General features: G+C 68.0%; 59 protein-coding genes (2 of these 59 only partly in view). 30 read left to right on the forward strand and 29 right to left on the reverse strand.

What is annotated here, in order from left to right:
• Positions 1 to 3, reverse strand: the beginning of a protein-coding gene (locus ACCD06_RS15725) for a 2-hydroxyacid dehydrogenase (RefSeq protein WP_109051890.1). 987 nt of this gene lie to the left of the window's left edge; the window shows 3 of its 990 coding nt (coding positions 1–3); the start codon lies at positions 1 to 3; its stop codon lies off the left edge, out of view.
• 246 nt (positions 4 to 249) lie between these two features.
• Between ACCD06_RS15725 and ACCD06_RS15730 the strand changes: the two genes are divergently transcribed.
• The 4 genes from ACCD06_RS15730 to ACCD06_RS15745 all read left to right on the forward strand — a co-directional run bounded on the left by ACCD06_RS15730 (position 250) and on the right by ACCD06_RS15745 (position 4,812).
• Positions 250 to 795 (forward strand): SH3 domain-containing protein, encoded by a 546-nt coding sequence (locus ACCD06_RS15730; RefSeq protein WP_247871551.1) that lies wholly within the window; start codon positions 250 to 252, stop codon positions 793 to 795.
• A gap of 192 nt (positions 796 to 987) precedes the next feature.
• Positions 988 to 2,295 (forward strand): protease, encoded by a 1,308-nt coding sequence (locus ACCD06_RS15735; RefSeq protein ID WP_413341715.1) that lies wholly within the window; start codon positions 988 to 990, stop codon positions 2,293 to 2,295.
• A gap of 35 nt (positions 2,296 to 2,330) precedes the next feature.
• Positions 2,331 to 3,515 (forward strand): MFS transporter, encoded by a 1,185-nt coding sequence (locus tag ACCD06_RS15740; RefSeq protein ID WP_413341717.1) that lies wholly within the window; start codon positions 2,331 to 2,333, stop codon positions 3,513 to 3,515.
• A 61-nt stretch (positions 3,516 to 3,576) separates the two neighbouring features.
• A complete protein-coding gene (locus ACCD06_RS15745; protein WP_109075188.1) occupies positions 3,577 to 4,812 on the forward strand; it encodes an argininosuccinate synthase in 1,236 nt (411 codons plus the stop codon).
• A gap of 65 nt (positions 4,813 to 4,877) precedes the next feature.
• Here ACCD06_RS15745 and ACCD06_RS15750 read toward each other — a convergent pair whose 3' ends face one another.
• Complete coding sequence (locus tag ACCD06_RS15750; protein WP_413341719.1) at positions 4,878 to 6,917, reverse strand: elongation factor G; 2,040 nt, start codon at positions 6,915 to 6,917, stop codon at positions 4,878 to 4,880.
• 637 nt (positions 6,918 to 7,554) lie between these two features.
• On the opposite strand from ACCD06_RS15750, the gene ACCD06_RS15755 reads away from it, so the two are divergent.
• The 3 genes from ACCD06_RS15755 to ACCD06_RS15765 all read left to right on the forward strand — a co-directional run bounded on the left by ACCD06_RS15755 (position 7,555) and on the right by ACCD06_RS15765 (position 10,448).
• Positions 7,555 to 8,037: a cache domain-containing protein gene (locus ACCD06_RS15755; RefSeq protein ID WP_413341721.1), complete on the forward strand. Its 483-nt coding sequence runs from the start codon at positions 7,555 to 7,557 to the stop codon at positions 8,035 to 8,037.
• 50 nt (positions 8,038 to 8,087) lie between these two features.
• Positions 8,088 to 9,800, forward strand: coding sequence for a methyl-accepting chemotaxis protein (locus tag ACCD06_RS15760; RefSeq protein WP_413341723.1), 1,713 nt, complete (start codon positions 8,088 to 8,090; stop codon positions 9,798 to 9,800).
• A 180-nt stretch (positions 9,801 to 9,980) separates the two neighbouring features.
• Positions 9,981 to 10,448 carry a Dps family protein gene (locus ACCD06_RS15765; protein WP_413341725.1) on the forward strand — a complete coding sequence of 156 codons (468 nt, stop codon included), beginning with the start codon at positions 9,981 to 9,983 and terminating at the stop codon, positions 10,446 to 10,448.
• A gap of 96 nt (positions 10,449 to 10,544) precedes the next feature.
• On the opposite strand, the gene ACCD06_RS15770 is transcribed toward ACCD06_RS15765, so the two are convergent.
• Complete coding sequence (locus ACCD06_RS15770; protein ID WP_413341727.1) at positions 10,545 to 12,224, reverse strand: sensor histidine kinase; 1,680 nt, start codon at positions 12,222 to 12,224, stop codon at positions 10,545 to 10,547.
• A 183-nt stretch (positions 12,225 to 12,407) separates the two neighbouring features.
• Between ACCD06_RS15770 and ACCD06_RS15775 the strand changes: the two genes are divergently transcribed.
• Positions 12,408 to 12,539 carry a hypothetical protein gene (locus ACCD06_RS15775; RefSeq protein ID WP_413341729.1) on the forward strand — a complete coding sequence of 44 codons (132 nt, stop codon included), beginning with the start codon at positions 12,408 to 12,410 and terminating at the stop codon, positions 12,537 to 12,539.
• A gap of 12 nt (positions 12,540 to 12,551) precedes the next feature.
• Here ACCD06_RS15775 and ACCD06_RS15780 read toward each other — a convergent pair whose 3' ends face one another.
• Positions 12,552 to 12,770: a hypothetical protein gene (locus ACCD06_RS15780; protein WP_109074616.1), complete on the reverse strand. Its 219-nt coding sequence runs from the start codon at positions 12,768 to 12,770 to the stop codon at positions 12,552 to 12,554.
• 137 nt (positions 12,771 to 12,907) lie between these two features.
• The gene (locus ACCD06_RS15785) at positions 12,908 to 13,171 is read right to left on the reverse strand and encodes a hypothetical protein (RefSeq protein ID WP_109074617.1); all 264 of its coding nucleotides are present in this window, start codon (positions 13,169 to 13,171) and stop codon (positions 12,908 to 12,910) included.
• Positions 13,172 to 13,629: 458 nt separating this feature from the next.
• Here ACCD06_RS15785 and ACCD06_RS15790 point away from each other — a divergent pair, with 458 nt between their 5' ends.
• A complete protein-coding gene (locus tag ACCD06_RS15790) occupies positions 13,630 to 13,881 on the forward strand; it encodes a hypothetical protein (RefSeq protein WP_109074618.1) in 252 nt (83 codons plus the stop codon).
• 56 nt (positions 13,882 to 13,937) lie between these two features.
• Here ACCD06_RS15790 and ACCD06_RS15795 read toward each other — a convergent pair whose 3' ends face one another.
• Positions 13,938 to 14,708, reverse strand: coding sequence for a hypothetical protein (locus ACCD06_RS15795; RefSeq protein ID WP_109155102.1), 771 nt, complete (start codon positions 14,706 to 14,708; stop codon positions 13,938 to 13,940).
• A 26-nt stretch (positions 14,709 to 14,734) separates the two neighbouring features.
• Complete coding sequence (locus ACCD06_RS15800) at positions 14,735 to 15,877, reverse strand: Do family serine endopeptidase (RefSeq protein WP_413341732.1); 1,143 nt, start codon at positions 15,875 to 15,877, stop codon at positions 14,735 to 14,737.
• A 235-nt stretch (positions 15,878 to 16,112) separates the two neighbouring features.
• On the opposite strand from ACCD06_RS15800, the gene ACCD06_RS15805 reads away from it, so the two are divergent.
• The 6 genes from ACCD06_RS15805 (at position 16,113) to ACCD06_RS15830 (ending at position 21,592) form a co-directional block, all read left to right on the forward strand.
• Positions 16,113 to 17,063, forward strand: coding sequence for a hypothetical protein (locus ACCD06_RS15805; protein WP_413341734.1), 951 nt, complete (start codon positions 16,113 to 16,115; stop codon positions 17,061 to 17,063).
• Between the two features lie 6 nt (positions 17,064 to 17,069).
• Positions 17,070 to 18,344: a pentapeptide repeat-containing protein gene (locus ACCD06_RS15810; protein ID WP_413341736.1), complete on the forward strand. Its 1,275-nt coding sequence runs from the start codon at positions 17,070 to 17,072 to the stop codon at positions 18,342 to 18,344.
• A 267-nt stretch (positions 18,345 to 18,611) separates the two neighbouring features.
• Positions 18,612 to 18,893, forward strand: a complete 282-nt coding sequence (gene ihfB / locus ACCD06_RS15815; protein WP_085090428.1) for an integration host factor subunit beta — start codon at positions 18,612 to 18,614, stop codon at positions 18,891 to 18,893.
• A gap of 49 nt (positions 18,894 to 18,942) precedes the next feature.
• Positions 18,943 to 19,344 carry a lipopolysaccharide assembly protein LapA domain-containing protein gene (locus tag ACCD06_RS15820; RefSeq protein WP_109155106.1) on the forward strand — a complete coding sequence of 134 codons (402 nt, stop codon included), beginning with the start codon at positions 18,943 to 18,945 and terminating at the stop codon, positions 19,342 to 19,344.
• Between the two features lie 84 nt (positions 19,345 to 19,428).
• Positions 19,429 to 20,388 carry an ornithine cyclodeaminase family protein gene (locus ACCD06_RS15825; RefSeq protein ID WP_413341738.1) on the forward strand — a complete coding sequence of 320 codons (960 nt, stop codon included), beginning with the start codon at positions 19,429 to 19,431 and terminating at the stop codon, positions 20,386 to 20,388.
• A gap of 259 nt (positions 20,389 to 20,647) precedes the next feature.
• Positions 20,648 to 21,592: a DMT family transporter gene (locus ACCD06_RS15830; RefSeq protein WP_413341740.1), complete on the forward strand. Its 945-nt coding sequence runs from the start codon at positions 20,648 to 20,650 to the stop codon at positions 21,590 to 21,592.
• A gap of 4 nt (positions 21,593 to 21,596) precedes the next feature.
• On the opposite strand, the gene ACCD06_RS15835 is transcribed toward ACCD06_RS15830, so the two are convergent.
• Positions 21,597 to 22,019, reverse strand: a complete 423-nt coding sequence (locus ACCD06_RS15835) for a YkvA family protein (protein WP_413341742.1) — start codon at positions 22,017 to 22,019, stop codon at positions 21,597 to 21,599.
• Positions 22,020 to 22,209: 190 nt separating this feature from the next.
• Here ACCD06_RS15835 and ACCD06_RS15840 point away from each other — a divergent pair, with 190 nt between their 5' ends.
• Positions 22,210 to 22,971 (forward strand): SDR family NAD(P)-dependent oxidoreductase, encoded by a 762-nt coding sequence (locus ACCD06_RS15840; RefSeq protein WP_109076116.1) that lies wholly within the window; start codon positions 22,210 to 22,212, stop codon positions 22,969 to 22,971.
• A 91-nt stretch (positions 22,972 to 23,062) separates the two neighbouring features.
• Here ACCD06_RS15840 and ACCD06_RS15845 read toward each other — a convergent pair whose 3' ends face one another.
• Complete coding sequence (locus tag ACCD06_RS15845; protein WP_109076115.1) at positions 23,063 to 23,260, reverse strand: hypothetical protein; 198 nt, start codon at positions 23,258 to 23,260, stop codon at positions 23,063 to 23,065.
• Positions 23,261 to 23,587: 327 nt separating this feature from the next.
• Here ACCD06_RS15845 and ACCD06_RS15850 point away from each other — a divergent pair, with 327 nt between their 5' ends.
• Positions 23,588 to 24,136 (forward strand): NADPH-dependent FMN reductase, encoded by a 549-nt coding sequence (locus ACCD06_RS15850; RefSeq protein WP_109076114.1) that lies wholly within the window; start codon positions 23,588 to 23,590, stop codon positions 24,134 to 24,136.
• A 72-nt stretch (positions 24,137 to 24,208) separates the two neighbouring features.
• Here the strand turns inward: ACCD06_RS15850 and ACCD06_RS15855 are convergent, their stop codons facing one another.
• Entirely contained in the window at positions 24,209 to 25,411 is a 1,203-nt protein-coding gene (locus tag ACCD06_RS15855; RefSeq protein ID WP_109076113.1) for an aspartate transaminase, read from the reverse strand.
• 391 nt (positions 25,412 to 25,802) lie between these two features.
• Between ACCD06_RS15855 and ACCD06_RS15860 the strand changes: the two genes are divergently transcribed.
• Positions 25,803 to 26,231 carry a c-type cytochrome gene (locus ACCD06_RS15860; RefSeq protein WP_109076112.1) on the forward strand — a complete coding sequence of 143 codons (429 nt, stop codon included), beginning with the start codon at positions 25,803 to 25,805 and terminating at the stop codon, positions 26,229 to 26,231.
• A 69-nt stretch (positions 26,232 to 26,300) separates the two neighbouring features.
• On the opposite strand, the gene ACCD06_RS15865 is transcribed toward ACCD06_RS15860, so the two are convergent.
• Positions 26,301 to 27,431 (reverse strand): cytochrome-c peroxidase, encoded by a 1,131-nt coding sequence (locus ACCD06_RS15865; protein ID WP_413341745.1) that lies wholly within the window; start codon positions 27,429 to 27,431, stop codon positions 26,301 to 26,303.
• A gap of 228 nt (positions 27,432 to 27,659) precedes the next feature.
• Entirely contained in the window at positions 27,660 to 28,358 is a 699-nt protein-coding gene (locus ACCD06_RS15870) for a cytochrome b/b6 domain-containing protein (protein ID WP_413341747.1), read from the reverse strand.
• 240 nt (positions 28,359 to 28,598) lie between these two features.
• Here ACCD06_RS15870 and ACCD06_RS15875 point away from each other — a divergent pair, with 240 nt between their 5' ends.
• Both ACCD06_RS15875 and ACCD06_RS15880 read left to right on the forward strand, forming a co-directional pair.
• Positions 28,599 to 28,835 carry a DUF4170 domain-containing protein gene (locus ACCD06_RS15875; RefSeq protein ID WP_085090438.1) on the forward strand — a complete coding sequence of 79 codons (237 nt, stop codon included), beginning with the start codon at positions 28,599 to 28,601 and terminating at the stop codon, positions 28,833 to 28,835.
• A 76-nt stretch (positions 28,836 to 28,911) separates the two neighbouring features.
• On the forward strand, positions 28,912 to 29,466 hold the full coding sequence (locus tag ACCD06_RS15880) for a metallophosphoesterase family protein (protein ID WP_413341749.1): 555 nt from the start codon (positions 28,912 to 28,914) through the stop codon (positions 29,464 to 29,466).
• Here ACCD06_RS15880 and ACCD06_RS15885 read toward each other — a convergent pair.
• From ACCD06_RS15885 to ACCD06_RS15910, 6 genes are all read right to left on the reverse strand, one after another.
• Complete coding sequence (locus ACCD06_RS15885; protein WP_413341751.1) at positions 29,452 to 31,833, reverse strand: putative bifunctional diguanylate cyclase/phosphodiesterase; 2,382 nt, start codon at positions 31,831 to 31,833, stop codon at positions 29,452 to 29,454. The genes ACCD06_RS15880 and ACCD06_RS15885 overlap by 15 nt on opposite strands.
• A gap of 233 nt (positions 31,834 to 32,066) precedes the next feature.
• Complete coding sequence (locus tag ACCD06_RS15890; protein ID WP_413341753.1) at positions 32,067 to 32,849, reverse strand: capsid assembly protein; 783 nt, start codon at positions 32,847 to 32,849, stop codon at positions 32,067 to 32,069.
• Between the two features lie 45 nt (positions 32,850 to 32,894).
• A complete protein-coding gene (locus tag ACCD06_RS15895) occupies positions 32,895 to 33,179 on the reverse strand; it encodes a hypothetical protein (RefSeq protein WP_247882843.1) in 285 nt (94 codons plus the stop codon).
• A complete protein-coding gene (locus ACCD06_RS15900) occupies positions 33,172 to 34,752 on the reverse strand; it encodes a portal protein (RefSeq protein WP_413341756.1) in 1,581 nt (526 codons plus the stop codon). Before ACCD06_RS15900 ends, ACCD06_RS15895 begins: the two co-directional genes overlap by 8 nt.
• Positions 34,731 to 35,129, reverse strand: coding sequence for a hypothetical protein (locus tag ACCD06_RS15905; RefSeq protein WP_136704739.1), 399 nt, complete (start codon positions 35,127 to 35,129; stop codon positions 34,731 to 34,733). Before ACCD06_RS15905 ends, ACCD06_RS15900 begins: the two co-directional genes overlap by 22 nt.
• Positions 35,126 to 35,542 (reverse strand): hypothetical protein, encoded by a 417-nt coding sequence (locus tag ACCD06_RS15910; protein ID WP_413341759.1) that lies wholly within the window; start codon positions 35,540 to 35,542, stop codon positions 35,126 to 35,128. Before ACCD06_RS15910 ends, ACCD06_RS15905 begins: the two co-directional genes overlap by 4 nt.
• Before the next feature lie 165 nt (positions 35,543 to 35,707).
• Here ACCD06_RS15910 and ACCD06_RS15915 point away from each other — a divergent pair, with 165 nt between their 5' ends.
• Together ACCD06_RS15915 and ACCD06_RS15920 are read left to right on the forward strand one after the other, a co-directional pair.
• Positions 35,708 to 36,340: a S24 family peptidase gene (locus tag ACCD06_RS15915; RefSeq protein WP_109076104.1), complete on the forward strand. Its 633-nt coding sequence runs from the start codon at positions 35,708 to 35,710 to the stop codon at positions 36,338 to 36,340.
• An 89-nt stretch (positions 36,341 to 36,429) separates the two neighbouring features.
• Entirely contained in the window at positions 36,430 to 36,735 is a 306-nt protein-coding gene (locus ACCD06_RS15920) for a hypothetical protein (protein WP_413341761.1), read from the forward strand.
• Here the strand turns inward: ACCD06_RS15920 and ACCD06_RS15925 are convergent.
• Positions 36,711 to 37,559 carry a branched-chain amino acid aminotransferase gene (locus ACCD06_RS15925; protein WP_109152084.1) on the reverse strand — a complete coding sequence of 283 codons (849 nt, stop codon included), beginning with the start codon at positions 37,557 to 37,559 and terminating at the stop codon, positions 36,711 to 36,713. The two genes, ACCD06_RS15920 and ACCD06_RS15925, sit on opposite strands and share 25 nt — an antisense overlap.
• 231 nt (positions 37,560 to 37,790) lie before the next feature.
• Between ACCD06_RS15925 and ACCD06_RS15930 the strand changes: the two genes are divergently transcribed.
• Positions 37,791 to 37,988 carry a hypothetical protein gene (locus ACCD06_RS15930; protein WP_413341763.1) on the forward strand — a complete coding sequence of 66 codons (198 nt, stop codon included), beginning with the start codon at positions 37,791 to 37,793 and terminating at the stop codon, positions 37,986 to 37,988.
• 67 nt (positions 37,989 to 38,055) lie between these two features.
• Here the strand turns inward: ACCD06_RS15930 and ACCD06_RS15935 are convergent, their stop codons facing one another.
• The 8 genes from ACCD06_RS15935 to ACCD06_RS15970 form a co-directional block, all read right to left on the reverse strand.
• Positions 38,056 to 38,832, reverse strand: a complete 777-nt coding sequence (locus tag ACCD06_RS15935) for a succinate dehydrogenase iron-sulfur subunit (protein ID WP_085090448.1) — start codon at positions 38,830 to 38,832, stop codon at positions 38,056 to 38,058.
• 26 nt (positions 38,833 to 38,858) lie between these two features.
• The gene (gene sdhA / locus ACCD06_RS15940; RefSeq protein WP_109076100.1) at positions 38,859 to 40,643 is read right to left on the reverse strand and encodes a succinate dehydrogenase flavoprotein subunit; all 1,785 of its coding nucleotides are present in this window, start codon (positions 40,641 to 40,643) and stop codon (positions 38,859 to 38,861) included.
• Positions 40,644 to 40,648: 5 nt separating this feature from the next.
• Positions 40,649 to 41,044 (reverse strand): succinate dehydrogenase, hydrophobic membrane anchor protein, encoded by a 396-nt coding sequence (gene sdhD, locus ACCD06_RS15945; protein ID WP_109076099.1) that lies wholly within the window; start codon positions 41,042 to 41,044, stop codon positions 40,649 to 40,651.
• Positions 41,045 to 41,055: 11 nt separating this feature from the next.
• Positions 41,056 to 41,445, reverse strand: a complete 390-nt coding sequence (gene sdhC / locus ACCD06_RS15950; RefSeq protein ID WP_098738833.1) for a succinate dehydrogenase, cytochrome b556 subunit — start codon at positions 41,443 to 41,445, stop codon at positions 41,056 to 41,058.
• A 276-nt stretch (positions 41,446 to 41,721) separates the two neighbouring features.
• Positions 41,722 to 41,985 (reverse strand): hypothetical protein, encoded by a 264-nt coding sequence (locus ACCD06_RS15955; protein WP_413341766.1) that lies wholly within the window; start codon positions 41,983 to 41,985, stop codon positions 41,722 to 41,724.
• A gap of 87 nt (positions 41,986 to 42,072) precedes the next feature.
• Positions 42,073 to 42,855 carry a methyltransferase domain-containing protein gene (locus tag ACCD06_RS15960; RefSeq protein ID WP_158282015.1) on the reverse strand — a complete coding sequence of 261 codons (783 nt, stop codon included), beginning with the start codon at positions 42,853 to 42,855 and terminating at the stop codon, positions 42,073 to 42,075.
• A 145-nt stretch (positions 42,856 to 43,000) separates the two neighbouring features.
• Positions 43,001 to 44,170 (reverse strand): 23S rRNA (adenine(2503)-C(2))-methyltransferase RlmN, encoded by a 1,170-nt coding sequence (gene rlmN, locus ACCD06_RS15965; RefSeq protein ID WP_109076096.1) that lies wholly within the window; start codon positions 44,168 to 44,170, stop codon positions 43,001 to 43,003.
• Positions 44,171 to 44,248: 78 nt separating this feature from the next.
• On the reverse strand, positions 44,249 to 44,815 hold the full coding sequence (locus ACCD06_RS15970; protein ID WP_109076095.1) for an invasion associated locus B family protein: 567 nt from the start codon (positions 44,813 to 44,815) through the stop codon (positions 44,249 to 44,251).
• Between the two features lie 232 nt (positions 44,816 to 45,047).
• Here ACCD06_RS15970 and ACCD06_RS15975 point away from each other — a divergent pair, with 232 nt between their 5' ends.
• The 4 genes from ACCD06_RS15975 (at position 45,048) to ACCD06_RS15990 (ending at position 47,692) form a co-directional block, all read left to right on the forward strand.
• A complete protein-coding gene (locus ACCD06_RS15975) occupies positions 45,048 to 45,422 on the forward strand; it encodes a response regulator (RefSeq protein ID WP_109076094.1) in 375 nt (124 codons plus the stop codon).
• Positions 45,423 to 45,562: 140 nt separating this feature from the next.
• Positions 45,563 to 45,835 (forward strand): DUF1272 domain-containing protein, encoded by a 273-nt coding sequence (locus tag ACCD06_RS15980; RefSeq protein ID WP_109076093.1) that lies wholly within the window; start codon positions 45,563 to 45,565, stop codon positions 45,833 to 45,835.
• Between the two features lie 200 nt (positions 45,836 to 46,035).
• On the forward strand, positions 46,036 to 47,217 hold the full coding sequence (locus ACCD06_RS15985) for a M20 aminoacylase family protein (RefSeq protein ID WP_413341770.1): 1,182 nt from the start codon (positions 46,036 to 46,038) through the stop codon (positions 47,215 to 47,217).
• Positions 47,218 to 47,224: 7 nt separating this feature from the next.
• The gene (locus tag ACCD06_RS15990; protein ID WP_109076091.1) at positions 47,225 to 47,692 is read left to right on the forward strand and encodes a protease complex subunit PrcB family protein; all 468 of its coding nucleotides are present in this window, start codon (positions 47,225 to 47,227) and stop codon (positions 47,690 to 47,692) included.
• A 45-nt stretch (positions 47,693 to 47,737) separates the two neighbouring features.
• Here ACCD06_RS15990 and ACCD06_RS15995 read toward each other — a convergent pair whose 3' ends face one another.
• Positions 47,738 to 49,483, reverse strand: coding sequence for a putative bifunctional diguanylate cyclase/phosphodiesterase (locus ACCD06_RS15995; RefSeq protein WP_413341772.1), 1,746 nt, complete (start codon positions 49,481 to 49,483; stop codon positions 47,738 to 47,740).
• Positions 49,484 to 49,992: 509 nt separating this feature from the next.
• Here ACCD06_RS15995 and ACCD06_RS16000 point away from each other — a divergent pair.
• The 3 genes from ACCD06_RS16000 (at position 49,993) to ACCD06_RS16010 (ending at position 53,135) form a co-directional block, all read left to right on the forward strand.
• A complete protein-coding gene (locus ACCD06_RS16000; RefSeq protein ID WP_413341774.1) occupies positions 49,993 to 50,832 on the forward strand; it encodes a universal stress protein in 840 nt (279 codons plus the stop codon).
• 459 nt (positions 50,833 to 51,291) lie between these two features.
• Positions 51,292 to 52,212 carry a replication protein RepA gene (locus tag ACCD06_RS16005; protein WP_085090460.1) on the forward strand — a complete coding sequence of 307 codons (921 nt, stop codon included), beginning with the start codon at positions 51,292 to 51,294 and terminating at the stop codon, positions 52,210 to 52,212.
• Positions 52,213 to 52,364: 152 nt separating this feature from the next.
• Positions 52,365 to 53,135: a sulfite exporter TauE/SafE family protein gene (locus ACCD06_RS16010; protein ID WP_109076088.1), complete on the forward strand. Its 771-nt coding sequence runs from the start codon at positions 52,365 to 52,367 to the stop codon at positions 53,133 to 53,135.
• Between the two features lie 19 nt (positions 53,136 to 53,154).
• On the opposite strand, the gene ACCD06_RS16015 is transcribed toward ACCD06_RS16010, so the two are convergent.
• Positions 53,155 to 53,652, reverse strand: partial view of a methyltransferase domain-containing protein gene (locus tag ACCD06_RS16015; protein ID WP_109076087.1) — the 3' portion only. It continues 402 nt past the right edge of the window; the window shows 498 of its 900 coding nt (coding positions 403–900); its start codon lies beyond the right edge, outside the window; the stop codon is at positions 53,155 to 53,157.

Here is a 53,652-nt window from a genome sequence, read left to right on the forward strand (position 1 = left end):
CATCGGTGCTGGTCCTCCCTTGCCCCGGCCCGCCCGCATCGAGGTCCCGGCACGGGCTGCTCCGGTCCATGGTTGCCATACCAAGCGGTCGTGGGACTGTCCAGAAGTCCGTCGCGAAAGACCGGCCTGCGAGAGGGAGATTGCAGCCTTGGATTGGGGTGGCGGACCGGGGGTGGCGGCGCTTGCCCAATCGAACGGGTGGTCTCTATAGTGCGGCCCGGTTTTTCCCTCGTCAGCTCCGGTGCCGCCATGCCTGTCCGCCGCTCCGTCCTCGCCTCCCTGGCCCTGATTCTGGGGGTGGGCATGGGGCTTGCCGCGGGCGGCGCAGTTACCGGCGCGGGCGCGGCGTTCGCCGCGGAAAGCAAGGATCCGACCCATGCGTCGGGCCTGCCGATCCCCCGCTTCGTCACCGTGCGCGTCGGCGAGGTGAACCTGCGCTCCGGCCCCAACGGCAGCTATCCCATCGAATGGGTCTTCAAGCGCAAGGACATGCCGGTCGAGATCATCCAGGAATTCGACACCTGGCGCCGCATCCGCGACTGGGAGGGGGCGGAAGGCTGGGTTCACCAGAGCGCGCTGTCCGGCCGCCGCGGCATCCTGATCGTCGGCCAGACCCGCGCGATCTTTGAGTCGCCGCGCGGCGACAGCGCTGTGGTGGCGCGGGCCGAGCCCGGCGTCGTCGGGTCGCTGAAGAAGTGCCGCGACGAGTGGTGCGAGGTCGAGGTGAAGGGCTATCGCGGCTGGATGAAGCGTACCGATTTCTGGGGCACCTATCCCGGCGAGAAGATCGAGTAGCGGGCCGCATCGTTCGGTAATCATCGCGTCGGCAGACCGGTATCCGGCACCGATACCAGCGTTGACAGCAACCGGTTACAGGATCACCAGTCGAGAGATGCACAGATCCGTGCTTCTCGCGATTCCGGCGATGCGATGCTGAAGCTTGCGTTTCTGCTGATAGGCCCTCGGGCCTTTCGGTCCCACTGGTATGTGATCGCCGTGCTCGGCCTGCTGTCGATGGGGTTGGGGCTGGCGTTGGCACTGAATGCTTCCGTCGGACTGACTCAGGTGATCTACAGCTTCCTGGGACTGGTCTTCACGGCGGCCGGCGCCGTAAGCCTGCTGATGGCCCTCTCCGCGTCCTTGGGGGCAAACCGGCGCTTCGCTCTGGCGCGGTCGGTGCTGGCGATCCTTGCCGGCGGATTGCTGCTGGCCTCGCCGCTGTTGAACGGCTGGGCGCTGGCCTTGCCTCTCGCCATCGTCCTGGCGCTCGACGGGGCGAACCGGGCGGCGGCCGCAGCAGTGTTCCGCGTGCGGAACTGGCGGCTCCTGATCCTCTGCGGGCTGGCGGAACTGGCGCTGGCGGCGATGATGATGACGGAATGGCCGCTGCCCTCCGACCGCAACACGCCTCTGTGCATCGGACTGTTCATCGGCCTGTCGGGCTGGCTTCTGCTGCGGCTGGGGATGATGCTGCGCAATCTGGAGGACGAGGCGGCAATCCTCAACCTGCCGATCTTTTCCGGCCGGGGCTGGTACGACAATGCCCCCGTTCTGGTGGGCGACAGTCCGGAACCGGCCGGCCGTCACGACCGGCCGCTGGTGGTGCGGGTGTGGACCCCGGTCGCCTCCGCCACCGCGCCGCTGGACAGGCGGCTGGTGATCGACCGCTACATCGCCGCCATCGACCGCAACGGGGTGGTGTCAACCGGCCACTCCGCATTGGAATTGGCGCCCGACCTGTATATCAGCCACTATCCGGCCAACGAGATCGACCAGTCCGGCGTCAGCTTCGTGACCGCGTTGCGCAGCGGCACCGAAAACGACGTGCCCGGCCGCTTCCTGCCATCCTACGAGGAAGAGATCGCCGACTGGTGCCCCGCCGATTCGACCGTGGAGCTGTGGACCTACGATCGCTGGCGTCTGCGGGCATTCTGGGCCGGATACCGGCAGGACAGCACCTACAACCTCTCCAACCGGAACTGTTCGGTCGTCGTCGCCGCCGCATTGGACGCGACGCTGGAAGGTGCCTTGGCCAGCCGCTTCCCCTGGGTGCGTCTGCTGCGCCTGCTGATGGATCCCGATATCTGGGTCGCCTCCCTGATCCGCAGCCGTGCCGATGCGATGAGTTGGACGCCGGGCTTCGTGCTGGACTATGCGGCGGCGCTGGCCCGCGTCGTCGACCGCCCCGACCGGTCCTGGCACCGCCGGCTCGGCGGCTTTCTCGGACAGCTGCGCGGCACCGCCCGTCCGCCGGAAGGCGGCATGGAGGGCCGGCCGGATACGCAGCCGTCATGACCGATACCCATCACCTTATTGAAAAAGGAGCAGGCATGACATCGGAGCCGACAGCGGATGACGGCGGCCTGCTGTCGCGCGCCGCGGTGATCGCCACGGCGATGATGTTCGGGCTGACCTACAGCCTCAGCGCCGCCCTGATCGCGCTGGATCTGTCGCGGCAGAACCTGAGCGACCTGACCATCGGCGCCAACGCGGCGATGCATGCGCTGGGCGTGCTGGCGATGGCGGTGCTGCTGCCGCGGATCGTGGCGCGGCTGGGCATCCGCCGGCTGGTGATCCTGGCGCTGGCGGGGGCGGCGGTGCTGCTGGCCCTGTTCCCCGCCACCCCCTTCTGGATCTGGTTTCCCCTGCGTATCCTGCTGGGCGCCGCGTCGGAAACCCTGTTCGTCCTGTCGGAAACCTGGACCAACAGCCTGAGCAACGAGGCCACCCGCGCCCGCGCCATGGCGGTCTACACTGCGGCGCTGTCCTCCGGCTTCGCGCTGGGGCCGCTGATGCTGTCGCTGCTGGGCTCCGGCGGGGCTCTGCCCTATCTGGCCGGCGCCGGTGTCGCCGCCGCCGCGGCGCTGCTGGTCGCCTCCCCCCGCATCCGCGCACCGGAGTTCGAGCGGCCATCGCGCGAGGGGCCGTTGCACTTCATCCGGCTGGCCCCGGTCGCCATCGGCGCCATCGTGCTGAACGCCGCCATCGAGACCGCCGGCCTGTCCTTCCTGGCGATCTACGCCACCAAGCTCGGCTGGTCGGAGACCGGAGCGACCAGCCTGATGTCCTGCATGATGATCGGCGCCATCCTGCTGCAGCTTCCCATCGGCTGGCTGGGCGACAAGATGGACCGGCTGACGCTGGTGATCGGGCTGGCGGTCTGCGCCGCGCTGGGGGCGCTGGTCTGGCCGGTCGCGCTGATGAGCGAGGTCGCGACCTACGCGCTGCTGTTCGTCTGGGGCGGCGCCTTCGTCGGCGTCTACACCATCATGCTGGCCATCGTCGGCAGCCGGTTCCAGGGATCGGAACTGGTGGGGATCTATGCCGCCATGGGGCTGATGTGGGGCGTCGGCGCGCTGGCCGGGCCGGTGCTGGCCGGGGCGGCGATGGAGCTGACCCGGCACGGGCTGGCCTACTTCGCCGCCGGCGCCTGTCTGGCCTTCGCCGCGTCGGCGCTGCGCCATCGGACGGTGGAAGGCCGCCCGGATGGCACCCAACCGGGCACGGGGGCTTGAAGGCGGGCGGGAAAGGCCGTACGGTCGCCACCTTACCTTTCTCTACTGCAAGAGCAGTCCAATGAGCGGCGCGTCCGGCAAACAGATCAAGAAAGTGGTGCTCGCCTATTCGGGCGGCCTCGACACCTCGGTCATCCTGAAGTGGCTGCAGGAAACCTATTCCTGCGAGGTGGTGACCTTCACCGCCGACCTCGGCCAGGGCGAGGAGTTGGAGCCCGCCCGCAAGAAGGCCGAGCTTCTGGGCATCAAGCCGGAAAACATCTTCATCGACGACCTGCGCGAGGAATTCGTGCGGGACTTCGTCTTCCCGATGTTCCGCGCCAACACGCTCTATGAGGGCACCTACCTGCTCGGCACCTCGATCGCCCGGCCGCTGATCGCCAAGCGCCAGATCGAGATCGCCAATATGGTCGGCGCCGACGCCGTCGCCCACGGCGCCACCGGCAAGGGCAACGACCAGGTCCGCTTCGAGCTGGGCTATTACGCCCTGCGCCCGGACATCACGGTCATCGCGCCGTGGCGCGAATGGACCCTGAACAGCCGCACCACGCTGCTGGACTACGCCGAGAAGAACCAGATTCCGATCGCGAAGGACAAGCGCGGCGAGGCGCCCTACTCCACCGACGCCAACCTCCTGCACATCTCGTACGAGGGCAAGGCGCTGGAGGACCCGTGGGTCGAGCCGGACGAGGACATGTACACCCGCTCCGTCGCCCCGGAAAAGGCGCCGGACACCCCGACCTACATCGAGGTCGAGTTCAAGAACGGTGACGCGGTCGCCATCGACGGCAAGGCGCTGTCCCCGGCGGCCCTGCTGACCGAGCTGAACCGGCTGGGCGGCGAGAACGGCATCGGCCGCCTCGATCTGGTCGAGAACCGCTATGTCGGCATGAAGTCGCGCGGCGTCTACGAGACCCCGGGCGGCAGCATCCTGCTGGTGGCGCATCGCGCGATGGAGAGCATTACCCTCGACCGCGGTGCCGGGCACCTGAAGGACGAGCTGATGCCGCGCTACGCCGAGCTGATCTATTGCGGCTATTGGTGGAGCCCGGAGCGTCTGGCCATCCAGGCGCTGATCGACCAGACCCAGTCGCTGGTCAACGGCACCGTCCGTCTGAAGCTGTTCAAGGGCAACGTCACGGTCGTCGGCCGCAAGTCGCCGAACTCGCTGTACCGCATGGACTATGTGACCTTCGAGCAGGACAGCGTCTACAACCAGAAGGACGCGGAAGGCTTCATCAAGCTGAACGCGCTCCGCCTGCGTCTGGGCGCGATGGCCAAGCAGAAGATCGGCTGATCCAATCAGCTGATCCAGGGACCGGCTCCACCGCCCGCCAACCGGGCGGTGGAGCGTTCCTCTGTTTACTGTACCGCCAGCATGTCGCGGCGGATTTCGACGGCACGGTCGGCCGCCTTTCCGACCACCTCCTGAAGCCGTTCGAACTCGGCGCTGTAGCTGCCGACGCCGAAGGTCAGCGACCGCAACTCCACGATCAAATCCTGCATGTCGGCCTGCGGCATGCATGCCTTCACCTCGTCCCAGCCGGGCCAGCCCGGCCGCGCGTCGAAACCCAGAAGCTGGCCGCGCCGGCCGCTGACCAAACGCTGCACCTTGGGCGTGAAGGCGCTGGGCACCGCAATGGTGACGGTCAGGATCGGTTCCAGCAGCACCGGCTCGCAGGTCGGGAGCGAGTCGGCCATCGCCTGCCGCGCCACCGTCTTGAACGCCATGTCGGAGCTGTCGACGGCGTGGAACTGGCCGCCGGTCAGCGTCACCGCGAAATCCACCACCGGGAAACCCAGCGGCCCGCGCACCGCCGCCTCGCGCACGCCGGCCTCCACCGCCGGGATATACTGGCGCGGCACGGCGCCGCCGACCACCGCATCCTCGAACTGGATGCCCGACCCGCGCGGCAGCGGCCGGACCTCGACATGGATGTCGGCGAACTGGCCGTGGCCGCCGGTCTGGCGCTTGAAGCGGGCGTGGTGGCTGGTGCCCTTGCGGATCGTTTCCTTGTAGGGGACCTGCGGCGGCTGGCCTTTCACCGCCACATTGAAGCGGCTGCGCAGCCGGTCCATCGCCAGCTTCAGATGGACGTCGCCCTGCCCCCACAGCACCAGTTCGCCGGTCTCGGCCGACTGGTCGAGCGTCAGGGACGGGTCCTCCTCCTGCAGCTTCTGCAGGGCGGCGGACAGCTTCACCTCGTCGTTGCGGTTCTCGGCGCGCAGCGCCAGACCATGCACCGGCGGGGCGGCGGCCGGCCAGTCGGCGGGCGGGCCGAGGTTGGTCTTCTCGGTCAGCCGGTCGCCGGTCGCCGCCTTCTCCAACCGGCCGAGCGCCACCAGATCGCCGGCGACCGCCTGCGGCACCTTGGTCTGGTCGCGGCCGAACAGTTGGAAGATGCCGGACACCCGCTCGCCACCCAGGGTCATGCCGTCGGTGACGGTGCCGCGCCAGACGCGGGCGAGGCTGAGCTTCCCGGCATGGGAGCCCATCATCGTCTTCACCACCTGCGCCGCCACCGCCGTATTGGCGGGAATGTCGATGCGGGCCGCGGTGGTGTCGACCTCCGGTCCCTCGTGCCGCAGGGCCTTCAGCAGGCGGCGGATGCCGTTGTCGTTCTCCGCCGATCCGAAGAAGACGGGGACGATCAGGTCGTCGGCCAGTTCGTGCGCCAGAGTTTCGTACAGCTCGGCACTGTCGGGGGCCATGTCCTCCAGCAGCTTTTCCAGCAGGCCGTCGTCGAAATCGGCGGCCGATTCCAGCATCGCCTGCCGCGCCTCCGCCTCCCAGTCGCGGGCGCTGTCGGGCAGGGCCACCAGATCGGACGGCTTGTGCGGGTTGAAACGCCAGGCGCGCTCGCTGACCAGATCGACCAGCCCGGTGATCTGACCGTTCTCGCGCAGCGGCACCTCGCGCAACACCAGCTTGCGGGCCGAGACCTCCTGATAGGCGGCGACGACGTCGCGCACGCGCAGGTCGCCCAGCGAGTCGATCTTGTTGATGAACAGCAGATGCGGGATGCGGTGGTCGTCCAGCATCTTGAACAGCGGGGCCAGCAGCACCGCCTTCTCCGGCGCGGCCTCCGCCACCACGACGGCGATGTCGGCGGCCATCAGCGCCGCCTGCGCCTCCCCCGTCAGCTCCACCGAGCCGGGGCAGTCCAGGATTGACCAGCGTTCTCCCAGGTAATCGAAGGAGGCGACGTTCAGCTCGGTGCTCATCGACCGGGCCTTCGCCTCCGGCGAGTTGTCGCCCACGGCATTGCCGTCGCGCACGCTGCCCTTGCGGGTGACGGCCCCGGCGGCGAACAGCAGGCTTTCCAGCAGCGTCGTCTTGCCGGCGAGATAGGGGCCGACCAGCGCCGCGCAGCGCGCCGTCCGGATTTGCGTATGCGGCATTCACACCTCCCGTCGAAGCTTCGGGCTGTCGTGACCGGGGACGGAGCCTGGGCCGGAGATGGGCCGCCGGCGCCGGCCGCCGGGGCGGCCCGTTCGCGTGTGGCTCTTCAGACAAGTCCGTTTGAAACTGGCACTTCCAGAAAACTGGCACTTCCAGAAGACAGGCACGTCCGGATCGGGGGGCGGCGGACGCGTGGCGGAAACGCGCATCGGGTCCGGGGCCGGCGGAGCGCCCGCATCGGACCTCCGATGCTCCACCCGAACGGCGCGGCTGTCGATGGAAAAAAGGGGCGGCAAACCGTCACGCGCGAAGCGGCCGCCCGGCCAATGCGTCGATTGGCCGCATCGAACGGCGCCCGGCCTATTTGCCCGCCTCCGACATTGCCAGCCCACCGTTTAAGGCGTTCAAACTGAACGGAATACCGCCTGCAGCTGCGTCATGCGATGAATCATTCGTAATATTGCTATGTTGCAATGCAATATGAGCGCGTCGAAATGTGGCGGACAAATGCATGAAACCTTCTGCTAGTAGCCTCCGGTGATAATGGCCGCGCGATCAAGGCGATGACGGCCGGATAACAATCGATGGGGCGCCCGGCGTCCGCCGTCCGCCCCCCACTCCCTGGGGAAAGAGCACATGCGCCTGTGGTTTCGTTTGCTGGCGGTCGCCCTGATTGCCGTCGGGACTGCCGTTACGGTCCCTCTGTCCACCCCCGCCGTCGCCCAGGATGCCAAGCCGACGCAGGAGGACGCCAAGTCGATCACCCTGAAGGCGGCGGAACTGATCGCCGCCCAGGGCCTGGACGAGGCCGCCAAAACCTTCAACGCCGAAGGCCCGTTCAAGCACGGCGAGATCTACGTCAACGTCATCGACTTCGCCGGCATCTGGAAGGTCTATCCGCCGCGCCCGGCCGGCGTCGGCCAGAGCGTCATCAACGTCAAGGACCCGGACGGCCGCTTCATCGTCCAGGACGTGCTGGCCGTCGCCAAGGAGAAGGACGAGGGCTGGGTCGAGTATCGCTGGCTGAACCCGGCCAGCAACAAGATCGAACCGAAGATCACCTACGTGAAGCGCGTGCCCGGCCAGGAACTGGTCGCCTATGTCGGCATCTACAAGTGAATGCTGCCGCATAGGGCGGTGATCGACCGGTAGAGCTGTTGGGGGTGAGCATGAACGGCGGTGTCTTTGCGCGTCTGTCGGGCCTGTCGGTGGCGGGCCGGGTCTTTGCGGCTCCCCTGATGGGGATCGTCCTGACGGTGGCGGCGCTGGTGCTGGCCGACCGCCAGTCGGAGCAGGCGCTGGGTGCCGTGGACGGCATCCACCGCGAGGCGGCGGAGCGGCTGGGCCGGGTCGACCGGCTGGTCGCCATCGCCTATGTCATCCACAGCGACGTGTCGCGGCATCTGGCATTGTCCGGCTCCGGCATCGAAGAGGCGAAGCTGCAGGCCATGCGCGACGCCATCGCCGCCAACCTGGGCAAGGCGCGCACCGGCATCGCGGAACTGCGCGCCTTGCCGCTGGCCGAGGCGGAGCGGGCGATGCTGGACGAGGTGTCGGCGCGGATCGGCGCCTATGCCAAGGCGGTCGACGAGATGAACCAGATGGCGGCCATCGACCGCCTGATCGGCATCCCGATGATGGCCCACACCGACGACCAGTTCGCTGCCCTGACCGCCAAGGTGATGGAGACGCAGGAGGCCATCGGCCGCTCCACCGCAGCCGCCACCCAGGCCACCCGCGATGCCGCGGCCTCCGCCCGCCGCAATTTCGCGCTGGTGATGGCCGGGCTGCTGGCGGCGATGATGGCGGCCGGTCTGCTGCTGGCGCGGTCCATCACCCGGCCGCTGCAGCGACTGTCCAGCAACACGGCCGATCTGGCCGCCGGAAAGCTCGACACCGCGGTCGAGGGCGGCTGGATGCGCAACGAGATCGGCGCCATGGCCCGTGCGCTGGAGGTGTTCCAGACCAACGCGCGTGAGGTGGAGCGGCTGACCGCCGACCAGCAGCGCCAGAAGGCGGAGGCCGAGGCGGAAAAGCACCGCGCCATCCGGGAGTTGGCCGATCTGTTCGAGGCCCGCGTGGCGGAGGTCGTGCAGCAGGTGGGGGCCGGCGCCCATCAGGTGCGCAGCAACGCCGCCGGCATGCTGGAACGCGCCAACAGCGCCAACCGGCAGGCCGCCACCGTCGCCGCCGCCAGCGCCCAGGCGGGGAGCAGCGTCCAGACGGCTGCCGCCGCGACGGAGGAGATGTCGGCCTCCATCGCCGAGATCGGCGGTCAGGTCCGCCGCTCCTTCGACATGGTGCGCGGCGCCGTGCGGGCGGTGGAGGAGACCAACGCCCATGTCGTCGGCCTGTCCGACGCCGCCAACCGCATCGGCGAGATCGTCGGCCTCATCAACTCCATCGCCGCCCAGACCAACCTGCTGGCGCTGAACGCGACCATCGAGGCGGCGCGGGCGGGCGAGGCGGGCAAGGGCTTCGCCGTGGTGGCGAGCGAGGTGAAGAGCCTCGCCACCCAGACCGCCAAGGCGACCGAGGAGATTGGCACCCAGATCACCTCCATGCAGCAGGTGACCGGGGCCGCCGTCGCCGCCATCAAGGGGGTGGGCGAGACGGTGGTCGGCATCGACGAGATCGTCGGCTCCATCGCCGGCGCCATGGAACAGCAGGCCGCCGCGACGGAGGAGATCACCCGCAACGTGCAGGAGGCCGCCGCCGGCACCGCCGAGGTCTCGCAGACCATCGCGACGGTGTCGACCAGCGCCGGGGAGACCGGCACCGCCGCCGGCGAGGTCCTGCGCGCCGCCGAACTGCTGGACGGTCAGGCATCGACGCTGAACCGCGAGGTGACGCACTTCATCGGCCGGCTGCGTGCGGGTTGAGGGGGAACTGGCCGGAGTCGCATCACCCATCCTCGACGATGGGGCGCGAAGTTTGGTCGCATCAGACTTGAAACGATCCGCCTGCGCCCAAGCTGTTGTCCCGGGACCGCGGGGCGGCGGCCGCCGACGGCTGCGCCAATGCCGGGGTATAATGCAGGACCCAACAAGAAGGATCGAAGAATGAAGATCGACATCGGGATCTCGGACGCAGACCGCAAATCCATCGCCGAAGGGCTGAACAAGGTTCTGGCCGACACCTTCGCGCTCTACATCAAGACCCATTCGTTCCACTGGAACGTCACCGGGCCGATGTTCAACACGCTCCACACCATGTTCATGACCCAGTACACGGAGCTGTGGACCGCGCTGGACGAGATCGCGGAGCGCATCCGCGCCCTGGGCTATCCGGCGCCGGGCAGCTTCTCGCAGTTCGCGCAGCTGGCCTCGATCAAGGAAGAGGCGGGCGTTCCCAAGGCGAATGACATGATCCGCCAGCTGGTCGAAGGCCACGAGGCCACCGCCCGCACCATCCGCAGCGTCTTCCCGCTGGCCGAACAGGGCAGCGACGAGCCGACCGCCGACCTGCTGACCCAGCGCCTGCAAATCCACGACAAGACCGCCTGGATGCTGCGCAGCATGCTGGAGTAGTCGCGGGCACCGTCGCACGGTGGTTCACGACTGAGGTTCAGGGCCTCCCCGTCCGGCAGGATGGGGAGGCCCTTTCCATTTCAGGCGGGTGTTTCCTCAGGCCGCCGTCTTGGCGCGCTGGCGGGCCGGCTGCTCGGGAATGGTCAGGGTGAAGATGGTGCCGCCGTCACGCTCGATCTTCAGCGTGGCGCCGGCCTGGTGAGACAGCGCATGCACCAGATTCAGGCCGAGGCCGCTGCTGGAACCGCCGCGGCCGGGACGCTTGTGCTGGCTCGGCATGCCGGCGGGCAGCCCGACGCCGTCGTCGCGCACGATCAGCCGCATGCCGGCCTCATCACGCTCCAGCATCACACGGACGGTGCCGGGATGCCCGTGCGGAAAAGCGTGCAGCAGCGCGTTCGACACCAGCTCGCTGGTGGCGATGGCCAGCGGCGTGGCGCGGTCGGCGTCGACGATCCAGTCCTGCGCCTCCAACTCCAGCCGGGCGGCGGTCGGATTGTCGGAGCGGACCAGCCCGTCGCACATCTGGCGCAGCGCGTCGGCGAAGTTGATGTGCGCCGGCTCGTCGGAGCGGTGGAGCAGCTCGTGCAGCAGGCTCATGGTCTGGATGCGGCGCAGGCTCTCGTCGAAGCCGCGGCGGGCCTGCTCGTCGATACGGGCCGCCTGCAGGCGCAGCAGGCTGCAGATGACCTGCAGGTTGTTCTTCACCCGATGCTGAACCTCCTTCAGCAGGACCTCCTTGTCGGTCACCGCCGCCTCCAGCTGGGCGTTGGCGCGCTCCAGCTGGGCAGTGCGCTGGTGGACATGCTCCTCCAGCGTGTCGTAGGCGTGCTGCAGGGCGTCCTCGGCTTCGCGCTCGCGCCGGGCGCGCTGGATGGCGAGGGCGCCGATCACCGCGACCGTGGCGCAAGCCGCAGCGGCGAAGGCGGCGTAGATCCACAGCCGCTCGCTCCAGCGGCGCAGAACACTGCCGGTGGCGATGGTCACCGTGGCCGACAGGCCGGTGTCGCCCACCGGGCGGGTGATGACGATGTCGTCGGCATGGCTGGCGGTGTCGTCTCCCGCATTGCCGCCTATGATGCCGCCGCCCTCCGGCTCGCGCAGCAGCGGAGTGCCGTCAGGCTGCAGGATGGCGATGCTGTGGCCATAGCCGACGTCGAGCGAGCGGTAGACGTCGCGGAAGGCCCGCGCGTCCAGTCCGGCAACCGCCCAGCCCCGCGGCGCGCCGCCTGCCGCACCCGGCAGGGGGCGCGCCAGGGTGATGACCGACCGTCCGCCCGACCCCCCGCCCATCTGCCCGCCCATCCGCCCGATACCGATGGCCATGCCGTCCGGCTTCAATGCCGGCCGGGCGCCGCCCGGCGCCGCCTCGGGCAGGCTCGACAGCCGCAGCGCACCCGACGGGTCGCGGATCTCCAGCCCGACCACATGGGGGGCGCTGGCCGCCAGCAGGGCCATGCGGTCGCGCGTCGCCGCATCGTCGGGCAGCGGCGTCCCGGCCGGACCGGCCAGCGTCGCCGTCTGGGTCAGCAGCAGGTCCCCCGACTCGATCAGCCGGGCGGCATGCTCCGCCGCCAGCAGTCCGATGTTGCCGGCGACGCCGGTCGCCTGCCGGACCGCCTCGTCGCGGTCACGCCAGGCGAAGACCGCCGACAGCCCGATGGTCAGCAGAACCGCGGCGGTGCAGGCAATCAGGACCAGCGCCGAACCGGGCAGCCGGTAGAGCGGGGAGGAATGGGAACGCAGCGCGCGCAACGGCATCGTTTCGGAAACCATGTGGGGATACGGCCACTTCTTGCTTAGCCGGAAACGGTAACACCGCCCGGCGGGTGACGGTTCCGCCGAACGCTACCCGTGTTGAAGCGGCAGCGGCCACCACCTATTGTGGGGTGCCGACAAAGTCATCCCGCATTGGTAGGGCTGGGGCGGAGCTTGAAGCGGCAAGGAGGGGTAGGTTTTATGCGGATCGACGGGAGGGCCTATCACACCATCCGGCCGGACGGAGGGGGCATCGCCGCCCTCTACGCCTTCGACGTCACGCCGGCCCGACGGGTGACCGGACGGCCGGAGCCAATTCCGAAGCAGGGTTGAAGGGAAGAACGGTCAGGGACGGCGGTCGGCCAACAGCCGCCGCCACAACGGCCGGCCCAGCAAGCGCGGCCTGTCTTCCGCATTCTTGGCGTCAAGCCACTGGTCGGCCAATTCACGGACCTGCCAGTCACCGAGATAACGCTCGCAATCGATGGCGGTGTAGAGTCGAACCCGCTCTTTTCCCAGCCTTTCGAAATAGGCAAGCGTTCTTTGGCGGTCGATGTCTTCCATAGGCCCCAATGAAGCGGAGATTGCGGAACGTCCAGTTCTGACGGCCGACGATCCATCGGATATTGGAAGAAGCCTGTCACCTGCGCAACTGTCCGTTCGTCGCTTTCCCATCCCCCGGAAGGAGAGTGGACTGTCTCCTATCGATGGTCGGCATTGAGTCGGCCGGTGTGGATGATGTCGCCGGACAGCGGGATGCCGGCTTCCGCCGCCGCGCGTTCCAACGAAGCGCGATCGGGCCAAGAGAGCCGCCCGCCGACTTCCGCCAAGGCGCCCTGCCGCCGGATCACCCACAAACCGGTGAACGCCATTTCGATGATACGCCCCATTTGTGCATCGGGCGGCGTTGCGGATGGCAGGCGAGCTGGTCCGCCCCTGTTCAAGTCCCTGTCGCTGATCGTCATCTCTGGTCTTCCCTGTGCCGGCCTTTTGCTGCGGAGTGTCCATGCACCCACGCCTACAGCCGATCTCTGTGTCCCAAATGCTCATGTTTCGGAGCCGAAAGGACGTACTAGACAATCCACAATGATTTTTCATCGTGAAATTTGCGTCTCTTTGTAATGACTGGCACACAATTGATGCAGTCCTGCTAAACGATTAGATAACCATAAAAAATAAATGGAATTAAGGCTCGCATACTTTGGCGGCCCCGGACACCTGAACTTCATCGCCATCTTCCGTGACTTTGGAACGCCAAAGGAAGGGGAATGCTCCGGCCGGATAGTGCGGATACCTCGAAATGGTCACAGCACCGGACGGCGGCGCGCACCAAACATAAGCTTGACCGTCCAGCCTTGCCCGACGATGCGGCATCGGCGGCGGTTCCTCATGTTGCCGTGCCTATGCTTGAAGGATGAGACCGATGAAGACCACCACGCGGACATTCACCACCGGGGCGACGGCGCTGCTGATCGGCGCGACCCTGCTCGGCGGCTGTTCGAACCTGAATCATCGCGAGAACCGCGCGCTGACCGGCGGCGCCATCGGTGCGGCGGGCGGTGCGGCCATCGGCGCCGTGACCGGCGGCAGCGCGATCTATGGCGGCCTGCTGGGCGGTGCCGCCGGCGCCGCGGTCGGCGCATTGACGGCGGATGAGGGCAAGCACCGCCGTTAAAAAGGGGCCGTTAGGGAAAATGGGGGCAGGACCGTCGATCCGGCCCCCTTCCCTTCCTATTCCTCCTCGTCGTCCTCGAACTGGTCGAGGCTCAGCGAACGGACTTCGGTGCTGGGGTTCGGCGCCGGTGGAGCGGGCGGCGGCATGTTGGCCGGCCGTGCCGCAGCCGGTCGGGCGACGGCGCGGCCGGGCGGCATATGGGCATTGGGCCCCTTCAACGGACTGTTCAGCGTGCCGCGCGGGCCGATGCTGGGTTCGTCGCCGAAATCGGGCAGCGGCGGAATACGATCCATCACGCGGCGGATCAGGGCGGCGATGCGGTCGGCCTCGGCGCGCAGCGCCTGTCCCCGCTCCCCCTCATAGAGCGGATCGTCGAGGAACTTGCGGATCTCCAGCACGCCGCGCAGTTCCACTCCGCACATCTCGTGGGTGCCGATGGGCAGCGCCTTCACCCGCGCGAAGCTGGCGAAGAAGCCGGCGCTGCCCTCCACGAACTGGACCACCATGCGGGCGTGCAGACGCTCCAGCGCGGTGGTCATGGGATCGATCAGATCCTCCATCTCCTCCGGTGCCGCGTCCAGCCGCTCCTGCGTCAGGGCGGCCAGCGCGAAGAAGTCGCGCACCCGCCGGCTGAAGCGGCGATAGCGGGCAAGCCCACCGACCGACACCCGCTCGCGCGCCGTCTGCGCCAGTTCCGCCGACTGCTTCAGCATGGCGTCGAGCCGCATCAGCAGCGTCGCGATCTCGCGCTGCCTCTGGGCCGCGCTGCGGCCGGGCGTGGGCGCCGGCGGGGCTGCCGGGCGGCGGGGTGGGTTGGAACGCATCATGCCGGTACGGGGTGGCTCCTTAATGGTCAGCGGGCGGTGCGGACGGTGACGGACTTTTGCCCGCCCTCGCGCATCACCGTCAACTGCACCGGCGTGCCGACGCGCAGAAGACCGATGCGGTTGCGGAAATCGGTGGCGCTGCGCACCGGCCGGCCGTCGACCGCGATCACCACGTCGCCGCTGCGCAAGCCGCCGCTGTCGGCCGGCGAGCCGCGTTCGATCTTGGCGATCAGCGCGCCTTCGTCGCCCTTCAGGCTCATGCTTTCCGCAAGGTCGGGCGTCAGGTCCTGGATGGCCACGCCCAACCGGCCGCGCCGCACCTCGCCATACTCGCGCAGCTGTTCCATCACCGACCGCACGATGCTGACCGGCACGGCGAAGCCGATGCCGACCGAGCCGCCGGCCGGGCCGATGATGGCGGTGTTGATGCCGATCAGCTCGCCCTGAAAATTGACCAGCGCGCCGCCGGAATTGCCGGGGTTGATCGAGGCGTCGGTCTGGATGAAATCCTCGTACCCCTCGATCTTCAGCCCGCTGCGGCCGAGCGCCGAGACGATGCCGGAGGTCACCGTCTGCCCCAGCCCGAACGGGTTGCCGATGGCGACGACGAAGTCGCCGACCTGTGAGCGGTCCGAGTCGCCGAGCGGCAGCGCGGTCAGCCCCTCCGCCTTGATCTGCAGCAGGGCGATGTCGGTGGCGGCGTCGCGGCCGATCAGCTTGGCGCGCAGGCGGCGGCGGTCCTTCAGGGTGACGGCGATCTCCTGCGCGTTCTCCACCACATGGTTGTTGGTGACGACATAGCCGTTGCGGGCGTCGACGATCACGCCCGACCCGGCGCTGACCTGCGGACGGGACTGCGGCATTTGGTCCGGCAGGTTGAAGAAGCGGCGGAAGAAGGGGTCGCGCAGCAGCGGGTTTTCCGCCTGGGGCGCCTGGCTCAGCACCGAGATGTTCACGACGGCCGGCGTCACCTGCTCCAGCATCGGGGCGATGGTGCCGCCGCCGACCGCGCCCAGAGGCAGTGCCGCCGCCGCGGGCGAGGCGCCGAGGCCGATGGCGGAACCGAGCCGGCCCAGCGCCGAGTCGGCCGGGGCGACCAGCGCGCCGCCGGTCACCGCCGCCAGTCCGACCGCCGCAGCAAACACCACCGGACGCACCGCCCTCTTCATGGCCTTAATCCTTTCTTGCTGGGAATTTCTTGTCGAGATCGTCGCTGGATCGGGCTGATTTGGGGCAAAAAGGAAGGCGGTTCAAGGTTATCCACCCTCTGTCCGCCCCGTTGCGGCGATGATAGCGCGGCGACGGCGGAAACTCCCGGTAAAGAAATTGGGTGGTATAGGACAGGGTCGGCGCAGCCCCCGGACATGCCGGGGAGGCGCGGCTGTCGAAAACGGGTTGAGCGCTATGAGCGGCGGGTCACTGCTCGAACTGACCGAGCAAGAGTATCTGCAGATGGAAGAGGCCCTGTCGCAGACGGCGCGGGGGCGGGCCTTCCTGCGCATGCGCGACCGGCGCAGCCGTGTCGTCGCCTCCGACGAGTTCCACCGGCTGGTCGACAGGCTGGAAGGTCAGGTCGACCGGCTGAGCGGCACCTCGTCCAGCGCCTTCACGTCCTTCGTCCCCGGCGAGGACCCGCGCATCCAGCAGGAGCTGACCGCCATCACCCAGGTGGTGCGCGAGGCGCGCAGTGACATCGCGGCCCTGAAGGCGACCGACACCGGGTCCAACCGCATCGAGGCGGCGACCGGCGAGTTGGACGAGATCGTCGCCGCCACCGAACGCGCCACCACCGACATCCTGAACGCGACGGAGAAGATCCAGGAAATCACCATGTCGATCCCGCGCGACGACGCCGATCTGGCCGAACGGATCGACGCGATCGAGGCGTGGTGCATCGAGATCATGACCGCCTGCTCCTTCCAGGACATCACCGGCCAGCGCACCACCAAGGTCGTCAACACGTTGCGCTACATAGAAGAGCGCGTGAACACGATGATCGAAATCTGGGGCGTCGAGCGGCTGGCCGTCGCCCCCGAGCAGCACCATGGCGAGGTGGCCTCGCACCGCAAGCTGGGCGACACCCGCCCCGACGCCCATCTGCTGAACGGTCCGCAGCTGGGCGGGCCGGAGGTCAGCCAGGACGCCATCGACGCGCTGTTCGACAGCGTGCCGGAGGTGGCGGAACGGGCGGAACCGCTGCCCGCCGACGTGGCGCCCTCCCCTCCTCCTCCGCCTCCCCCTCCGCCCCCCGTCGCGAAGCCGGCCCCGCCGCCCCCTCCGCCGCCCGCCGCCCCGGCCGGCGGCGACGGTGGCGGCGGGATCTCCCAGGCCGACATCGACGCCCTGTTCGCGTGACCGGCCATGGCGCAAGACGGCAAATCCCGCATCCGCCTGACCCAGGACCAGCTCGACCGCGTGTGCGAGCGCCATGTCCGATTCGCCGAGGGACGCCCGAACGGCGCCCGCGCCAACCTGCCCTTCTTCGACCTGTCCGGCCTGTCGCTGGCCGGCCGCAACCTGACTGGCGCCCATCTGGCCGGCGCCATCCTGCGTGACGCCGACCTGCGCGGCGCGGTGCTGGACCATGCCGACCTTTATGGCGCCGACCTGCGCGGGGCCGACCTGTCGGAAGCGCGGCTGTTCCGCACCGACATGCGCGGCGCCAACGTGCGCGGCGCCCGGCTGGACGGCGCCACCATGGTGGAGGTCGACCTGCGCGACGGCAGCATGGTCAACCGCAACAGCGCCGGCGAACTGAAGGTGGTGGGCTTCGACCCCGGTCCGGCCGACATGGCGTCGGCCCGGCTGACCAACGCCGACATGGCGCGGGCCAAGCTGTCGGGCAGCTTCGCGCGGGCGGCCGATTTCACCAACACCCGGCTGGCCGGTGCTCGGCTCGACCGCACCGACCTGCGCGACGCCAACTTCTCCGGCGCCGACCTGCGCGGCGCCGACCTCAACGGTTCCGACCTGCGCGGCGCCATCCTCGACGGGGCCAGCCTGGATCAGGACGGGCTGGAACAGGCGATCCGCACCGACGAGCAGGCCGTTGCTGCCCGGCAGACACCGCCCCCGGCTCCGGCACCCGAGCCCGAACCCGAGGAGACGACGGCCGACGAGTTGCCGGCCCTGCCGGTCGATCAGCTGGACAGCATGCTGCGCCAGCACATGATCTGGCTGGGCACCAGCGGCAAGCAGGGCTGCCAGCTCGACCTGACCGGGCTGAACCTGGAGGGGGCCGACCTGACGGGCAAGATCCTGACGCTGGCCAAGGGCAGCGGCGCCCGGCTGCGCCATGCCCGGCTGAACGGCGCCCAACTTCAGGCCGCCCAGTTCGACGGCGCCGATCTGCGCTCCGCCGATCTCAGCCGCGCCGACCTGCGCGGGGTGAAGCTGGACCGCGCCATCCTGATCGACAGCCGGCTGGACGGCGCCAATCTCGGCATGCTGCTGGTCAGCGCCGGGGCCAAGGTGATGCGTGCGTCGCTGGTGCGGGCGCGGCTTGCCGGTGCCTCGCTGATGCAGACCAACCTGAAGGGCAGCGACCTGACCCTGGCCGACCTGACCGGCTGCGACCGCTCGTCGGCGGTGCTGGAGGGTGCGATCTTGGAGGGGACGCGGCTGGGAGGCGCCTGAGCCCGCACCGGGTTTTCTTTCGCGAAGCCGTTGATTGCTTTCAAATTTCCGTCACGATCCATGCCGGAGATTGCCGCGCGACCCTTTGGCCGGTTTGGGGAAATCAGGCGGCAATCCACTTCCACCGTCCGGAAAAACGATTGTGTCGTAACGGCTTAGCACGGCGGGTGGGGCTTGACGCCTCATGCGGCCGGTGGCACGCTGCTGTCCAAGCGCGGCGCGGCCCGACCATAAGCGCCCGCATCGAATGGGGGAACGTCAACGATCATGACCAAGTCGGAACTGATCCAACGGCTGGCGGAGCGGAACCCGCACCTGTACCAGCGCGACATCGAGAAGATCGTCGGCACCATCTTCGACGAGATCACCGAAGCGCTGGCACGCGGCGACCGGGTGGAACTGCGCGGCTTCGGCGCCTTCTCCATCAAGAAACGGGACGCGCGCACGGGTCGCAACCCCCGGACCGGAGAATCGGTTGACGTCGGCGAGAAATGCATTCCTTTCTTCAAGACCGGCAAGCAGCTTCGCGAGCGTCTGAACACGGAGTGAGCGCCGGCCCGGCCATTCTCCCTGCCGTATCTCTCAAGGAACCTTCGCCTTGCGCCATATTTCCTGGATCGTCACCATTCCCGTGGCCCTCGTCGCGATCCTGTTCGCGATCTCCAACCGCGGGATCGTGACGCTGTCGCTGTGGCCGCTACCCTTCACGCTCGCCACTCCGGTCTATCTGGCCACGCTGGTGGCGCTGGTGCTGGGCTTCCTGGCCGGCGGCTTCGTCGTCTGGAACAGCCAGCGCCGCCATCGCCGCCGCGCCCGCCGCGAGGGCAACCGCGTCCTGTATCTGGAGCGTGAACTGAAGGAGGCGCAGGCCCGCGCCGCCGCCGCCGAAAAGCGTCTGGCCGAGAGCACCCGCCCGGTTTCCGGACCGGTCTCCGGCACTCTGCCCGGCTCCGCCCTGCCGGTCCCGGCCGCCGAGAACAACGCGCCGACCGTCCACTGAGCGTCGCCAGTCGCAGGGCTCCTCCTCCCCGCGCTTGTACAGTCCGGGGGTGGGACAGGATGCCGGTCGGCGGAAGGGGGTTCCATGCGCACCGTCAGCGGCGCCGAGCTTCGATCCGTTCTGCACCACCGCATGCTGATCGAGCGCCTGCGGCAGACCTTCCGCGCCGGCGTGGAGTCCCCGCCGGCCCATCGGCACCGCGTCGAGACCTACGGCACCGGTGACGCCGCACTGCTGATCGCCCCCGCCTGGGAGGTCAATCAGGCGATCGGGGTGCGGATCGACAGCGTCTTTCCCGACAATGCCGGCAGCGACCTGCCGCAGACCCAGGGCGTCTATCTGCTGGTCGACGGCAAGACCGGCATGCCGCAGGTGCTGATGGACTCCTCCGCCACGCTCGGCCGGCGCAGCGGCGCGGCATCCTCGGCGCTCGCCGCCTCCTATCTGGCGCGGCCGGATGCGGAGCGGATGCTGGTGGTCGGCACCGGCCCGCTCGCCCTGGAACTGGTGGAGGCTTACACCGCTGTGCGGCCGATCCGCCATGTGCTGGTCTGGGGACGGGATCCGCAGAAAGCGCGCAAGCTCGCCGCCCGCTTCCATCGGCCGAAATTCCGCATCGAGGCGACCGCCGACCTAGAAGGGGCCGTGCGCGGCGCCGACATCGTCGCCTGCGCCACCACGGCGCGCGAGCCGCTGATCCGCGGCGACTGGCTGCAGCCCGGCCAGCATCTGGACTTGCTGGGCGGCGTGACGCCGGACATGCGCGAGGCCGACGACGACTGCATCCGCCGCGCCCGCGTCTTCGTCGACAGCCGTGACCGCACGCCGGCCGCGGCCGGCGACATCGCCCAGCCGGTGTCTTCCGGCACGCTGAACCCCGACGATATCGCCGGCGACCTGTTCGAACTGAGCTGCGGCGAACGGGCCGGCCGGCGCTTCTACGACCAGATCACCCTGTTCAAGGCGGTCGGCACCGCCCTGGCCGACCTGTGCGCCGCCCGTCTGGCGACCGAGATGGTGCTGCACAACGACTCGATCCGCTGAGCTGGGACCTGATCCGCCGAACCAGCCCGATCAGACCCGCCCCGAACGGTTTCATACCAGGCGGACTCACACACGGCATAAGGGAGTATGCCGCGTTTCTTCCCGACATTTTACTTGCGTCCCTGCGATTTTCTCCAGAGGATCATCGCTGCCTCCGCGCCGGCTGCCGGTATTCCGAACGGCTCGATGTTTGCGCTAACTGCGCAAACGACGCGCTGGACCGGATCATATGCAAACGGCTTGTCAGGGACGATTGATCGTGACCGTCACCTCCCCCATGGACGCCGGCCCACGCATGCGGGTACCGACCAACCAGCTTCTGCTCGGTGCCGGATACATGCTGCTGTCGGCGCTGCTGTTCGGGATCGGCAATACGGCCGTGCATTGGGCCGCGACGGTGATGAACCCGCTGGAGGTCGTGTTCTTCCGCAACCTGTTCAGCCTGCTGTGGATGCTGCCCTGGGCGCTGACGGCCGGAGCGCCCGCCTGCCGGGCGGTTCTGGCGGAACGGCGGTTGGGACCCTACGTGACGCGGGCAGTGACCACGCTCTGCGCCATGACCGCATGGTTCTACGCGATCTCCCGGATCCCGCTGCCCACCGCGACGGCGGTCAGCTTCGCCATCCCCCTGTTCGTCGCGGCCGGAGCTGCGCTGGTCCTGCGCGAGCGGGTGCGGCCGCGGCGCTGGGCCGCGGTCTGCGTCGGCTTTGCCGGAGTGATGATCGTGCTGAGGCCGGGTGCGGCGCCGGTCGATCTGGCCTTTCTGGCGCTGTTCGTCCATTGCGTCGCCGCCGCCGCCACCGTCTTGCAGATGCGGCTGCTCAGCCGCAGGGACAGCGCGTCGGTGATCGTCACCTTCCTGGGCCTGCTGGTCACCCCGATGGCCCTGGTGCCGGCGCTGTTCGTCTGGACATGGCCGAGTTGGAGCGTGCTGGGCGGGCTGGTGCTGCTCGGCGGCCTGCTGACGCTGGGACAGTTGGCAATGACCAAGGCACTGTCGCTGGCCGAATCCTCGGCGATGATGCCCTACGATTATGCCCGGCTGCCCTTCACCGCCATCGTCGCCTGGATCACCTTCGGCCAGACGATGGATGCGTGGGGGTGGGTTGGCGCCCTGGTGATTGCCGGCTCCGCCCTCTACACCATGCACCGCGACGCGGCCGACGGACGCAAGACGGCGCTGGAGCGGGCGCAGCGCGCCTAGCCCGTCATTCCCGCGTCGCCGTCCCCGCGTCGTCGGCACCGGTTTCGGCGCGCAGGACCTCCTTCGCCCGCCCCCAATGGGACGGGGTCAGATTGGCGCGCACCGTCTGAACGGCCGCGGCGAGCACAGCGGCGTCATCAGTGAAGCCGGCAATCAGCAGCCAGTCGGGCACCGCATCCACCGGCAGCACGAAATAGGCCAGCGCCCCCAGCAGGATCGCCTTCGCCCGGTAGGGCGTCGCCGGATCGGTCGCGCAGAAATAGGCGGCCAGCAGGTCTTCCAGGAAAGGAATGCGGTGCAGGTTGGCGCGCAGCTTCTGCCAGAAACGGTGGCGGACCAGCCGTTCGTCGCGCTCGACCCGATCGGGATCGGGAACCGTCAGTGCGGTGCCGGTGCCAAGGAACGGAGAGACGGACGATGCTGTCATGGATGCTGAAACCCTTTCGGAAACGGCAGACGGCGCCATCGTCGGCATGATGCCTCCCACCATACGGTGTGGTATGGTTGGTCGACCATCTGGTAACCGAGCCATCTGGTAAACAACAAGTGCGATCGCATCCTGTTGGACACAAGACCGGCGCCATGCGCGGACCGGTCGCAATTAAGGAGGAGATGCCATGAACATCCAGGGTCTGTCCGCCATCGTCACCGGCGGCGCCTCGGGCATGGGGGCGGCGACGGCGCGTCATCTGGCCGGTCTCGGCGCCAAGGTGACCGTGCTGGACGTCAACGAGGACGCGGTTCTGAAGACCGCGCACGAGATCGGCGGGCTGGGTCTGGTCTGCGACGTCACCGACGGCGCCTCCGCCGAGCGGGCGATCGATCAGGCGCGCTCCGCCCATGGCCCGGCCCGCATCGCGGTGAATTGCGCCGGCATCGCCCCGGCCCAGCGAATCGTCGGCCGCGACGGTCCGATGCCGCTGGAGAATTTCCGCTCGGTGATCGAGGTCAACCTGATCGGCAGCTTCAACATCCTGCGGCTGGCCGCGGCCGACATGGCGAAGCTGGACCCGCTGGACAGCGGCGAGCGCGGCGTGATCGTCAACACCGCCTCCGTCGCCGCCTATGAGGGGCAGATCGGGCAGGCCGCCTATGCCGCGTCGAAGGGAGGCATCGTCGCCCTGACCATCTGCGCCGCCCGCGACCTCGCCCGCCACGGCATCCGCGTGATGACGGTGGCCCCCGGCCTGATCGGCACGCCGATGCTGCTGAACATGCCGCAGGAGGTGCAGGACAGCCTCGCCGCGACGGTCCCCTTCCCCAAGCGCTTCGGCAAGCCGGAGGAGTACGCCCGCCTCGTCCAGCACATCCTGGAGAACGAGATGCTGAACGGCGACGTCATCCGCCTGGACGGCGCCATCCGCATGGCGCCGCAGTAAGACCGTCGATCATGTGACGGAGCGGCCCGGTTGCGAGGCCGCTCCCCCCCCGGTCTTAAAGCAGGCTTTAAAGCAAACTTCAGAGCAGGCGTCAGATCTGGGCCATGGCGGCTTCGTCCGCTCGTTCCGCCTCGCCCAGCAGGTCGATCAGCAGAGTGGTGCAGTGCTGAAGTCGCTGGTCGGCGGTGGCGGTCGCCATGTCGCGGCCGGTCTGCTCCTGCCATTCCTGCAGCATCAGCGCCAGATGTTTACGGACGTGGTCATCCCGATCCAGTCGCCGCGTCGCCATGTTGCCTCCCCTATCTCCGATCCGACCACACAAACGGCCAAAACCGATGGGCACGCCCGGTTGCGCGCACCATCCTTTGTGTACCCTCTAATTAGGTAGCCGTCCCCTCCGACAACAGTCGGATCCCAAGATGGTCACAGCCGGACCGGACGCTCACATGGGTCCTGTCGCATCGACAATTCGGCCATGAGCTGTTGGAAAGCCGCAACCTATTGGAAAGCTGTGCTTGGACCGACCATGTCAACGCCATCGGATCCATTGCCCAGGTCGGGGTGGGCAGCGGCCCGCAGGACTGCCCGTCGAAAATTGAGGAAAGGCAACCGCTTCATGACAGATGCAACGGTGCGTGCAAAACTGCTGGGCCTGCCCGGCAGCCTGCGCAGCAACTCCAACTCGCTGGCCGTGCTGCGCGGCTTGCAGAACGCCCTGCCGGCCGGTGTCAGCATGGACATCCGCGACCTGCGCCTGCCGCTCTACGACCAGGACATCGACAAGCCCGACGCCCCGGCGGAGGTCCACGCCCTGCGTCAGGCCATCGCCGAGGCCGACGGCGTCGTCATCGTCACGCCGGAATACAATTACGGCATGCCGGGCGTGCTGAAGAACGCGCTCGACTGGGCCTCGCGCCCCTATGGCAAGTCGGCGCTGATCGGCAAGCCGGTGCTGGTCATTTCCAACTCCCCCGCCTTCACCGGCGGCGTGCGGGCGCATCAGCAGGTGAACGACACACTGCTGGCGCTTCCCGCCAGGCTGACGGCCGGCCCGCAGGTCGTCATCGGCAGCGTCGCCGACAAGATCAAGGATGGCAAGCTGGCCGATGAAGCGGTGCTGAAATTCTCGTTGGGCGCCATCGACAGGATGCTCGCCGCGAAGTAGTGCCCCACAAAGGAAAAAGGGCCGGCACCCCATGGGATGCCGGCCCTTTTCCTTACTCGGTAGCCGCGGCGATCAGCGCAGGTTGCCGCAGGCGCGCTGGATGCGCTTGCACGCCTCTTCCAGAGCTTCCGTCGAGGTCGCGTAGGAGATGCGGAAGTGCGGGGCGAGGCCGAAGGCCGAACCCTGGACGACGGCGACGCCCTCCGACTCCAGCAGGTAGGTGACGAAATCCTCGTCGGTCTCGATCACCTTGCCGTCCGGGGTGGTCTTGCCGATGGTGCCGGCGCAGGACGGATAGACGTAGAAGGCGCCTTCCGGCTTCGGGCAGCTGATGCCCGTGGCCTGGTTCAGCATCGACACCACCAGATCGCGGCGCTGGCGGAAGGCCTCGCCACGCTCCTTGATGAAGTCCTGCGGACCATTCAGCGCCTCGACGGCGGCGGCCTGGGCGATGGAGGTCGGGTTGGAGGTCGACTGGCTCTGGATGACGCCGATGGCCTTGATCAGCTCCTTCGGGCCGCCGGCATAGCCGATGCGCCAGCCGGTCATCGCGTAGGACTTCGACACGCCGTTGACGGTCAGGGTGCGGTCGTACAGCGACGGCTCGACCTGGGCCGGGGTGACGAACTCCAGGCCGTCATACAGCAGGTGCTCGTACATGTCGTCGGTCATCACCCAGACATGCGGGTGCTTGACCAGCACGTCGGTCAGCGCCTTCATCTCGGCGCGGGTGTAGGCGGCGCCCGACGGGTTCGACGGCGAGTTCAGGATCAGCCACTTGGTCTTCGGCGTGATCGCCTTTTCCAGGTCGGCGGGCTGCAGCTTGAAGCCCTGCTCGGCCGGGCAGGAGACGAAGACCGGCGTGCCTTCCGCCAGTTCCACCATATCCGGATAGCTGACCCAGTAGGGCGCCGGGATGATGACCTCGTCGCCCTGGTTCAGCGTCGCCATCAGGGCGTTGTACAGCACCTGCTTGCCGCCGACGCCGACGGTGATCTGCTCCGGCGTGTACTTCAGGCCGTTCTCGCGCTCGAACTTGGCGCAGATCGCCTTCTTCAGGGCGGGGGTGCCGTCCACCGCGGTGTACTTGGTGTCACCGGCCTCGATCGCCTTGATGGCGGCGGCCTTGATGTTGTCGGGGGTATCGAAATCCGGCTCGCCGGCACCCAGGCCGATGACGTCGCGACCAGCCGCTTTCAGCTCGCGGGCTTTGTTGGTCACGGCGATGGTCGGCGACGGCTTGATGCGGGACAGGCGGGACGCGATGATCGACATGGCGATGGGCCCCCTCAGGGCTATGGAGACGGTGTGGCGGAGACGTCGTGCGACGCCTGCCCCTCCGGGTGGAAGGCGCGAGGCGGGACCTTACTTCCGCTCCACCCCGGTTGCAAGGCCGGTCGGGCGGTGAAAACCGCAGGGATCGGCGGTTTTTCCACCCTGTGGCGGCGCCGTACCGGGCCGCAGTCGTGGGCGTTCCCAACCATTCAAGGGTTGGGATGCAGCCCCCGGCAAATCCCGAATCCCACCCATCGCAGCATTATTTCTTACAACACAAATGAACGCCATGACGGCACACAAGCATCAAGGCCGCTTCACTTGACAGCTTCGGCGTGGCGGTGTGTAACGTCTGGCGTTGGGGACGTAATTCAAAGAAGGGATAAGAACCGTGTTTTCCCGTATCGTGCTTGCGGCGTCGGCCGCGCTGATGCTGACCGGCGGCGTGGCCCTGGCCCAGGACGTGATCCAGACCCGCAAGGCCGGGTTCGAGGACTACAAGAAGGCGATGGGCGAGATCAAGGACGCGGTGGGCAAGGGCGACCTCGCCGCCATCGGCCCCGTCACCGACCGCATCGACGCCTTCGCCGCCAAGATCCCGACCCTGTTCCCGCCGGGTTCCGACAAGGGCAAGACGGCGGCCAAGGAAGTGATCTGGGCCAACTTCCCGGATTTCACCGCCAAGGCGCATGACCTGCAGGCATCCGCCAACGCACTGAAGGTCGCCGCCGCTTCGGGCGACAAGGCCGCGACGGGCAAGGCGTTCGGCGCCATGGCCGACAGCTGCAAGGCCTGCCATCAGCGCTACCGCTCCGAATAAGCGGCCGGCCTGACGAGAGAAGGCCCTTCCCCACTGGCGTGGGGAAGGGCTTTTTTCTTTGGCAAGCCCTTACTTGAAGACGGGCTGCGGCGTGGCCGGCGTGCTCGCCGGCAGCAGCGGGTAGTCGACGCGCGGCTGCTGGCCGGTCAGCGCCGTCAGGAAGGCGGTGATCTTGTCGATCTCCTGGTCAGACAGGGTGGCGCCGAGCTGGCTCGACCCCATCACTGCAACCGCCTGCCGCAGGTCCCACACCTTGCCGGAATGGAAATAGGGCGCGGTCAGCGCGACGTTGCGCAGGGTGGGCGCACGGAAGACATACTCGTCGTCGGCAGTCTTGGTGACGGCGAAGCGGCCCTTGTCGCCCGGCGGCAGGATCTCCGCCCCCGGCTTGGTGACGACGCCGAAGGGGAAGTAATCGTGGCCGCCGACATTGACGCCGTTGTGGCAGCCGGCGCAGCCCTTGTCGATGAACAGCTCCAGACCGGCCTTCTGCGTGTCGGTCAGCGCATCGGCCTTGCCCTCCAGATACTGGTCGAAGGGAGCGGCGGGGGTGGTCAGCGTCGCTTCGAACGCTTCGATCGCCATGGCGACATTGTCGAAGCTGACCGGGCTCTTCTCGTTGGGGAAGGCGTCGGCGAACCTGGCCTTGTAGGCGGGGATGCTGTTCAGCACCGCCATGACGCGGTCGGGCGTGCTGTTCATCTCCACCCCGGCCTGGATCGGCCCCTTGGCCTGGGCCTTCAGGTCTTCCGCCCGGCCGTCCCAGAACTGGGCGACGTTCAGCACCGCATTCAGCACGGTCGGCGCGTTGCGCGGCCCCTTCTGCCAGCCATGGCCGACCGACGTCTCCAGCCCGTCGACACCGCCGAGCCCCAGATTGTGGCAGCTGTTGCACGAGAAAACGCCGCTGGCCGACAGGCGCGGATCGAAGAAAAGCATCTTGCCCAGTTCGATCTTCTCATGGGTGACCGCATTGTTGCGGACCACGGGCAAGGTGGCGGGAAGCGGCTTGAACAGCTCGCGCGCGCGGCCCATCAGGGTGTCGCCACCGGCAGCGGCGCCAGTTGCGGCCCCGGATGCCGTCGATTCGGCAGCCGGCGCCGCGCCTGCGGTGGCGGCCAGGATGCCGAGAGCGGCGGCGGTGGCGACCAGCAGCCCCTTCAGCGCTGCGGTCGGGCTTTGTCCGGTTTGTGCGTGCATGACTGGCGGTCTCCCGGCCGGCCTACATTCTCACCGCAACCTGAAGCTTCATTCAGGCAAAGGTCGATCGATCCCGGAAATCGGGCCGGCTTCATTGGTTTCGTAACGTTTCGTGCGGATCAATCTGGAGTTATTCTAGACTAGAAGACGTGAAGCCCCAGACGGCGCATTGTCGCACGATCCATCGGTATATGCCGCGGAGGTTCGGCTCCCCGCCGGCCGGCAGGATCAACCAGCGGCCCGCAGCACCAGGAAGACCAGCCCGGCGGTCGCAGCCAGAACTGCCAACGCCAGCGCCGCCGGGGCGCGCCGCGGCTCCGTCGCCGCCAGCCGCGCCGGCAGGACCTTGCGGCCGGTGACCATCGGACGGATCAGGTTGTCCCGCTTGACCAGCAAATAGAAGAACACCGCGACCACATGCAGACCGACCAGCACGAAGATGCCGTTGGCGAGCAGCCGGTGCAGCGAACTCAGCAGCGCCACGGTGGCGCCGGAGACCATCGGCACCAGCGGCCCGTCGACCAGAATGTCGTCGCTGGTGAACAGCCCGCTGCCCGCCTGGACCAGCAGGACCAGCAGCAGCGCCACCACCATCAGGGCGCCCAGGGGGTTGTGGCCCAGGGTGAAGGCGGCCTCCCCGCCTGCGCGCGACCGCCTCAGATAGTCGCGGATCGCGCCCGGTCCCTTCACGAAATCGGCGAAGCGCGCGGTCTGGCTGCCCACCACGCCCCAGACCAGCCGGAACAGCACGAGAATCAGAACTGTTTCACCCGCCAACATATGAACATCAAGCACACCAAGCTCGGCCGACAGAATCGCGACTGCCACCGCGGCGACCAGCGCCCAATGAAACAGGCGGGTCGGCAGGTCCCAGACCCGCAGCTCGCGCCCGTGTTTCTCCCGAGTCGCGGTATGACCACTTGGCATCGCTCGATCCTCGCAGTGTTCGGCCGTGTTTTCGGCGTCCGTCATCTGCGGCAAATGGACGGATTCTTTATGCTGATCCTGAAAACGCCGCGGTTCCGTGGTGGCAAAGGTCGGTGGACCTGTCAATAGGCTTGAAGCGCCGCCCGGACGGCGGATATGAGAATGCGACGCATCAGCCGGCTCGCCGGCGCAAAGACAGCCATAACTCCCCAATCACTCCCGGCTACAAGGACAAAGGTCATGCCCGACAAACAGCTCCTCCATCTCGTGTTCGGCGGCGAACTCGTGCGTCCGGACACGGACCAGTTCGTCGATCCGTCGAAGCTGCACATCGTCGGCATCTTCCCGAGCTATGAGGACGCCTACAAGGCATGGCGCGGTGCCACCGGCCAGACCATCGACGATGCCCACACCCGCTATTACATCGTCCACCTGCACCGCTTCCTCGACCCGGCGGCGGACGACCACAAGCACTGAGCATAGGGTGGCCGGCGCAGCTGCCGCGGGATCCCGGTACGGGAACAGCCCGCGGCGCGCCGGCGTTGACCGGTCGATGACCGTATACTTCACCTCCGACACACATTTCGGCCATGGCGGCGCCCGCGGCCGTTTCCGCCGCCCATTCGAGTCCACCGCGGAGATGGACGCGGCGATGGAGGCGAACTGGAACGCCACCGTCGGCCCCGACGACGAGGTCTGGCACCTCGGCGACTTCGCCCTGCACATGAAGCCCGACGCCATGGCCGCCCTGCTCGGCCGGCTGAACGGCACCAAGCATCTGATCGCCGGCAACAACGACGGCCCCGCAACGTTGACGCTACCCGGCTGGGCCAGCGTCGGGCATTACGCCGAACTGACGCTGGACGGGGTCGATCTGGTCATGTGCCATTACGCCTTCCGCACCTGGAACGGCATGCACCGGCGGGCGCTGAACCTGCACGGCCACAGCCATGGCCAGTTGAAGCCGCAGCCCCGGCAGATCGACGTCGGCGTCGATGTCTGGAATTTCCGCCCGGTCACGCTGGCCGAACTGACGGTCCCCCGCCCGCGGCGGAAGGCGGTCCCGGCTTCTGGCCCGGCTTCGGGGGGCGCGTCAGGCGGCCCCTAGCGCCGCCTGACGCAGCCGCTCCATCAACAGGCGGCAGGCGGCCTCGGCCGGCACCGGGCGGCCGGTCAGCCAGCCCTGGACCTGGGTGCAGTTGTGGTGGCGCAGGAAATTGGCCTGCTCCGTCTTCTCCACCCCCTCGGCGACCACATGCAGGCCCAGCATGTCGGCCATGGCGATGATGGTGGAAACGATTCCGGCGTCCTCGCGCTCGTTCGGCACGCCGTTGATGAAGGAGCGGTCGATCTTCAGCGTGGTGATCGGCAGCCGCTTCAGATAGCTCAAGGACGAATGGCCAGTGCCGAAATCGTCCACCGCCACCCGGATGCCCATCGCCTTCAGCGCCGCCAGCACGGCCAGCGCATGGTCGATGTCCTGCATCACCGCGCCCTCGGTGATCTCCAGTTCGATCAGGCCGGGCGGCAGGCCGTGGCGGTCGATGATGCGCTGGAAATCCTCGGCGCTGCGGTTGCGCAGATGCTTGGGCGAGATGTTGACGGCGACCGGCACCGGCTCCATCCCCGCATCCAGCCATTCGCGCATCTGGCGGCAGGCCTCGTCCAGCACCCAATCGCCCAGCGGCACGATGAAGCCGGTCTCCTCCGCCACCGGAATGAACTCGCCGGGCGGGATCATGATTCCCCGCTCCGTGCCGTTCCCCGGCTTCTCCCAGCGCAGCAGTGCCTCGAAGCCTTCCAGCGAGTAGTCGATCAGCGACACCTTGGGCTGGTAATGCAGGCGGAATTGCTTCAGCGCCAGCGCCGCCCGCAGATCGCCATCCAGCGCCAGCTGGCGCCGCGCCTGTTCTGCCAGTTCGGGACGGAAGAAGGCATGGCGGCGCCCACCCATCCGCTTGGCGGCATAGAGCGCCGTTTCGGCCGAGCGCAGAAGCGCCTGCGGGTCGTCGCCATCCCAACGTCCCTCGACAGCCCCTTCGCCGGCTAGGTCGGTCGGATAGACGGCGATGCCGACCGCCGGACGGACGTAATGCTCGCAGCCCGGCAGGGTGACCGGCGCGTCGAAGGCGTCCAGGATGCGCCCGGCGATCGCCGCCGCCTCGTCGGCATCGCGGATCTCCTCCAGCACGACGGCGAAATCGTCGGTGCCGATGCGGCCGACCAGATCGGCGGCGCGCACCGAGGCGACGATCCGCCGCGCCACCTCCTGCAGCAGTGCGTCGCCGGCCTGATGGCCCAGCGTGTCGGTGATCAGCTTGAAGCGCGACAGGTCGAGGCACAGTACGGCGAAGGGGCGGCGGTAGCGTCGGCTGCGCTCCACCGCCGCCTCCAGCAGCGATTCGATCATCGCGCGGTTGGGCAGGCCGGTCAGCCGGTCGCGGGTGGCAAGACGCATCAGCTCGCGTTCATGGCGCAGCCGTTCGGTCACGTCGGCCAGCGCGCAGACGAAGCCCCGCCGCCCCTGTACCACCAGCGGCGAGACGGCGAGCGAGGCGTCGATCCGTTCGCCGCTTCCCGCGCGTTCGATCCCCAGCGCCTCTTCCCGCACCGGCTCCGGAACGTCCGCCTCCGCCGCCATGCCGGCCAGCAGCGCATCGATCCGCGCGCGGTCGGCGGCGGCGAACAGCGCGGACAGCGGCCGGCCGCGCAGATCCCCGGCAGGCACGCCGAACAGCGCCACCGCGGCGGGGTTGTACTCCTCGATCCGGCCGCGGGCGTCGACCAGCAGGATCGCCTCGCCGACATTGTTCATGATGCCGGCCAGCCGCTCGTCCCGCTCGATCAGGGCGATGGCGGCGCGGCGGAAGAACTCCATGGCGCGGGCCATCGCGCCGAATTCGTCGCGGCGGTCACAGCCGGGAATGTCGATGTCGGTCCGCCCCTCCGTCAGCAGGCGCATGCGATCGGACAGCGCTTCCAGGGGCCCGACGACATGCTGCGACAGGAAGCGCGACCCCGGCCAGCTCAGCACCAGCAAGGCCGCCAGGAACAGCAGGAAACCCGACGCCTCGATCAGGAAATCGCGGTCGAGGTCGCCGATGTCGCCGGCGGTGGCGATGGCCCAGCCCCAGGGCTCGAACCGTCCCTGCGCCGTCACCGCGCGGTCGATGGCCGGCCAGCCCGGCGGAACGATGCCGTCCGTGAAAATCCTGACATGGAAGGGCTTGGCGGACAGCGCCTGCAAGGCCGTCCTCGCGCGGTCGCGCGCCTCGTCGCCGGAGATCGCGCCGGAGGACGCCGACCGTTCCAGATCGCGCAGCAGCAGGCCGGCCGAATCCACCAGGGCGGCAGCGACCTGCCCCCGCTCGGCGATCATGCCCTGCCGCAGCAGGTAGAGCGCAGGAATCGCCGCCATCAGGCAGCCGATCAGGCCGATCCAGGTCAGCCAGCGAATCTTGCGGCGCAGCGTCATCGGGCCCGGCGTCGCTCTCTTGTCCGTTCGGTAAACGGACGGTTAGTCATGCAGGGGGAAAAGTGACGGCTTCGTTTCAGCCGTGCAATGCAATTTTTCTTCGCACGCGCAACAGATGCCTGTCCAACCTATACGAAGGTTGCATGCTGCGGCGCTTTGTCCCTGTCGGCGCACTTGGCGTCGGCCGCCACTCGCCTTGTGCTGGCGGGGATGGCGGCCGACGACGGTTCAATTCAGCGCTGGCCGGGGTAGAGGCGCTGGAACCCTTCGGTGACGCGGGCGATCACGGCCGGATCGCGGTCCCGCCAATAGCGCGGGTCGCGCATCAGAGTGCGCAGTTCGGCCTCGCCCTCGCCGCCGGCCGGGCGGTTGCCCGCCATCGACAGGGCGGCGGGCTCGCTGCCGGTCATCATCGCGTAGAGCGCCATGACACCTTCGTAGGTGGTCGCCAGCCCTTCCACCGCGGCCGGCGGCAGGGTCTTGCCGGCCCAGGCCAACAGTTGCCGCGACACCTCGCGCCAGCGCTCCTCGCCGCCGAAGCGGGCGACCAGCCGCTCGACCTCGCGCTCCGCCTGGAACTCGGCGGCCATGGTCTGGATCAGCGGGATCATCCGCTCGGCGGCGAGATCGTAGAGAAGCTGCGCCTGGTTTGGGGTATAGCCAGCCTCGTGCAGGCGGCCGTTGATCTCCGGATCGGGCTGGAACAGGCCATGGTCGCAGGCGATGCTGTAGCCGTCCGGCGTCTCCGGCGCGCCCAGCAGCCGGCGAAGCTGCGCCGGGTCGAGGCTGGCCGGATCAAAGGGAGCGGCTGCGGGGACCGACTCGGTTGCAGCGTCCGGCGGCGCCTGCCCGGACCGCCCCTGCGACGACAGGCGGCGTTCCAGCTCCAGATAGGATTTCAGAAGAGCCTCGACGCGCAGGGCGCCGGTCTTGGGATCGCGGAACTTCTCCGGGATCGGCAGCGGCGGAGCGCCATCGATCGCGGCGGATTCGGTCAGCAGAGTGTCGGCCATCATCAACTCCTGCAGGGAAGGGAAAGAGGAGAGCGGCAGCACCGCCGGTCAGCCCGCCCGCCCGCGCGCGACCAGCGCGAGGATGGTGGCGACCAGCTGGCGCTGTCCTTCGAGGTGGCGCAGCGCCGCCTCCGGTGCGTCGGGACCAAGCGCGCGGTCGAGCGTCATCGCCCGCAGCACCGCCAGAACCCGCAAGCCGTCACCCCCGGCGAAGCAGCGAGCGAAGCTGGGCGCCGGATCGGCGTCGGTCGCCGTGGCGGGGTCCGGACCGGCGGAGGGCGAAGCCTCCAGCCAGTCCCAGCCGGCCTGTTCGCCGGTCGTGCGCTCAGCCATTGGAGGTTCCGGCATCGGCCGTCGCCACGGGGGATGCCGGCGAAGGCGGAGGGGCAACAACAGGGGTGGCCGCAGGTGCGGCGACCTCCGCCCGCATCAGCTTGGCCGGCACGCCGAAGGCCTCGCCGAGCCAATGGGCGGTCGCCGCCGCGTCCACCGTCGCCTCCGCCTCCGGCCCCAGCGCCTTGACGCTGTCCAGCCAGCGCAACGCCGCCTGAACGTCGCGCTGGGCCTGCGCCTGGGCGAGCGGGGAGCGGTGCTGCAATTCGACCAGCCGGCCATCGACGGTGATGTCGGGGATCTCGCCGCGCCGGCGCAGAATCGACACCGCCCGCAGCACCAGCGGCGTCATCAGCTCCGCCTGCAGCCGACCATAGGTGGCGCCGAGCAGCCGCGCCATTTCGACCGAACGCTCCAGCACCTCGGTCGCGGTCATCCGCGCCGACTCCACCGGACCCAGACGGTCGACCAGCAGCGCGTGGCGGATGCGGCCGCGCAGATCGTCCAGAACCAGTTGCGACACGTCGAAGCGGCCGGGATTGGCCAGCGGCGTCAGTCCGGCCGATCCCACCGCCTTCGGGATGATGGTGCCCGGCACCAGCCGGATGGTGGTTGGATTCAGCACCCCGTCGTCGTCGGCCTGCCAGATGCCGGTGACGGCGATGGAGGCGTTCTTCAGCACCAGCTCCACCACCTTGTTGGCGGTCTTGATGTCGGGCAGCGCCTTCATCACCGGCGAGCGGCCATAGGTCTCGCCCGGCGCCTTCAGCCAGCGGAAATTGACGAAGGGGGATTGGGCGAAGCGCCCCTGCGCCAGCCAGGACGGTTCGGCCAGCCCGCTGTCCAGCACCACGCCCCAGCGATAGGCCGCACCGTCGGGCAGCACCGCCTCGACCAGGGGGAAGCGGCTGTCGGGATTCTCAGCCGCCTGCTTGCGCAGTTCGTCGGGCAGGTCGGCTCCGGGGAAGCGCTGGAGGATCTGGGCCAGCGTCGCCTCGCTGCGGCGGAAGGTGGCGTCGAGCCGGCCGTCCGGTCCCTCCTCCAGAACCGCCTCGGCCAGCGGCACGGCGGTGAAGCGCAGGCTGGAGGGCGCGCCGGGGGCGGCCTCCTCCATCAGCAGGCTGGCTGTGCCGACGGTGACGAGGTCGAGGAAGGCCTGATGGATCTCCACCGCGAAGTTGGAGCGGTCGAAATGGGCCTGGACGATGCCGGCGGCGCGGTCGAGCAGCGGGGCGACGCGATCGCGCTCCGCCCCCGTCAGGGTGGGGCCGGGCTGGAAGCCGAACCAGCGCGACCAGGGCGGCGTCAGTTCCGACAAAAGGCTGGCCGCCAGTTGTTCCGCCGCGTCGGGCGCGGTGCCGTCGAACAGGCGGTCGACCCGGCGTTCGCCCGGCGTGCCTCCGCCACGGAAGGGCCGGCCGTTGGGCAGCGCATGGTCGTAGCAGTCCTGCCAATGGCTTTCCCACACGGTGCGCCGTTCGCGGGCGGCACGGTAGCGCTCCAGCAGGACCTCGGGCTCCGACAGGTCACCCTTCCGGCGGGCGGGCGGTTTCACGGCTGCGGATGCGGGCATTCGCGGTTTCCTCCGGTCAGGTGGCGGTGCAGTTGCCAGGGGGTCAGCACCCGGCGGGCGCGCAGCCCGATCAGGCGCTTGACCGCCTCGACGCAGGTGAAGGGTCCCCAGGGGGCGGGGCCGGCCGGGCGGCGCAGCGGCGCGGAATCCACCGTCAGCCCCTGGGCGCGGTACCAGCCCGGCAGGTCGAACCCGGCCGGCAGGTCCAACACGGCCACGTCGGTGAAGCCCGCCAGCGGATCGACCGCCACCCAGCGCCGCCCGTCGGTCAGCAACGCCAAGCAATGGCGGAATCCCGGCTTCAGCAGACGCAGCCACCACAGCGGCGCCTCCCCGCGATAGACCACCCAGGCCGCCGTCCAGGGAGTGGCGGTCATCGGGCGATGCCCCGGACAATGCCCTTCTCGCGCAGGGCGGGGGCAATGACGGCGAAGGCCTCGGTCCACAGGGAATGGGCGCGCTGTTCGCGGAAGCGATCCGGCTCCGGCGCACTCTGGCGGCGGCCGTAATGGACCATGACATGCAGATGGTCGCGCATCAGCTTGCGCACTCGAAACAGGCGGTCGACCACCCGCAGAACGTCCTGCGGCTCGCAGGGCCGCGCCACCTGCCCGCAGCCGGCGACCACCCGCGCGCCCGCCGCCTTGGCGTCATGCGCCTGCACCGCCCAGAACCACGCCTCTTCCGCGTCGGCGAAGGGTTCGCCGTCGACACTGTAAGGTTCCGCCTTCAAGGGCACGATCTGGGACAGGCGGGCGGCGGACAAAGCGGGGGCGGCCGGACTCAGCATGCTGGTCTCCTTGCGGCTTCGGATTTTTGAAAGAGAGGGCGCCGGGCCTGGCTGGGTTGTGGCCGCGCCATCTGTTTGCGTTATGTTCCGCTCAATGCACGCGGTCAACAGGTTTATGAAAAAGTTCCTAGGGACGCTGTCGCCGCTTTATGAGATTATCGTCCCATGCTGAAACACACGGACATCTGGCGGGCCATCGACCGTCTTGCGGCGCAGCACGGGCTCTCCGCCTCCGGGCTGGCGCGGCGCGCCGGACTGGACCCGACGACCTTCAACAAGAGCAAGCGCACGACCAACGACGGCAAGCTGCGTTGGCCCTCGACGGAAAGCATCTCCAAGGTGCTGGACGCCACCGGCGCGTCGCTGTCGGAATTCGTGTCGCTTGTCGGCGACGGCGCCGGCACCGCCCCGCTGCAGCGGGTTCCGGTGATCGGCTATGCCCAGGCCGGATCGGCCGGCTATTTCGACGACGCCGGCTTTCCCGCCGGCAGCGGCTGGGACGAACTGCTGTTCCCCAGCCTGGGCGACCCTCACGCTTATGCGCTGGAGATCTCCGGTGACAGCATGGAGCCGGTCTATCGCGACGGCGACACCATCATCGTCTCGCCCGCCGCGCAAATCCGCCGCAACGACCGCGTCGTCGTCCGCACCAAGGGCGGCGAGGTGATGGCCAAGCAACTGATCCGCGAGACGGCGACCAAGATCGAACTGCTGTCGATCAACCGCGCCCACCCCGACCGCAGCATCCCGCTGTCGGACGTCGCCTGGATGGCACGGATCATCTGGGCGAGCCAGTGAGGGTGAGGGAAAACACCTTCCGGCCCGGCGCACGATCCTAGGAAAATTTCCCTTTACTGCTATCCAGGCAGGCGCTACCGTCCCATCCCATGGACCGATCCGCCCGCCTGGACAGCCTTCACCGCACCCATGACGGCCCGACACCGAAGCCCGAGCTTCGCACCGCCCTGCTCGGCGGCGCGGCCCGCGCCAACGCCGTCAAACGCGCCGCAACGCTCCGCCTGCACACCGATCTCGCGGCCGAAGCGCGCCTCGCATCCGCCCGGCGTCGCGGCGCATTGACCACGACCGCCTGCACGACCGATGCGTGGCTGGCCCGCTTGGCCGCCACGCTGGCCCATCACCGCGGGGCGGCGGTGGCGCTGCTCGATCAGCGGAACGCGTATTCCCAATAGAGCGCACGCGCCCGCTGGAAGATCGGACCGGCCGCGAAGCTACGGTCTTCCACCTTGGTCACCGGCACGCATTTGGCGTGGTTGCCGGTGGAGAAGACCTCGTCGGCCTCAAGCAGATCCTTTGGCGTCAGGGTGCATTCCTCCACCGTCACGCCGTCGTTGCGCAGCAGGGCGATGACGCGCTGGCGGGTGATGCCGTTCAGGAAGCAGCCGTTCGGCACCGGGGTGCGCACCACGCCGTCCTTGGCGATGAAGATGTTCGAGGTGGCGAACTCCGCCACATTGCCGATGACATCCAGCATGATGGCGTTCTGGAAGCCGCGCTTGCGCGCCTCGGTCAGCGCCATGCCGGCGTTGGGATACAGGCAGGCGGCCTTGGCCTCGGTCGGGGCCATGGTCGGGATCGGACGGCGGCGGGTGGAGATGCAGGCGGCGAAGCCGGTCGGCTGCGGCAGCGGGTCCTCGTAGATCGACAGGACGAAGCGCGTGCTCTCCGGCGCCGGGGCGACGAAGCCGTCATCGGCGTAGAACATCGGGCGGATGTACAGTTCCGCCTCTTTCGGGAAGCGGCGGATGCCGTCCCAGCACAGCTCCTCGATCTCGCCGGCGGTGACCATCGGCTCCAGCCCCATCACCTGGGCGGAGCGGATGGCGCGGGCGCAATGCAGGTCGAGGTCGGGGGCCACGCCCTGAAAGGCGCGCGCGCCGTCGAAGACCGTCGAAGAGAGCCACAGCGTGTGGGACAGCGGTCCGACGATTGGCGGATTGCCCTCCATCCATTCGCCCTGGATCCAACTCCACGCCTGGCCTGCCATGCCGCCCATGATTGGTCCTTCCCTGACAAGAAAATGTGTCCATACGCTGGGCGCCGCCGGCCGGCACCGCCCATTCGTGGCTCGTCGTCGTTGGTGATCTCCCGAAGAGCATACCCCCTCCCCGCCGCCGGTCAACCGGTCCGCATGCAATCGTCCCGTGCGATGGAGCGGATTGCGGACTCGGCCGTTGATACAGGGGAGCGCACGACTGCGACCAACCAATCAGAGGGACAGCATCCCATGCCGATCAACGCTCCCGGCCTTAGCGCCGCTCCGCCCAACCCTTTCCCCGGCCCGCACGAGGATGTCCCTGTCGTTGACCTGCCGGGGACCGACAACCCGGACCTGCCCGATCCCGGCGGCCCCGGCACCACCGACAGCCCGATGCCCGGCAACGACCTGCCGCCATCGCGGCCGACCGATCCCGACTTCGTCTGATCCCGCACAAACGAAAAAGGCGCCCCCGGAGGGGCGCCTTTCTTCGTGTCGCGAATGCTCTCCGCTATCAGCGGCGCACGACCATCAGCTTCTTGATCTCGGCGATGGCCTTGGCGGGGTTCAGACCCTTCGGGCACGCCTTGGTGCAGTTCATGATGGTGTGGCAGCGGTAGAGGCGGAACGGATCCTCGAGGTTGTCGAGGCGCTCGCCCGTCATCTCGTCGCGGCTGTCTGCGATCCAGCGATAGGCCTGGAGCAGGATCGACGGGCCGAGATAGCGGTCGCCGTTCCACCAGTAGCTGGGGCAGGAGGTCGAGCAGCAGAAGCACAGGATGCACTCGTAGAGGCCGTCCAGCTTGGCGCGGTCCTCCGGCGACTGCAGGCGCTCGCGGCTTGGGGCCGGCGACTGGGTCTGCAGCCACGGCTTGATCGAGGCGAGCTGGGCATAGATGTGCTTCAGATCGGGGACCAGATCCTTCACCACCGGCATGTGCGGCAGCGGGTAGATCTTGACGTCGCCCGGAACCTCGTCGATCGCCTTCAGGCAGGCCAGCGTGTTCGTGCCGTCGATGTTCATCGCGCACGACCCGCAGATGCCCTCGCGGCAGGACCGGCGGAAGGTCAGGGTGCTGTCGACCTGATTCTTGATGTAGATGATCGCGTCGAGGATCATCGGCCCGAACTTGTCGAGGTCGACCACATAGCTGTCGACGCGCGGGTTCTGGCCGTCCTCCGGGTTCCAGCGGTAGATCTTGAAGGTCTTGGCCCGCTTGGCGCCATTCGCGACGTTGACGGTCTTGCCGACGCCGACCTTGGAGTTGGCTGGCAGGTTGAATTCAACCATAGCTGATTTCCTTTATCCGGCGGGCCTTAGTACACGCGGGCCTTGGGCGGGAAGACCTCGACCTCGTCGGTCAGGGTGTACATGTGGACCGGGCGGTAATCGATCTTCGTCTCGCCGTTGTCCGCGACCCAGATGACGGTGTGCTTCATCCAGCCTTCGTCGTCGCGGTTCGGATAGTCCTCTCGGGCATGCGCGCCGCGGCTTTCCGGACGGTTCTGGGCGGAGTGCAGGGTGGCGACCGCCTGGCCCAGCAGGTTGTCCAGTTCCAGCGCCTCGACCAGATCGGAGTTCCAGACCAGCGTACGATCGGAGATCGCCATCTCGCCCTTCTTGGCATAGACGGCGTCGATCTTCTTCACGCCCTCGTCCAGGACCTCGCCGGTGCGGAAGACGGCGCAGTTGTTCTGCATCGTCCGCTGCATCTCCAGCCGCAGGTCGGCCGACTTGATCGAGCCCTTGGCGTTGCGAATGCGGTCGAACCGCTCCAGCGCCTTGTCGCAGCTGTCGGCCTTGACCGACGGGGCCTTGCCCGGCTTGACGACCTCGGCGGCGCGGATGGCGGCCGCGCGGCCGAACACCACCAGATCGAGCAGCGAGTTGGAGCCCAGGCGGTTCGCGCCGTGGACCGACACGCAGGCCGCCTCGCCGATCGCCATCAGGCCCGGAACCACTTGGTCCGGGTTCTCTGCGGTCGGCGACAGAACCTCGCAGTGAACGTTGGTCGGGATGCCGCCCATGTTGTAGTGGACGGTCGGCAGAACCGGGATCGGCTCCTTAGTCACGTCCACGCCGGCGAAGATCTTGGCCGTCTCGGCGATGCCGGGCAGGCGCTGGTGGATGATCTCCGGCGGCAGGTGCTCGAGGTGCAGGTGGATGTGGTCCTTGTGCTCACCCACGCCGCGGCCTTCGCGGATCTCGATGGTCATCGAGCGGGACACGACGTCGCGCGACGCCAGATCCTTGGCCGACGGGGCATAGCGCTCCATGAAGCGCTCGCCGTTGGAGTTGGTCAGGTATCCGCCCTCGCCGCGCACGCCCTCGGTGATGAGGCAGCCGGAGCCGTAGATGCCGGTCGGGTGGAACTGCACGAACTCCATGTCCTGCAGGGGCAGGCCGGCGCGCAGGATCATGCCGCCGCCGTCGCCGGTGCAGGTGTGGGCCGAGGTCGCCGAGAAGTAGGCGCGGCCGTAGCCGCCGGTCGCCAGCACGACCATCTGGCCGCGGAAACGGTGCAGCGTGCCGTCGTCCAGGTTCCAGGCCAGTACGCCCTTGCAGACGCCGTCCTCCATGATGAGGTCGAGCGCGAAGTATTCGACGAAGAACTCCGCCTCATGCTTCAGCGACTGCTGGTAAAGGGTGTGCAGGATGGCGTGGCCGGTGCGGTCGGCGGCGGCGCAGGTCCGGTAGGCCTGGGTCTTGCCGTACTGCGCGGTCATGCCGCCGAAGGCGCGCTGGTAGATCTTGCCTTCCGGCGTGCGCGAGAAGGGCACGCCGTAGTGCTCCAGCTCGATGATCGCCGGGATGGCCTCGCGGCACATGTACTCGATCGCGTCCTGGTCGCCCAGCCAGTCCGACCCCTTGACGGTGTCGTACATGTGGTAGCGCCAGTCGTCCTCGCCCATGTTGCCGAGAGCGGCCGAGATGCCGCCCTGCGCCGCCACCGTGTGGGAGCGGGTCGGGAACACCTTGGTGATGCAGGCGGTCTTCAGCCCCTTTTCGGCCATGCCGAAGGTGGCGCGCAGACCGGCGCCGCCGGCGCCGACGACGACGACGTCATAGGTGTGGTCGATGATGTTGTAGGCGGTCGCCATGGTCGTCAGGCTCCGATGAAGATCTTCACGACGGCCAGCACGCAGGCCGCCGCCAGGGCGAAGGACAGGAACTTGACGCCGATGATCAGCGCCATCTTCTGCCATTCCACATGCACGTAGTCCTCGATGACCACCTGCAGCCCGGACTGGGCGTGGTGGAAGGTGACCACGGCGGTGAGGACCATCATGACGGCCGAGAAGGGCGACTTCATCCAGGTGATGAACCCGGCGTGATCGGCCCCGAGATGGCCGATGACGCCGAAGACGAACCAGACGGTCAGCGGGACGAGCGCGATCGCGGTCAGACGCTGCGACCACCAATGTTCGGTGCCATGCTTGGCGGAACCCAGACCGCGCGCGACCTGAAGCGGCGAACGGAGGGTCTTGCTATTGGACGCCATGTCTTATCTCCTCACCACACGGCCAAGCCGACGATCCAGGTCAGCACGGTCAGCACCGCCGTCGCGCCGAGGACGACCTTGTTGTTGCGGTCGGCATCGGTCAGCTCGAACGACTTGCCGGCGTCCCAGACCAGATGGCGGATGCCGTTGCACAGGTGGTAGTACAGCGCCGCCGACCAGCCGAACATCAGCAGCAGGCCGAAGAACGACCCGATGAAGCCCTGCGCGCGCGCAAACGCCTCCGGACCGGCGGCGGCGGCGACCAGCCACCAGACCAGCAGAAGCGTGCCGACAGCCAGCCCGACGCCCGTGATGCGGTGCGTGATGGACATGACTGCGGTCAACGGGAGTTTGTAGACTTGAAGGTGCGGGGAGAGCGGCCGACCGCTGCCGTTTGCCATTGCGTCGTCCTCTGTTCGCGGCCGGACGCGGCGCAACATGACGATTGCCGCGGCGGCTGGGTGGTGCGTGCCCTTTTGGGACGGCTGTCCCGTCCTATTGGTTGGCGCAATGAATTACGCTCCCGCAGCAGCCGAGTCAACGGCGGGGGGTGGCCGAAAGTGCTGGTGTGACGATTTTGGCGCAGCGCGGGAAGTGGCTGAAAAGAAACGGCCTTCGGGTTCTGTGGTATTACCAGCGAATGAGGCCAGTCGGGGACCGCCGCGCCTGGCCCCCTGCTACTTGTCGAAGCGGCGCACGTTCTCGACCATCATCGAGTACATCTGCGTAATCAGTTCCGCGGGTCGAAGACGGCCGAACGGAATGTTGTCCTTGGCCCATTCGACCAGGCCCGGCGGCGGCTTCACCGGCGCCACCTCGTACCCCGCCTTCTTCAGCGCGGTGGTCACGGCCTTCGCCTGCTTGGCATAATCCTCGTTGAAGAAGGACTTGTCGGCGTCCTTGATCGCCTTGGCGATGATGTCCTCGATGGGGGCGGGCATGCCGATGCTTGGACCGGGTCTGGTTGGCGGAAGTGCCGCCACCCTGTCACAGGCGGCGGGGGCGACGCAATCCGGTCGCGTCGCCGGTCAGGCTGGTTTCTCCCCCGCCTGAAGCCTTCCAAGGATGTCCTGATGATCGCGCAGAGCATGGCGGAAGGGATGGCGCATGTGGTCCGACATCCGCTCCATCATTCCGGCGTGCAGGCGATCTGGATCCCCGAGCAGATTGGCCAGCGCGCGGATTTCAGCCATGCCGTAGGCGCAGTGCCGCGGTTTGGCACGCAGCAGGAAATGCATCGATCCGGCGGTTATCAGGCCGCGTCCATGGCGGCGGGCGATCAGTTCCAGCGCCTTGCGGCTGTAGAAGAACACATGCTGGCCGTTGTCCTCGCCAAAATAATACCAGCTCCGGTCCTGCCCGCCGTAGAGTTCGGTCGTGACGATCAGGATGTCCGGATCGAAGGCGAACAATGCCTGCGTATCGCGCGCCGGCTCCGGCAGATGTTCCAGCACCTCAAAGGCGGTGACGACGTCCGCCCGCTCCAGCCCGGCCAGTTCGGCGGAATGGAAAGGCACGTAGAAATTCGGCGTGTAGGGTTCGTGCAGGAAGACGTTCCAGCCGCGGTCCCGCATCATCCTTGCGAACAGGCCGTTTCCGCCGGCCCAGTCGAGGCAAACGGCATCGGCGCCGACACCGAGCATCGACAGGATCAGGTCCACCCGCATCGACAAATCCATGCTGCGGGCGACGATGCCGACATCCGTCAGCGGGCGAGGGTCGGTATAGGCTTCCGCCAGCCAATAGGGCTGTTCGGTCTGCATCGATCCGCAGCCGGTGCATTGGAAGAAGCCGGCCGGGTGACGCCCCATCAAACGCAATTCGAACGTCGGCGTGCTGTCAGCCCCGCAGAGGCGGCAGGGAATCGGGGCGCCCGGTCCACTTCCCGTCGCCCTGCCCGTCGCCGCTGCGTCCATGCCCGCCTTCCCCCAAACCACCTGCCGCCCTGCCGAGGTTCTACGACACCAGCGCCGCGTCCTTCTCGGCGATGACGTTGGCGATGGCGGCGCGTTCGGCGGCGGTCAGGCGCAGGCTGGCGCTTTTCAACTGGCCGCAGGCGGCCATGATGTCCTCGCCGCGCGGGGTGCGGACAGGGCTGGCGTAGCCGGCATTGTTGACGATGTCGCCGAAGACCTGGATCGCCCGCGCGGTCGACCGCTCGTAGGGAGCGCCCGGCCATTCGTTGAAGGGGATCAGGTTGATCTTGGCCGGGATGCCTTCCAGCAGCTTCACCAGCGCCCGCGCATCGGCCGGCGTGTCGTTGATCCCCTTCAGCATCACATATTCGAAAGTGATGCGCCGGGCGTTCGACAGGCCGGGGTAATTGCGGCAGGCCTCCATCAGATCCCGCAGCGGATATTTGCGGTTGATGGGCATGATGATGTCGCGCAGCTCGTCGGTCACCGCATGCAGGCTGACCGCGAGGTTGACGTTCAGCTCCTCGCCGCAGCGCTCCATCATCGGCACGACGCCGGAGGTCGACAGCGTGATGCGCCGCTTGGAGATCGAGATGCCGTCGCCGTCCATCACGATCTTCAGCGCCTTGGCGACGTTGTCGTAATTGAACAGCGGTTCGCCCATGCCCATCATGACGATGTTCGACAGCATCCGCCCGTCGGGCGGCGCCGGCCATTCGGCCAGCATGTCGCGCGCCAGCATCACCTGCGCCACGATTTCCGCCGAATCCAGGTTGCGCACCAGACGCTGCGTGCCGGTGTGGCAGAAGCGGCAGGTCAGCGTGCAGCCGACCTGCGAGGAGACGCAGAGCGTGCCGCGATCCTCCTCGGGGATGTGGACGCTCTCCACCTCCTGCCCGTCCGGCATGCGCAGCAGCCATTTGCGGGTGCCGTCCGCCGACTTCAGGTCCTTCACGACGGTCGGCCGCGCCACGACGTAGACGTCGGCCAGCTTTTCCCGCACCGGCTTGGCCAGCGTGGTCATCTCGGCGAAATCGGTGGAGCCGCGGTGATAGATCCAGTGCCAGAGCTGGCGCGCCCGGAACTTTTCCAGGCCGATCGACAGCATCTCGGCTTCCAGCTCTTCGCGGGACAGGCCGACAAGGTTCTTGCGTCCGTCGGCATCGGTCGCCGGCGGAACGAAGGCGGAGGCATGATTGGAGGCGCTCATGGCCCCACTACATAGGGCCATGCGCGCGCGGAGTCAAAAGACTCGAGGGGAAAAAGACCAAGTAAACTGCTGTGGCGATCAGCGCTTCACGCCGCAGGCCTCGTTGATGGCGTCATAGGCCTGGCCGACGCCGGTCAGGCTGTAGGTGTCGGTCGTCTTGGTGCCGCGGCCGGACACGCCCTTCACCACCATCTGCTTGCCGTCGCGCATCGCCGCGGTCACGGCGCGGTCGCCGTCGGCATCGCGGGCCCAGGCGGTCTCGCCGTCGGTGAACAGCTTGAAGTCCTTGCCGTCGATGTTGACCTCGGCTTCGCTGCCCTTCTTGAACGGATAGCCGACGATGACGCTGACGACGTCCAGGGCCTTCTCCGCCGGGCGGTGGGTGACCAGCGTATAGATGTCGCCGCGCTTCGCCTTCGGCTCCGTCTTCTTGGGCTGGCTGGAGATGTAGCAGACCTTCTGCCCCTTCTCCTCGAACACGAAGGCGTTCCAGTCCTTGAAGGTGCCGAGATGGCGCGGGTCGGCGGCGGCGGCCGGCGCGGCGGCCAAGCCAGATGCGAAAAGCCCGGCGGCGAGAAGGGTGGAGAGGACAGAACCGGCAAAGGCGGCCCCGGCAATTCGGCGGACGGCGTTGGGAAGCAACATCGGTCTTGCGTCTGCTCGTTGTTGGTCCGTGGGGTGCGGGCGGACACTACCCCAAACGGACAACGCATTCCAAGGCCGGTGGACCGGAACCGGTCTGTTTCTCACAGCGTGGGCTGGACGCCGCGTGACATTTTGACACGCAGAATGGCGCCCGTGCTATTGACTAGGACCTCTGGCTTAGGCCGAAGTTCAGGCTATATCTGCGCGCAATATTGAGGCGACGGGAACTGGCATGGCCAAGCTGCTTGTGGTTGACGACGATCCGGTCACGCGCAACCTGATCCGCGCGATCCTGACGCGCGAAGGTCATGACCTGACCCTGTGCGCCGGCGCCACGGAGGCCATCGGCATCCTGTATGTGCAGAAGTTCGACCTCGTCCTGACCGACATCATCATGCCGGACCATGATGGATTCGAGGTGATCAAGGCCGCCCGTTCCCTGCGTCCGGAGATGCCGGTGGTCATCCTGTCGGCCATCGACGACAAGGTGCCGTCCCAGCTGACCTCCGCCGCCTTCGCCAAGCTGGGCGTGACCCGCGTCATCGCCAAGCCGGTCAACCCCAGCCTGCTGGCGTCCGAAGTTCTGGCCGCGCTCGTCGCAGGTTGAACCACCGCATCGATGGCCTCCGCCGACGACAGGTGCACCGATTTGGCAAGATCTTCACGCCTGTCGGCATTCACGCCACTCACCGGCCGCCGAAACTCCCGCTATCCTCCATGGCGCATCCCTGAACCGGAAACCACGCCATGCTGGACCTGCGCCCCAACTGCGAATGCTGCGACCGCGACCTGCCGCCCGAGGCACCGGACGCCTATATCTGCTCCTTCGAGTGCACCTTCTGCGTCGACTGCCGCGCCCGGCTGCCGGGGGAACGCTGCCCGAACTGCGGGGGCGAGCTGGTGCGGCGGCCGATCCGTCCGGCGTCGAAGTTGGCGGCCAATCCGCCGTCGACCACGCGGATCGTAAAGCCCCACGGCTGCGCCGCGCTGTTCCCCGGCGGCGGAGCCGTGCCGTTTTAAGTCCCGGAATTGCTGTTTGCTGTCGCTGGCGTTCGCCACACAAATCGGCCAGACTGGCGCCGTTACGTCCGGGAAGCCGCCCCGATCCGGCCGGTTCCGGCCGTACGACCCATCTTCGTTGCCCATCCATTGTCCCTTGCCACCTTCTCCCGCCAGTTCCCCTGAACGCCATTCAGCCGTTCCAACCAGACGTTAGAGACATGCCGATCAACAACCGCATCGCCGCCTTCCAGGACGACATGACCGCGTGGCGGCGCGACATCCATGCCCACCCGGAATTGGGGTTCGAGGAGGAGCGCACCTCCGCCATCGTCGCCGCGAAGCTGGCGGAATTCGGCATCACGGTGCATCGCGGCCTGGGCGGGACCGGGGTGGTCGGCACCCTGAAGGGGCTCGGCACCGGCAGCGGCCGGACCATCGGTCTGCGCGCCGACATGGACGCGCTGCCGATGCCGGAGGCCAACGACTTCGACCATGCCTCGCGCCATGCCGGCAAGATGCACGCCTGCGGCCATGACGGCCACACGACGATGCTGCTGGGCGCCGCCCGCTATCTGGCGGAGACGCGCAACTTCGACGGCACCGTCCACTTCATCTTCCAGCCGGCCGAGGAAGGGCTGGGCGGTGCGAAGCGGATGATCGACGACGGGCTGTTCCGGCAGTTCGACTGCGAGCAGATCTATGGCCTGCACAATTGGCCGGAACTGCCGGCCGGCCAGATCGCCGTCCATCCCGGCCCGGTGATGGCCGCGGCCAACCAGTTCGAAATCCATGTGACCGGCCACGGCGCCCACGCCGCCATGCCCCACCGCGGCATCGACCCGGTGCTGGTGTCAGCCCACATCATCACCGCGGCGCAGAGCCTGGTCAGCCGCGGCACCAACCCGGCCGAAAGCGCCGTGGTGTCGATCACGGTGGTGGAGGCCGGAACCGCGGCCAACGTCATCCCCGACAGCGCGCGGATGCTCGGCACCATGCGCACCTTCTCGGAAGAGAACCACCGCCGCATCCAGGAGCAGTTCGCCCGCCTCGTCTCCAGCATCGCCGAAGGTCTGGGCGCCAAGGCCGAGTTGCGCTTCCGTCCCGGCTATCCCGCCACGGTGAACAGCGAGCCGGAGGCACGCATCGCGGCGGCGGCGGCGGCCAAGGTGGTGGGCGACGAGAATGTGGTCTGGGCCCCCGCCCCGACCATGGCGGCGGAGGATTTCGGCTATATGCTGAAGGAGCGGCCGGGCGCCTACATCTGGCTTGGCCATGGCGGCCACCGCGGTCCGTCCTGCCGCCTGCACAACCCGCATTACGATTTCAACGACGCGATCCTGACCACCGGCGCCAGCTATTGGGCGTCGCTGGTCGAGACGATCCTGCCGCGGAGCGCCTGACCGTCCCATGAAGATGCCGTTCCGTCTCCGCCTGATCCCGCTGCTGTTCACGCCCGCGCTGCTTCTGGCTGCCTGCCAGGGCGGCAACGACCGTGCCGACGGCAATCTGCTGCCGGCCCAGGCGGAGGCCGGGACCGGCTGGCAGGGCGACCACAGCAGCGCCGCCGAACGCGCCTATGTCGTCGCCCGCGACGCCGGCGAATGGAGCGCATTGTGGGCGCGTGTCGGCGAGCCGGCCCCGTCCTCCCTGCCCGGCGGCCGGATGGCGGTGGCGGTCTTCCTGGGGCCGCGCGATACGGCCGGCTATGGCGTCGCCATCGACAGCGTGCAGCAGAAGGGTGCCGACCTGATCGTCGGCTATCACGAGAGCGTGCCGGGCCCGGCCCAGGCGGTGGCGCAGATGCGCACCAGCCCCTACGCCATCCGCCTGCTGCCCAGCGCGGCGGGTACGCCGAAGTTCGTCCGGGGGAAGTAAGCCCGAGGAAAGTAAGGTTCAGGGGGCGGCGTCAGGCCGCCACCCTCACCGCGGCATTTGCCACGGCAGTTCTCCGCCGACCAGCTTGCCCGCCTCCGCCGACGGCAAGGGGCGGGCGAAGTGATAGCCTTGGCCGTAGTCGCAGGCCAGCGCGCGCAGCAGGTTGGCGTCGGCGCTGGTCTCGATGCCCTCGGCGATCACGTCGAAACCCAGCAGGCGCGCCAGATCCATGATGATGCGGACGATGGCGCGGTTTTCCTCTGACTGGTGCATGGCCGAGACGAAGGAGCGGTCGACCTTCAGGCTGTCGATCGGCAGCTTGTGCAGGTAGGACAGCGACGAATAGCCGGTGCCGAAATCGTCGATCGACAGCTTGATGCCCAGCGCCCGCAGGTCGCGCAGCAGGCGGATCGACTGTTCCGCCTTGTCCATCACCGCGCTTTCCGTCAACTCCAGCTTGATCCAGGACGGCTCCACCCCGGTTTCGCGCAGAACCTCGCGCACGACCTGGACGAAGTTGGGGTCGGACAGCTGGTGGCTGGACAGGTTGACGCTCATGAACAGCGGGGCGGAGCCCGGTTCGCGGCGGTCCTGCCACTCCGCGATCTGCCGGCAGGCCTGCCGCAACACCCAGGTGCCGAGCGATACCACCAGACCGGTGCTCTCGGCGATCGGGATGAAGATGCCGGGGGGGATGTTGCCGCGTTCGGGATGGGTCCAGCGCATCAGCGCCTCGAACCCCGCAAGACCGCCGGTCACCATCTCCACGATAGGCTGGTAGGCGACCCACAGGTCGCTGCCGCTGTCCAGCGCGCCGCGCAGATCGTGTTCCAGCCGCACCTGCTCGACCACATGGGAATGCATCGCCGGATCGAACCAGGCCTGCCGGCCGCCGCCCTGTTCGCGGGCGCGGGCGGTGGCGATCTCGGCATCGCGCAGCACGTCGTCGGGGCGCTCGTGCGTCGGCATCGAGACGGCGACGCCGATGCTGGCGGACAGGAACACGGTGCCGCCGGAGCTGGAGCGGGCGGAGCGCACCACCGCCGCCAGATCCTCGACGGCGCTTTCCAGCGCCGGCCGGTCGCAGACGCCGCCGGCCAGCATGGCGAAGGCATGGTCGCTGACGCGCGCGATCAGGTCGAAGGCCGCGGCCTGCGCCGCCATCCGCTGCGCCAGACCGTCCAGCAGCTCGTTGGCGAAGCCCTGCCCCATGCTGCTGCGGATTTCGGCGAAGCGGTCGATGTCCAGGATGACGAGCGTGAAGGGCTCGCCCATGTTGCGATAGTCCGCCATGTGCTTCAGCAGCATCAGGCGGTTGGCCAAGCCGGTCACCGGGTCGTAGTAGGCGAGGCGGAACAGGTCGTCCTGCACCTGCCGGCGCTCGGTCATGTCCTGCAGGATCACGAAATAGCCGGTGATGGCGCCGTCTTCCGCCCGGTGCGGCGCGTGCAGCCGCATCACGTAGCGCTGCTGGCCGTCGGCCTGGGTGATCCAGCCTTCGGTCTGCACCGTCTCGCCCGCCAGCGCGCGTTCGGCGGCAGCCTGGGTGTTACGCTGAAGCTCCGGACCCAGAAGTTCGCCGATGGTGCCGCCGACCGCCTTGTCGAGCGTCGTCCCCATCATCTCCAGATAGGCGCGGTTGGCGTAGATGTGCCGCCGCCGCGGGTCCATCAACGCCACCTTCACCGTCATGGCGTCGAGAATCTGACGCAGGGCGTCAAGCCCCGGCGCACCGGAAGCGGCACCCGATAAAGCGTCGGCCAGCGCGGAGATTCGGGGATCTGGACTCATGGCGAGGATAGAGTGGGGTACTCATCAGGAAATCGATACCCAACACTTACGCGAAGTGTCACCCACCCGTCAAAACCAAAGCTGCCCCGGTGCAACAGAGCTTGGACATTTCTACAGGCGATGCAACGGAGACACATGGGCATATCCATGGGCATATCATAGTATTCATTCAAGCCGTGGTTGCAGCAAAGCAACGCACACAATCCGGGTTTTCTGTTCCGGCGAGAAAGAGCGATGGAATTATCCCGGTTCTTTGTCACGCCACTTGCGGCCTGAGATTGCAACCTTGACCGGAAGTCCGACCCCCGGTCGCTTTTGTGCGGTGCAGGAACGCGGCGGGGGCATGGCTGTGCCCTGGAATGGAAAGGCGGCGGCTGAGCCGGTCAGATTTATACTGCCAATACAAGTGGGGCCAACGCGGCTGGGGATGTCGCCCCGATCGGCACCGCATGGTCGTACAGACCCCCGACGATAACGGCAACGATCACAATTTGGGCAGGAATTACGCCATGGCTCTCAAGGACTTCCTGGTCGTCGTCGATGATACGCCCGCGTCCGCGGCACGTCTCGACCTTGCGGCGCGGCTTGCGACCCGGTGCGATGCGCATCTGACCGCGCTTTATGCCTTCACCGACACGGTGTTCCCCGGCTATATCGAAGCCGAAATCCCGCAGGAGTTGCGAGACAGCCGACGGCAGAGCCGCAAGGACCAGACGGACCGGATGGCGGCGGCCTTCGACGACGCCATGCGCCACCATGGTCTGACCGACCGGTCCGAATGGCTGACGCAGGAAGGCGACCCGACCATCACCGCCGCGGTGCGCGGCCGTTATGCCGACCTGATCGTGGTGGGCCAGCCCGATCCGGACCGCGACCGCGACCAGCCCGTCGCCCAGCCGGCCGACCTTCTGTTCGAATGCGGCCGGCCGCTTCTGGTCGTCCCCTATGCCGGCCGCTTCGCCACCATCGGCGAACGGGTTCTGGTCGGCTGGAACGGCAGCCGCGAGGCGGCGCGCGCCGTCGGCGATGCCCTGCCCCTGCTGACCGCCGCCAAGCGCGTGGTGGTGATGGCCGCCAATCCGAAGCCCGGCCCGAACGGCCTGGGCGACGAGCCCTGCGCCGACATCGCCCGCCACCTGTCCCGCCACGGCTGCCGCGTGGAGGCCACCCATGTCGCCACCGACGTGGTGGAGCCCGGCGACACCTTGCTGAACATGGCCGCCGACGAAAGCTGCGACCTGCTGGTGATGGGCGCCTACGGCCGCTCCCGCTTCCGCGAACTGGTGCTGGGCGGCATGACCCGTTTCATGCTGAGGCACATGACGGTTCCGGTGTTGATGAGCCATTGAGCGAGGTGGTGGAGTGTCGGCTTCGGTGCCCCCACCCCAACCCTCCCCCGCTGGGCGGGGGAGGGGGTAGGCGCTTTAGCGGAAAAGCGGCGGCAGTCCCTCCCCTGCGCAGCGGGGGAGGTTAGGTGGGGGCATCGAAGCCGGCACTCCACCCATTCGCCGATCCGTGGGGTTAAGCGACCGCCCCGCTGCCCCGAGTCCCTCTGCAACCACCGCGAGTCGCCCCTCGCGGCCCGTGGGGAAAAGCGACCGGCACCCTTTTTTCACCCTGTCCCCCGTGGGGAAAAGCGTCGGAATCGTGGGGAAAAGCGGCGCGACTCGGGCTTTCCCCATGGGGATAAGCGGCGACTCAACTAATAAGTCTAACAACTAACCGTCGACTAGCCCGGTCGCCTAACCCCACATTGACTCCACCGCCCACCGCTCACCAGGATGCCACAACATCCGGGTGAGGCTGCCATGGGCGACATACACAGGCTGGTGATCGAGCATGGCCGGGACAAGGCGCGCGCCCTGGTCCGGCCGGAGGAGCGGACGCTGGTGGACATCGCCGCCGACATCCTGGCGGACGAGAACCAGCATCTCGGCATCACCTACAGCGGATTCTGCCTGACCAGCCTGCCGCACAAGAAGCTGGCCGACGACGTTCCCTGGGAAAAGCGCGGTCATCAGGTGACGCTGCTGGTCGAACCGGGCCGGTTGAAGGTGAACGGCAAGATGAAGCTGTTCGGCGTCCCCTATGGCGCGCGGGCACGGATGATCCTGATCTATCTGCAGACCCAGGCCGTGCGCACCGGCCGGCGCGAGGTCGAACTCGGCCGCTCCATGCGCGACTGGCTGACCCGGATGGGGATCAGCGTCGGCGGCGAGACCTTCCGCGGCTTCCGCGAACAGTCGCTGCGCATTTCCGCCTGCACCCTGAAATTCTTCTGGGACGGCGAGGACGCCGACGTCTTCGAGAAGGGCGGCATCGTCAAGCGCGGGCTGATCTTCCACGACGATCTCGGCGACGACCGCCAGGGCACGCTGTGGAACGACGTGGTGCAGTTGGACGAGACCTTCTTCCAGGCCCTGCGCGACCACCCGGTGCCGCTGCTGGAGGAGGCGGTGCGGCAGTTGAAGGACCGCTCGCTCAGCCTCGACCTCTATGTCTGGCTGGCTTATCGGCTGCATTCGCTGAGCCGGCCGCAGCCGATCTCCTGGCCGTCGCTCTATGCCCAGTTCGGCGCCGGCTACGACCAGATGAAGCATTTCAAGCCGCGCTTCGTCCAGGCCCTGCAATATGCGCTGGCGGCCTATCCGGATGCGAAAGTCGAACCGGCCGACGACGGCGTCGTCCTCCACCCCAGCCGCCCGCCCATCGCCCGCCTGCTGGCGTAGGGGCGTGGGGTTAAGCGACCGCCGCCGAACCATCCCCGGTCGCTTTCCCCCACACCCCCGAAAGCGCGCCTCGACCATTGACGCACGTCATTGGGCCCCCCGCCCCCTCCCCCTATGATCGCCGCGAGTTCCCGAACCGGAGAGGCCTTGCCTTGGACGCGCTGTCGCTGCTGGATGCCGGACTGAATCAGTGTGCCGTGGTCATCGACCGCGACGGCGGGCTGTTGCTGGCCCTGCTGACCGCCGGGCTGGTCGGCGGCACCACCCATTGCACCGGCATGTGCGGTCCCTTCGTGCTGGCCCAGGTGTCGGCGCGGCTGGAGCGGGTGCCGCTGTCGGCGATGTCGGAATTCCGGCGCCTGACCGGAGCGGCGGTGCTGCCCTACCATGCCGGCCGGGCGACGACCTATGCGCTGATCGGCGCGCTGTCGGCCTCGGTCGCCGGCCATGTCGGGGCGCTGCCCGGCCTGCGTTGGCTGTCGGTGGCGCTGCTGGCGCTGGCGGCGCTGTTCTTCCTCGGCTATGCCGTGCGCAACGTCCTGTCCTGGCTGCCCAGGATGCCGTCCTTGGGCAGCAACGGGCTGCAGCGCTGGTGGGGCGACCGGGTGTCCCGGCTCGCCCGGCCGCTGTTCGGCAATCCGACCGGCTGGCGCGGCTATGGGCTGGGTGTGGCGCTGGGCTTCATCCCCTGCGGGATGCTCTATGGCGCCATCGCGGTGGCGGCGGCGAGCGGCAGCGCGCTGACCGGCGCCCTCGGCATGGCCGCCTTCGCGCTCGGCACGGTGCCGAGCCTGCTGGCGGTCGGGCTGGCCGGCCACATCGCCGGCCGCACCTGGCGGATCGCCGTCGTCCGCGTCGCCCCGGCGATCATGCTGGTGAACGCCGGGGTTCTGGGCTGGATGGCGTGGAAGCTGGTTGCGTAAACCGCCCCCGCCTCCTGGCTCAATGCAGGCCCTTGCCCTTCAGCGCGTCGCCCAGCGGGATCTGTCCGCTGCCGGGCTTCAGCGGCTGCTGCTGGCTCTCATGCGGCGACCAGCCGGCGAGATAGAGCACCTCGAAGGTCACCGGAATCCGCCCGTCCGGCTCGGCGTAAAGCTGGGCATAGCGCTGGACCGCGTCGAACAGCATGGACCGGGTTGCCGGAACCTTGCGACGGGCCAGCACCGCGTTGGTCTCGCCCATGCCGCGCAGCTCGCGCATCAGGGCGAAGGCGTCGGAGTAGGTCACGGTGATGACGTCGCTGTCGACCACCGGCAGGGCGAAGCCGGCGCGTTGCAGCAACCCGCCGGCATCCTTGATCTCGGCGAAGGGCGACACGCGGGGGGAGACGCCGCCCGACACTTCCATCTCCGCCTCGAAGAGGCAGCGGCGCAGTTCGGCCAGCGTCTGGCCGCCGAGCATCGACGCGCAGAAGAACCCATCCGGCTTCAACGCCTGCCG

The sequence above is a fragment of the Azospirillum sp. CT11-132 genome, assembly GCF_047302835.1.
In the GTDB taxonomy this organism is placed as follows: domain Bacteria; phylum Pseudomonadota; class Alphaproteobacteria; order Azospirillales; family Azospirillaceae; genus Azospirillum.

Bases quoted from the DNA above. Each gene is read 5' to 3' on its own strand.
- ACCD06_RS15980 (WP_109076093.1), top strand. From the start codon at position 45,563: ATGCTGGACCTGCGCCCCAACTGCGAATGCTGCGACCGCGACCTGCCG.
- ACCD06_RS15895 (WP_247882843.1), bottom strand. From the start codon at position 33,179: ATGGCTGAGCGCACGACCGGCGAACAGGCCGGCTGGGACTGGCTGGAG.
- ACCD06_RS15800 (WP_413341732.1), bottom strand. From the start codon at position 15,877: ATGAAGAGGGCGGTGCGTCCGGTGGTGTTTGCTGCGGCGGTCGGACTG.
- ACCD06_RS15810 (WP_413341736.1), top strand. From the start codon at position 17,070: ATGGCGCAAGACGGCAAATCCCGCATCCGCCTGACCCAGGACCAGCTC.
- ACCD06_RS15770 (WP_413341727.1), bottom strand. From the start codon at position 12,224: ATGGTTTCCGAAACGATGCCGTTGCGCGCGCTGCGTTCCCATTCCTCC.
- ihfB (WP_085090428.1), top strand. From the start codon at position 18,612: ATGACCAAGTCGGAACTGATCCAACGGCTGGCGGAGCGGAACCCGCAC.
- ACCD06_RS15935 (WP_085090448.1), bottom strand. From the start codon at position 38,832: ATGGTTGAATTCAACCTGCCAGCCAACTCCAAGGTCGGCGTCGGCAAG.
- ACCD06_RS15930 (WP_413341763.1), top strand. From the start codon at position 37,791: ATGCCGATCAACGCTCCCGGCCTTAGCGCCGCTCCGCCCAACCCTTTC.
- ACCD06_RS15990 (WP_109076091.1), top strand. From the start codon at position 47,225: ATGAAGATGCCGTTCCGTCTCCGCCTGATCCCGCTGCTGTTCACGCCC.
- ACCD06_RS15845 (WP_109076115.1), bottom strand. From the start codon at position 23,260: ATGGCGACGCGGCGACTGGATCGGGATGACCACGTCCGTAAACATCTG.
- ACCD06_RS15975 (WP_109076094.1), top strand. From the start codon at position 45,048: ATGGCCAAGCTGCTTGTGGTTGACGACGATCCGGTCACGCGCAACCTG.
- ACCD06_RS15730 (WP_247871551.1), top strand. From the start codon at position 250: ATGCCTGTCCGCCGCTCCGTCCTCGCCTCCCTGGCCCTGATTCTGGGG.
- ACCD06_RS15755 (WP_413341721.1), top strand. From the start codon at position 7,555: ATGCGCCTGTGGTTTCGTTTGCTGGCGGTCGCCCTGATTGCCGTCGGG.
- ACCD06_RS16000 (WP_413341774.1), top strand. From the start codon at position 49,993: ATGGCTCTCAAGGACTTCCTGGTCGTCGTCGATGATACGCCCGCGTCC.
- rlmN (WP_109076096.1), bottom strand. From the start codon at position 44,170: ATGAGCGCCTCCAATCATGCCTCCGCCTTCGTTCCGCCGGCGACCGAT.
- sdhD (WP_109076099.1), bottom strand. From the start codon at position 41,044: ATGGCGTCCAATAGCAAGACCCTCCGTTCGCCGCTTCAGGTCGCGCGC.
- ACCD06_RS15745 (WP_109075188.1), top strand. From the start codon at position 3,577: ATGAGCGGCGCGTCCGGCAAACAGATCAAGAAAGTGGTGCTCGCCTAT.
- ACCD06_RS15850 (WP_109076114.1), top strand. From the start codon at position 23,588: ATGACAGATGCAACGGTGCGTGCAAAACTGCTGGGCCTGCCCGGCAGC.
- ACCD06_RS15890 (WP_413341753.1), bottom strand. From the start codon at position 32,849: ATGATGGCCGACACTCTGCTGACCGAATCCGCCGCGATCGATGGCGCT.
- ACCD06_RS15855 (WP_109076113.1), bottom strand. From the start codon at position 25,411: ATGTCGATCATCGCGTCCCGCCTGTCCCGCATCAAGCCGTCGCCGACC.
- ACCD06_RS15885 (WP_413341751.1), bottom strand. From the start codon at position 31,833: ATGACGCTGCGCCGCAAGATTCGCTGGCTGACCTGGATCGGCCTGATC.
- ACCD06_RS15875 (WP_085090438.1), top strand. From the start codon at position 28,599: ATGCCCGACAAACAGCTCCTCCATCTCGTGTTCGGCGGCGAACTCGTG.
- ACCD06_RS15955 (WP_413341766.1), bottom strand. From the start codon at position 41,985: ATGCCCGCCCCCATCGAGGACATCATCGCCAAGGCGATCAAGGACGCC.
- sdhC (WP_098738833.1), bottom strand. From the start codon at position 41,445: ATGGCAAACGGCAGCGGTCGGCCGCTCTCCCCGCACCTTCAAGTCTAC.
- ACCD06_RS15790 (WP_109074618.1), top strand. From the start codon at position 13,630: ATGAAGACCACCACGCGGACATTCACCACCGGGGCGACGGCGCTGCTG.
- ACCD06_RS15840 (WP_109076116.1), top strand. From the start codon at position 22,210: ATGAACATCCAGGGTCTGTCCGCCATCGTCACCGGCGGCGCCTCGGGC.
- ACCD06_RS15905 (WP_136704739.1), bottom strand. From the start codon at position 35,129: ATGACCGCCACTCCCTGGACGGCGGCCTGGGTGGTCTATCGCGGGGAG.
- ACCD06_RS15920 (WP_413341761.1), top strand. From the start codon at position 36,430: ATGGACCGATCCGCCCGCCTGGACAGCCTTCACCGCACCCATGACGGC.
- ACCD06_RS15865 (WP_413341745.1), bottom strand. From the start codon at position 27,431: ATGCACGCACAAACCGGACAAAGCCCGACCGCAGCGCTGAAGGGGCTG.
- ACCD06_RS15995 (WP_413341772.1), bottom strand. From the start codon at position 49,483: ATGAGTCCAGATCCCCGAATCTCCGCGCTGGCCGACGCTTTATCGGGT.
- ACCD06_RS15880 (WP_413341749.1), top strand. From the start codon at position 28,912: ATGACCGTATACTTCACCTCCGACACACATTTCGGCCATGGCGGCGCC.
- ACCD06_RS15775 (WP_413341729.1), top strand. From the start codon at position 12,408: ATGCGGATCGACGGGAGGGCCTATCACACCATCCGGCCGGACGGAGGG.
- ACCD06_RS15925 (WP_109152084.1), bottom strand. From the start codon at position 37,559: ATGGGCGGCATGGCAGGCCAGGCGTGGAGTTGGATCCAGGGCGAATGG.
- ACCD06_RS15835 (WP_413341742.1), bottom strand. From the start codon at position 22,019: ATGACAGCATCGTCCGTCTCTCCGTTCCTTGGCACCGGCACCGCACTG.
- ACCD06_RS15780 (WP_109074616.1), bottom strand. From the start codon at position 12,770: ATGGAAGACATCGACCGCCAAAGAACGCTTGCCTATTTCGAAAGGCTG.
- ACCD06_RS15740 (WP_413341717.1), top strand. From the start codon at position 2,331: ATGACATCGGAGCCGACAGCGGATGACGGCGGCCTGCTGTCGCGCGCC.
- ACCD06_RS15825 (WP_413341738.1), top strand. From the start codon at position 19,429: ATGCGCACCGTCAGCGGCGCCGAGCTTCGATCCGTTCTGCACCACCGC.
- ACCD06_RS15795 (WP_109155102.1), bottom strand. From the start codon at position 14,708: ATGATGCGTTCCAACCCACCCCGCCGCCCGGCAGCCCCGCCGGCGCCC.
- ACCD06_RS15960 (WP_158282015.1), bottom strand. From the start codon at position 42,855: ATGGGGCGTCACCCGGCCGGCTTCTTCCAATGCACCGGCTGCGGATCG.
- ACCD06_RS15985 (WP_413341770.1), top strand. From the start codon at position 46,036: ATGCCGATCAACAACCGCATCGCCGCCTTCCAGGACGACATGACCGCG.
- sdhA (WP_109076100.1), bottom strand. From the start codon at position 40,643: ATGGCGACCGCCTACAACATCATCGACCACACCTATGACGTCGTCGTC.
- ACCD06_RS15765 (WP_413341725.1), top strand. From the start codon at position 9,981: ATGAAGATCGACATCGGGATCTCGGACGCAGACCGCAAATCCATCGCC.
- ACCD06_RS15900 (WP_413341756.1), bottom strand. From the start codon at position 34,752: ATGCCCGCATCCGCAGCCGTGAAACCGCCCGCCCGCCGGAAGGGTGAC.
- ACCD06_RS15760 (WP_413341723.1), top strand. From the start codon at position 8,088: ATGAACGGCGGTGTCTTTGCGCGTCTGTCGGGCCTGTCGGTGGCGGGC.
- ACCD06_RS15750 (WP_413341719.1), bottom strand. From the start codon at position 6,917: ATGCCGCATACGCAAATCCGGACGGCGCGCTGCGCGGCGCTGGTCGGC.
- ACCD06_RS15785 (WP_109074617.1), bottom strand. From the start codon at position 13,171: ATGACGATCAGCGACAGGGACTTGAACAGGGGCGGACCAGCTCGCCTG.
- ACCD06_RS15970 (WP_109076095.1), bottom strand. From the start codon at position 44,815: ATGTTGCTTCCCAACGCCGTCCGCCGAATTGCCGGGGCCGCCTTTGCC.
- ACCD06_RS15870 (WP_413341747.1), bottom strand. From the start codon at position 28,358: ATGCCAAGTGGTCATACCGCGACTCGGGAGAAACACGGGCGCGAGCTG.
- ACCD06_RS15910 (WP_413341759.1), bottom strand. From the start codon at position 35,542: ATGCTGAGTCCGGCCGCCCCCGCTTTGTCCGCCGCCCGCCTGTCCCAG.
- ACCD06_RS15915 (WP_109076104.1), top strand. From the start codon at position 35,708: ATGCTGAAACACACGGACATCTGGCGGGCCATCGACCGTCTTGCGGCG.
- ACCD06_RS15805 (WP_413341734.1), top strand. From the start codon at position 16,113: ATGAGCGGCGGGTCACTGCTCGAACTGACCGAGCAAGAGTATCTGCAG.
- ACCD06_RS16005 (WP_085090460.1), top strand. From the start codon at position 51,292: ATGGGCGACATACACAGGCTGGTGATCGAGCATGGCCGGGACAAGGCG.